At 71.9% G+C, this 54839-nt stretch carries 57 protein-coding genes and 1 tRNA gene (1 of these 58 running past the window's edge); 27 read left to right on the plus strand and 31 right to left on the minus strand.

Annotated features, from left to right (window positions below):
• A partial coding sequence (locus IH25_RS42160; protein ID WP_455431029.1) for an aggregation-promoting factor C-terminal-like domain-containing protein occupies positions 1-82 on the plus strand: 82 nt, incomplete at its 5' end.
• Positions 83-229: 147 nt separating this feature from the next.
• Positions 230-898 carry a YoaK family protein gene (locus IH25_RS0106365; RefSeq protein ID WP_030604380.1) on the plus strand — a complete coding sequence of 223 codons (669 nt, stop codon included), beginning with the start codon at positions 230-232 and terminating at the stop codon, positions 896-898.
• 41 nt (positions 899-939) lie between these two features.
• Here the strand turns inward: IH25_RS0106365 and IH25_RS0106370 are convergent, their stop codons facing one another.
• Together IH25_RS0106370 and IH25_RS0106375 are read right to left on the minus strand one after the other, a co-directional pair.
• Positions 940-1206: a DUF397 domain-containing protein gene (locus tag IH25_RS0106370; protein WP_030604384.1), complete on the minus strand. Its 267-nt coding sequence runs from the start codon at positions 1204-1206 to the stop codon at positions 940-942.
• Positions 1187-2014: a helix-turn-helix domain-containing protein gene (locus IH25_RS0106375; protein ID WP_030604387.1), complete on the minus strand. Its 828-nt coding sequence runs from the start codon at positions 2012-2014 to the stop codon at positions 1187-1189. The genes IH25_RS0106370 and IH25_RS0106375 overlap by 20 nt, the downstream gene beginning before the upstream one ends.
• 128 nt (positions 2015-2142) lie before the next feature.
• Here IH25_RS0106375 and IH25_RS0106380 point away from each other — a divergent pair, with 128 nt between their 5' ends.
• The gene (locus IH25_RS0106380; protein ID WP_051753802.1) at positions 2143-2535 is read left to right on the plus strand and encodes an ATP-binding protein; all 393 of its coding nucleotides are present in this window, start codon (positions 2143-2145) and stop codon (positions 2533-2535) included.
• Here the strand turns inward: IH25_RS0106380 and IH25_RS0106385 are convergent.
• Both IH25_RS0106385 and IH25_RS0106390 read right to left on the minus strand, forming a co-directional pair.
• Positions 2525-2845 carry a hypothetical protein gene (locus tag IH25_RS0106385; protein ID WP_030604391.1) on the minus strand — a complete coding sequence of 107 codons (321 nt, stop codon included), beginning with the start codon at positions 2843-2845 and terminating at the stop codon, positions 2525-2527. The two genes, IH25_RS0106380 and IH25_RS0106385, sit on opposite strands and share 11 nt — an antisense overlap.
• Positions 2846-2929: 84 nt before the next feature.
• Entirely contained in the window at positions 2930-4981 is a 2052-nt protein-coding gene (locus tag IH25_RS0106390; protein WP_051753803.1) for a bifunctional glycosyltransferase 87/phosphatase PAP2 family protein, read from the minus strand.
• 392 nt (positions 4982-5373) lie between these two features.
• Between IH25_RS0106390 and proP the strand changes: the two genes are divergently transcribed.
• Both proP and IH25_RS0106400 read left to right on the plus strand, forming a co-directional pair.
• On the plus strand, positions 5374-6744 hold the full coding sequence (gene proP, locus IH25_RS0106395; RefSeq protein ID WP_030604394.1) for a glycine betaine/L-proline transporter ProP: 1371 nt from the start codon (positions 5374-5376) through the stop codon (positions 6742-6744).
• 184 nt (positions 6745-6928) lie between these two features.
• Positions 6929-7600 (plus strand): O-methyltransferase, encoded by a 672-nt coding sequence (locus IH25_RS0106400; protein WP_030604396.1) that lies wholly within the window; start codon positions 6929-6931, stop codon positions 7598-7600.
• Positions 7601-7619: 19 nt separating this feature from the next.
• Here the strand turns inward: IH25_RS0106400 and IH25_RS0106405 are convergent, their stop codons facing one another.
• Entirely contained in the window at positions 7620-8012 is a 393-nt protein-coding gene (locus IH25_RS0106405) for an FHA domain-containing protein (RefSeq protein ID WP_030604399.1), read from the minus strand.
• 121 nt (positions 8013-8133) lie between these two features.
• Here IH25_RS0106405 and IH25_RS0106410 point away from each other — a divergent pair, with 121 nt between their 5' ends.
• Positions 8134-8574 carry a DnaJ family domain-containing protein gene (locus IH25_RS0106410; RefSeq protein ID WP_030604404.1) on the plus strand — a complete coding sequence of 147 codons (441 nt, stop codon included), beginning with the start codon at positions 8134-8136 and terminating at the stop codon, positions 8572-8574.
• Here IH25_RS0106410 and IH25_RS43185 read toward each other — a convergent pair.
• Both IH25_RS43185 and IH25_RS0106420 read right to left on the minus strand, forming a co-directional pair.
• Positions 8560-9867 carry a hypothetical protein gene (locus IH25_RS43185; RefSeq protein ID WP_394298417.1) on the minus strand — a complete coding sequence of 436 codons (1308 nt, stop codon included), beginning with the start codon at positions 9865-9867 and terminating at the stop codon, positions 8560-8562. The two genes, IH25_RS0106410 and IH25_RS43185, sit on opposite strands and share 15 nt — an antisense overlap.
• Positions 9868-9872: 5 nt before the next feature.
• Complete coding sequence (locus IH25_RS0106420) at positions 9873-10529, minus strand: hypothetical protein (RefSeq protein ID WP_030604410.1); 657 nt, start codon at positions 10527-10529, stop codon at positions 9873-9875.
• A 109-nt stretch (positions 10530-10638) separates the two neighbouring features.
• Between IH25_RS0106420 and IH25_RS0106425 the strand changes: the two genes are divergently transcribed.
• The gene (locus IH25_RS0106425) at positions 10639-11169 is read left to right on the plus strand and encodes a GNAT family N-acetyltransferase (protein WP_030604414.1); all 531 of its coding nucleotides are present in this window, start codon (positions 10639-10641) and stop codon (positions 11167-11169) included.
• On the opposite strand, the gene IH25_RS0106430 is transcribed toward IH25_RS0106425, so the two are convergent.
• Positions 11162-13240: an MDR family MFS transporter gene (locus IH25_RS0106430; RefSeq protein WP_342447336.1), complete on the minus strand. Its 2079-nt coding sequence runs from the start codon at positions 13238-13240 to the stop codon at positions 11162-11164. The two genes, IH25_RS0106425 and IH25_RS0106430, sit on opposite strands and share 8 nt — an antisense overlap.
• A 158-nt stretch (positions 13241-13398) precedes the next feature.
• Between IH25_RS0106430 and IH25_RS0106435 the strand changes: the two genes are divergently transcribed.
• Positions 13399-14283: a peptidoglycan-binding domain-containing protein gene (locus tag IH25_RS0106435; protein WP_030604420.1), complete on the plus strand. Its 885-nt coding sequence runs from the start codon at positions 13399-13401 to the stop codon at positions 14281-14283.
• 221 nt (positions 14284-14504) lie between these two features.
• Here the strand turns inward: IH25_RS0106435 and IH25_RS0106440 are convergent, their stop codons facing one another.
• Entirely contained in the window at positions 14505-15173 is a 669-nt protein-coding gene (locus IH25_RS0106440; protein WP_030604423.1) for an HAD family hydrolase, read from the minus strand.
• A gap of 182 nt (positions 15174-15355) precedes the next feature.
• Positions 15356-15937: a TMEM165/GDT1 family protein gene (locus tag IH25_RS0106445; protein ID WP_030604426.1), complete on the minus strand. Its 582-nt coding sequence runs from the start codon at positions 15935-15937 to the stop codon at positions 15356-15358.
• Between the two features lie 379 nt (positions 15938-16316).
• Between IH25_RS0106445 and IH25_RS0106450 the strand changes: the two genes are divergently transcribed.
• Positions 16317-16961 carry an HNH endonuclease family protein gene (locus IH25_RS0106450; protein ID WP_030604428.1) on the plus strand — a complete coding sequence of 215 codons (645 nt, stop codon included), beginning with the start codon at positions 16317-16319 and terminating at the stop codon, positions 16959-16961.
• 48 nt (positions 16962-17009) lie between these two features.
• Here IH25_RS0106450 and IH25_RS0106455 read toward each other — a convergent pair whose 3' ends face one another.
• From IH25_RS0106455 to IH25_RS0106465, 3 genes are all read right to left on the minus strand, one after another.
• Positions 17010-17639, minus strand: coding sequence for a DedA family protein (locus tag IH25_RS0106455; RefSeq protein WP_107058334.1), 630 nt, complete (start codon positions 17637-17639; stop codon positions 17010-17012).
• 150 nt (positions 17640-17789) lie between these two features.
• Positions 17790-18245 (minus strand): DoxX family protein, encoded by a 456-nt coding sequence (locus IH25_RS0106460; protein WP_030604433.1) that lies wholly within the window; start codon positions 18243-18245, stop codon positions 17790-17792.
• 189 nt (positions 18246-18434) lie between these two features.
• Positions 18435-18659 (minus strand): DUF2277 domain-containing protein, encoded by a 225-nt coding sequence (locus IH25_RS0106465; protein WP_030604436.1) that lies wholly within the window; start codon positions 18657-18659, stop codon positions 18435-18437.
• A gap of 93 nt (positions 18660-18752) precedes the next feature.
• Here IH25_RS0106465 and IH25_RS0106470 point away from each other — a divergent pair, with 93 nt between their 5' ends.
• Complete coding sequence (locus tag IH25_RS0106470; RefSeq protein WP_030604438.1) at positions 18753-19652, plus strand: ketopantoate reductase family protein; 900 nt, start codon at positions 18753-18755, stop codon at positions 19650-19652.
• Between the two features lie 143 nt (positions 19653-19795).
• On the plus strand, positions 19796-20134 hold the full coding sequence (locus tag IH25_RS0106475; RefSeq protein ID WP_030604441.1) for a hypothetical protein: 339 nt from the start codon (positions 19796-19798) through the stop codon (positions 20132-20134).
• Positions 20135-20209: 75 nt separating this feature from the next.
• Here IH25_RS0106475 and IH25_RS0106480 read toward each other — a convergent pair.
• Positions 20210-20281, minus strand: a tRNA-Val gene (locus tag IH25_RS0106480).
• A gap of 152 nt (positions 20282-20433) precedes the next feature.
• On the opposite strand from IH25_RS0106480, the gene IH25_RS0106485 reads away from it, so the two are divergent.
• Positions 20434-21828 carry a hypothetical protein gene (locus tag IH25_RS0106485; RefSeq protein WP_030604444.1) on the plus strand — a complete coding sequence of 465 codons (1395 nt, stop codon included), beginning with the start codon at positions 20434-20436 and terminating at the stop codon, positions 21826-21828.
• 109 nt (positions 21829-21937) lie between these two features.
• Positions 21938-22510, plus strand: a complete 573-nt coding sequence (locus tag IH25_RS0106490; RefSeq protein WP_037654472.1) for a DUF4383 domain-containing protein — start codon at positions 21938-21940, stop codon at positions 22508-22510.
• Here IH25_RS0106490 and IH25_RS0106495 read toward each other — a convergent pair.
• The 3 genes from IH25_RS0106495 to IH25_RS0106505 form a co-directional block, all read right to left on the minus strand.
• Positions 22498-23601 (minus strand): amidase domain-containing protein, encoded by a 1104-nt coding sequence (locus tag IH25_RS0106495; RefSeq protein ID WP_037654500.1) that lies wholly within the window; start codon positions 23599-23601, stop codon positions 22498-22500. The two genes, IH25_RS0106490 and IH25_RS0106495, sit on opposite strands and share 13 nt — an antisense overlap.
• A 187-nt stretch (positions 23602-23788) precedes the next feature.
• A complete protein-coding gene (locus IH25_RS0106500) occupies positions 23789-25093 on the minus strand; it encodes a polysaccharide deacetylase family protein (protein ID WP_030604454.1) in 1305 nt (434 codons plus the stop codon).
• Positions 25094-25139: 46 nt separating this feature from the next.
• Positions 25140-27407, minus strand: a complete 2268-nt coding sequence (locus IH25_RS0106505; protein WP_394298418.1) for a transglycosylase domain-containing protein — start codon at positions 27405-27407, stop codon at positions 25140-25142.
• A 126-nt stretch (positions 27408-27533) separates the two neighbouring features.
• On the opposite strand from IH25_RS0106505, the gene IH25_RS39105 reads away from it, so the two are divergent.
• Positions 27534-27746 (plus strand): FmdB family zinc ribbon protein, encoded by a 213-nt coding sequence (locus IH25_RS39105; RefSeq protein WP_037654476.1) that lies wholly within the window; start codon positions 27534-27536, stop codon positions 27744-27746.
• Here the strand turns inward: IH25_RS39105 and IH25_RS0106510 are convergent.
• From IH25_RS0106510 to IH25_RS0106520, 3 genes are read right to left on the minus strand one after another with little or no spacing between them, the layout of a single operon-like run.
• Complete coding sequence (locus IH25_RS0106510) at positions 27743-28561, minus strand: HAD family hydrolase (protein WP_030604459.1); 819 nt, start codon at positions 28559-28561, stop codon at positions 27743-27745. The two genes, IH25_RS39105 and IH25_RS0106510, sit on opposite strands and share 4 nt — an antisense overlap.
• Positions 28561-31017, minus strand: a complete 2457-nt coding sequence (locus IH25_RS0106515; RefSeq protein ID WP_030604463.1) for a phosphoribosyltransferase — start codon at positions 31015-31017, stop codon at positions 28561-28563. Before IH25_RS0106515 ends, IH25_RS0106510 begins: the two co-directional genes overlap by 1 nt.
• Before the next feature lie 27 nt (positions 31018-31044).
• Complete coding sequence (locus IH25_RS0106520; RefSeq protein WP_030604474.1) at positions 31045-32211, minus strand: HpcH/HpaI aldolase/citrate lyase family protein; 1167 nt, start codon at positions 32209-32211, stop codon at positions 31045-31047.
• A gap of 175 nt (positions 32212-32386) precedes the next feature.
• On the opposite strand from IH25_RS0106520, the gene IH25_RS0106525 reads away from it, so the two are divergent.
• Positions 32387-33085 carry a TerD family protein gene (locus tag IH25_RS0106525; protein WP_030604477.1) on the plus strand — a complete coding sequence of 233 codons (699 nt, stop codon included), beginning with the start codon at positions 32387-32389 and terminating at the stop codon, positions 33083-33085.
• Between the two features lie 22 nt (positions 33086-33107).
• On the opposite strand, the gene IH25_RS0106530 is transcribed toward IH25_RS0106525, so the two are convergent.
• The 6 genes from IH25_RS0106530 to IH25_RS0106555 form a co-directional block, all read right to left on the minus strand.
• A complete protein-coding gene (locus IH25_RS0106530; protein WP_030604480.1) occupies positions 33108-33839 on the minus strand; it encodes a TerD family protein in 732 nt (243 codons plus the stop codon).
• Between the two features lie 88 nt (positions 33840-33927).
• Positions 33928-35067: a DUF475 domain-containing protein gene (locus IH25_RS0106535; protein WP_030604483.1), complete on the minus strand. Its 1140-nt coding sequence runs from the start codon at positions 35065-35067 to the stop codon at positions 33928-33930.
• Between the two features lie 76 nt (positions 35068-35143).
• Positions 35144-35722, minus strand: a complete 579-nt coding sequence (locus IH25_RS0106540; protein WP_030604486.1) for a TerD family protein — start codon at positions 35720-35722, stop codon at positions 35144-35146.
• Positions 35723-35824: 102 nt separating this feature from the next.
• The gene (locus tag IH25_RS0106545; RefSeq protein ID WP_030604488.1) at positions 35825-36400 is read right to left on the minus strand and encodes a TerD family protein; all 576 of its coding nucleotides are present in this window, start codon (positions 36398-36400) and stop codon (positions 35825-35827) included.
• Between the two features lie 135 nt (positions 36401-36535).
• Positions 36536-36994 (minus strand): peroxiredoxin, encoded by a 459-nt coding sequence (locus tag IH25_RS0106550; protein ID WP_030604490.1) that lies wholly within the window; start codon positions 36992-36994, stop codon positions 36536-36538.
• Positions 36995-37146: 152 nt separating this feature from the next.
• Positions 37147-37587 carry a DUF3052 domain-containing protein gene (locus IH25_RS0106555; protein ID WP_030604493.1) on the minus strand — a complete coding sequence of 147 codons (441 nt, stop codon included), beginning with the start codon at positions 37585-37587 and terminating at the stop codon, positions 37147-37149.
• 409 nt (positions 37588-37996) lie between these two features.
• Here IH25_RS0106555 and aceE point away from each other — a divergent pair, with 409 nt between their 5' ends.
• Together aceE and IH25_RS0106565 are read left to right on the plus strand one after the other, a co-directional pair.
• Positions 37997-40744, plus strand: a complete 2748-nt coding sequence (gene aceE, locus IH25_RS0106560; protein WP_030604495.1) for a pyruvate dehydrogenase (acetyl-transferring), homodimeric type — start codon at positions 37997-37999, stop codon at positions 40742-40744.
• A gap of 124 nt (positions 40745-40868) precedes the next feature.
• The gene (locus tag IH25_RS0106565) at positions 40869-41663 is read left to right on the plus strand and encodes a potassium channel family protein (protein ID WP_051753804.1); all 795 of its coding nucleotides are present in this window, start codon (positions 40869-40871) and stop codon (positions 41661-41663) included.
• Here the strand turns inward: IH25_RS0106565 and IH25_RS0106570 are convergent.
• Entirely contained in the window at positions 41660-41968 is a 309-nt protein-coding gene (locus IH25_RS0106570; RefSeq protein ID WP_063755142.1) for a hypothetical protein, read from the minus strand. The genes IH25_RS0106565 and IH25_RS0106570 overlap by 4 nt on opposite strands.
• Before the next feature lie 223 nt (positions 41969-42191).
• A complete protein-coding gene (locus tag IH25_RS0106575; RefSeq protein WP_030604499.1) occupies positions 42192-43811 on the minus strand; it encodes an MFS transporter in 1620 nt (539 codons plus the stop codon).
• 126 nt (positions 43812-43937) lie between these two features.
• Between IH25_RS0106575 and IH25_RS0106580 the strand changes: the two genes are divergently transcribed.
• From IH25_RS0106580 to IH25_RS0106590, 3 genes are all read left to right on the plus strand, one after another.
• On the plus strand, positions 43938-44564 hold the full coding sequence (locus IH25_RS0106580) for a TetR/AcrR family transcriptional regulator (protein WP_030604500.1): 627 nt from the start codon (positions 43938-43940) through the stop codon (positions 44562-44564).
• A 104-nt stretch (positions 44565-44668) separates the two neighbouring features.
• Positions 44669-45886 carry an alpha/beta hydrolase gene (locus IH25_RS0106585; protein WP_030604503.1) on the plus strand — a complete coding sequence of 406 codons (1218 nt, stop codon included), beginning with the start codon at positions 44669-44671 and terminating at the stop codon, positions 45884-45886.
• A 66-nt stretch (positions 45887-45952) separates the two neighbouring features.
• Positions 45953-46801, plus strand: a complete 849-nt coding sequence (locus IH25_RS0106590) for a DUF4429 domain-containing protein (protein ID WP_030604506.1) — start codon at positions 45953-45955, stop codon at positions 46799-46801.
• A 320-nt stretch (positions 46802-47121) separates the two neighbouring features.
• Here the strand turns inward: IH25_RS0106590 and IH25_RS0106595 are convergent, their stop codons facing one another.
• Together IH25_RS0106595 and IH25_RS0106600 are read right to left on the minus strand one after the other, a co-directional pair.
• Complete coding sequence (locus tag IH25_RS0106595) at positions 47122-48138, minus strand: aldo/keto reductase (RefSeq protein WP_030604508.1); 1017 nt, start codon at positions 48136-48138, stop codon at positions 47122-47124.
• The gene (locus IH25_RS0106600) at positions 48135-48599 is read right to left on the minus strand and encodes a MerR family transcriptional regulator (RefSeq protein WP_030604511.1); all 465 of its coding nucleotides are present in this window, start codon (positions 48597-48599) and stop codon (positions 48135-48137) included. Before IH25_RS0106600 ends, IH25_RS0106595 begins: the two co-directional genes overlap by 4 nt.
• Before the next feature lie 96 nt (positions 48600-48695).
• Between IH25_RS0106600 and IH25_RS0106605 the strand changes: the two genes are divergently transcribed.
• Together IH25_RS0106605 and IH25_RS0106610 are read left to right on the plus strand one after the other, a co-directional pair.
• A complete protein-coding gene (locus IH25_RS0106605) occupies positions 48696-49181 on the plus strand; it encodes a GNAT family N-acetyltransferase (RefSeq protein WP_030604515.1) in 486 nt (161 codons plus the stop codon).
• Positions 49182-49200: 19 nt separating this feature from the next.
• Entirely contained in the window at positions 49201-50022 is an 822-nt protein-coding gene (locus IH25_RS0106610) for a serine hydrolase domain-containing protein (RefSeq protein ID WP_030604517.1), read from the plus strand.
• Between the two features lie 38 nt (positions 50023-50060).
• Here the strand turns inward: IH25_RS0106610 and IH25_RS0106615 are convergent, their stop codons facing one another.
• Positions 50061-50720, minus strand: a complete 660-nt coding sequence (locus tag IH25_RS0106615; protein WP_030604519.1) for a pirin family protein — start codon at positions 50718-50720, stop codon at positions 50061-50063.
• 262 nt (positions 50721-50982) lie between these two features.
• Between IH25_RS0106615 and fasR the strand changes: the two genes are divergently transcribed.
• The 5 genes from fasR to fabF all read left to right on the plus strand — a co-directional run.
• On the plus strand, positions 50983-52188 hold the full coding sequence (gene fasR / locus IH25_RS0106620) for a fatty acid biosynthesis transcriptional regulator FasR (protein WP_030604522.1): 1206 nt from the start codon (positions 50983-50985) through the stop codon (positions 52186-52188).
• Between the two features lie 89 nt (positions 52189-52277).
• Positions 52278-53204, plus strand: a complete 927-nt coding sequence (locus IH25_RS0106625; protein WP_030604524.1) for an ACP S-malonyltransferase — start codon at positions 52278-52280, stop codon at positions 53202-53204.
• Positions 53205-53216: 12 nt separating this feature from the next.
• Positions 53217-54248: a ketoacyl-ACP synthase III gene (locus IH25_RS0106630; RefSeq protein ID WP_030604527.1), complete on the plus strand. Its 1032-nt coding sequence runs from the start codon at positions 53217-53219 to the stop codon at positions 54246-54248.
• A gap of 80 nt (positions 54249-54328) precedes the next feature.
• Complete coding sequence (locus tag IH25_RS0106635; protein WP_030604530.1) at positions 54329-54577, plus strand: acyl carrier protein; 249 nt, start codon at positions 54329-54331, stop codon at positions 54575-54577.
• A gap of 110 nt (positions 54578-54687) precedes the next feature.
• Positions 54688-54839 carry the beginning of a beta-ketoacyl-ACP synthase II gene (fabF, locus tag IH25_RS0106640; RefSeq protein WP_030604541.1) on the plus strand. The gene runs 1111 nt beyond the window's last position, so 152 of the gene's 1263 nt are visible here — the first part of the coding sequence; its start codon is at positions 54688-54690; its stop codon lies beyond the right edge, outside the window.

The raw sequence follows: 54839 nt of genomic DNA on the forward strand, positions 1-54839 counted from the left end.
GTGGGGCCTGGACTACATGAACTCCCGCTACGGCAGCCCCGTCAAGGCCTGGAACTTCTGGCAGGCCAACGGCTGGTACTAAGCCGACAGCACCCCACAGCGCTTCCGCGCCCCCGCCCACCCGGCGGGGGCGCACGCGTATATACGGACAGAGCCGTTCGGGCTGCTTCCCCCGGCTCCCCGCGTGTCCCGCCCCCTCCCCGCACCCCCTGCCCGCAGGCTGCTGCGCATGCTGCCGGACCCCGAGACGCGCGGGCTGCGGCTGGTGGCCGTACTGCTCACCCTCACCGTGGTCAGCGGGATGATCGACGCCGTCAGCTATCTGGGGCTGGGCCGGGTCTTCACCGCCAACATGACCGGCAACGTCGTCGTCCTCGGCTTCGCCGCCGCCGGTGCCCCCGGCTTCTCGGTGCCCCATACGGCCATGTCCCTGTGCTGCTTCCTGCTGGGCGCGGCGACCGGCGGCCGGGTGGCGGCCCGGCACGACCAGGGTTCCCGTCGTCGCCGGGCCCGGCTCGCCCTGGCGACGGAGGCGGTGCTGGTCGGCGCCTCGGCCGCCGTCGCCCTCGTCTGGCCGGGGACCGGCGCCACCCGGTACACGCTGATCGCGCTCACCGCCTACGCGATGGGCCTGCGCAACGCGACCGTCCGCAAGCTGGGCGTACCGGACCTCACCACCACCGTGCTGACCATGACCTTGACCGCCCTCGCCTCCGAGTCCCGGCTCGGCGACGGCACCGGCCACCGCTCCCCGCGCCGTACGGCCGCCGTTCTCGCGATGGCCGGCGGTGCCTGCCTGGGCGCGTGGCTGGTCCTGCGCTACGGCCTGGCCCTCCCGCTGCTGATCGCCGCGCTCGCCTCGGCCGTGCTGGCGGTGGTGGCCTCGGGCAGGGAGTGAGGCGCACCACGCGTCGGCACGTCAGCCGGGCATCGCGTCGGCTAGCGCGCGGTGGCTGTAACCGACGCCCAGGAGACGAAGCTCCCGAAGGCGGCGGGGCCGACGTTCAGCACGGGCCCCGCCGGGTTCTTCGAGTCACGGATGGCGACGGTGGTGGCGCAGGGAGGTTCGGCGACCTCCAGGCACTGGCCGCCCTGGTCACCGCTGTACGAGGACTTCTGCCAGGTCAGGTCACCGAGGGGGGCGCACTCGACGCAGTTGCCGCCTTGGTCGCTGCTGTACGACGACCTACGCCACTTGCTCTCCATAGCGGTCCTCCATGACGCCCCGGATCAACTCCGCCGACCTCTGGATCGAAAGCGCGGCGGCTTGGAGGTGATCGTAACGGAGCGAGCAGTCCCGGACGGCCTCCGGGTTCGCCGTCGGATGCGCGCTTCCATAGCCCTCCGTGTAGACGATGGCTGGGTCACTCGCAAACCGATAGACGTCGAACGAGCCGGTCATGCCCGCGTGGGCTCCGCCCGAAAAAGGCAGCACCTGGACGTTGATCTGGGGATTACCTTCGAGGGTCAACAGGTACGCAAGTTGCTCGGCCATGACCTCTCGGCCACCGATTTCTTGATGCAGAGCCGCCTCGCTCAGGACTACCCAGAAGGTCGGGGGCCGTTCCTTCTCGAAGATCCCCTGTCGAGCGAGTCGTACGGCCGTACGGTCGTCGAGGTTGGTCTGGTCGATAGCTCCGAGTACGGCCCGTGCGTACGCCTCGGTCTGAAGCAGTCCGGGCACCATGCCCATCTCGAAGGAGTAGATCTCCGTGGCCCGCGCCTGAAGTTCCGCAACTTGCTGGAACCACGCCGGGAGTTGACTACGGAGCACCAGTTCCACGAGCCGGGTCAGCGCCCCACCAGTCCCCAAGGCAGCATCCATACGCTGGCTGAACTCCAGGGTGGGCACCTTCCTTGCGGTCTCGATCTGACCGATAAGCGACCCGGTGTAGTTGGTGATCTGCCCCAGCTCCCGCTGCGTGAGGCCCGCCGCCTCCCGATACCGCCGCAGCTCGAAGCCGTAGTAGTGGAGCGGAGACGCGCCCGCGTCGAGGGTGCTGATGTTGGCCACAGGGGGACCCCTCTCACGCAACAGAGTCCACGTGGGGACTCGTTGTGTTCTTCCTGTAGCCGAGCGTAGTGAGAACACGTCAGCCTCGTACCGTGAACCTGAATTTTCCCCACATTCCCCAGTACCGCATGGAAATCACGGTCGGCGAGCACTCCGTGCGCCACATCCGCCGGATCGTCCGCTCGCTGCTGAGCGAGTGGGAGCTGGAGCCGCTGACGTTCGCCGTGGAGCTGGGCGTGAGCGAGCTGGTCACCAACGTCGTACGGCATGTGCCCGACCGCCGCTGCCGGGTGGTCGTGGCCCGGCAGGCGGCGGGGGTCCGGGCCGAGGTGAGCGACGGCTTCGCCGCGCTTCCCCGGCTGGAGACCGAGGTGGACGAGGAGTCCGAGGGCGGCCGGGGCCTGGCCCTGCTGGACGCCGTGGTGGACAAGTGGGGGGTGTCACCGGGCGCCGGCGGAAAAACAGTGTGGTTCGAGTGCCACGGCTGCCCCGCCGACGCCGACGCCGAGGTCAGCCGATGACGCGCACGGACAGGGGGTTCTGGTAGGACACCGCCCGGCCGGGGGCCAGATTGTTGGTGAAGTTGGCGCAGTTCGCGCCGAAGAAGTAACTCACCGTCTTGTTCGTCTCGTTGACCAGGATCCGTGCCCGGACCTGAAGGTTGATGCAGACGTTGTCCGGCGGGTTGTCGATCCGGAACTCCTGTCCGGCGGAGCTGAAGTAGCGGATGCGCCCGGTGGCGGCCTCCGCGCTGGAGGTCAGGCCGATGGCCAGTGCGACCGCCGTGCCGAGCGTCAGGCCGAGTCGGGCCAGACGTCCTAAGCGATTCATGAGTGGGTGTCCCCTTTCCCGTTCCAGCCCTCGAAAGGGGAAATCCCACCGATCGAGGGGATTAAAGGAGACACGCCCGAACTCTCACCTGAACAAGTGATAGTTCAGGTAATTCGACCGCTTGGAGCCGGTGGAATCCGGTGCCGCCAGGGCGCCCGACGGCAGTCCGGCCCGCGGGCCCTGGAACACGTACGACAGACCGAAACCCGCGCCCACCACCACCGCGCCGCCCACCGCGTCCAGGACCCAGTGGTTGCCGGTGGCGATGATCGTGGAGAGCGTGAGGAAGGGGTGCAGGAGACCGAGGGCCTTCATCCACCAGCGGGGGGCGACGACGGCGATCACCACACCGCACCACAGCGACCAGCCGAAGTGCAGCGACGGCATCGCCGCGTACTGGTTGGTCAGGGCGGTCAGGGTGCCGTAGTCCGGCTGGGCGAAGTCCTGGACGCCGTGGACCGTGTCGATGATGCCGAGGGTCGGCATCAGACGCGGCGGGGCCAGCGGGAAGAGCCAGAAGCCGACCAGGGCGAGCAGGGTGGCGAAGCCGAGGGAGGCACGGGCCCAGCGGTAGTCGGCCGGACGGCGCCAGTACAGGACGCCGAGGATCGTCAGCGGGACGACGAAGTGGAACGACTCGTAGTAGAAGACGAAGAACTCCCGCAGCCAGCCGGTCTTCGCGACGGCGTGGTTGACCGCGTGCTCGATGTCGAGGTGCAGGAAGCGTTCCAGGCCGAGGACCATCCGGCCGTGGTGCTCGGCGCGGGCCCGGCCGCCGGAGATGGTGCCGCCGGTCGCCGCGAGACGTACCTGCTGGTAGGCCGCGTAGGTGACGCGGAGCAGCAGCAGCTCCAGCAGGAGGTTGGGGCGGGACAGGACGCGGCGCAGGTAGGGCAGGAGGGGGACACGGCGGAAGCGGGCGGGGGGCTGCGGGGCGTACTCGGCGGGTACCGGCTCGCGGTAGTACGGCGAGGTGCGGGAGAGGAAGGGGACGGCCGTGGCGGCGGCCAGCGCCGCGAGCAGCACCAGGTTGTCCCGCAGCGGGTACAGCACGGACATCTCCGGCAGCATCATCGTCGCCGGGAGGGTGGTGAGGAGGACGACGGCCACCGGCCAGACGTAGCGGTCCGAGGCCCGCCGCCCGGCCCGGCCGACGAGCGCGAGGAGCAGCCACAGCAGCTGGTGCTGCCAGGTGGTGGGCGACACGGCGATGGCGGCGCAGCCGGTGACGGCGACCGCGAGCAGCAGCTGGCCGTCGCGGGCGTAGCGGACCGCGCGGCGCAGCGCGAGGACGGCCACGGCGGCGGCGAGCAGGAGGTAGAGGGCCGTCTCCAGGTGGCCGGTGAGGCCGAGGCGGAGCAGGGCGCCGTGCAGGGACTGGTTGGCGAGGGCGTCGGCCCGCCCGCCGAGCCCGGCCCCGGCCAGGTGGTGCACCCAGTAGGTGTGGGAGTCGTGGGGCAGCGCGGCCCAGGCGAGCGCGGTGCACGCGGCGAAGGTGGCGGCGGCGGCACGGGCGGCCCGGCGGCGGTCGGTGAGCCACAGCAGGGGGACGAAGAGCAGCACGGTGGGCTGGAGCGCGGCGGCCACGCCGATACACAGTCCGCTCGCGCGCTGTCCGCGCACGCTGAAGCAGCCGAGCAGGACCAGCAGGACCGGGGTGATGCTGGTCTGGCCGAGCCACAGGTCGTTGCGGACCGGCAGGGACAGCATCAGCAGGCTGACGGCGACCGGTGCGGCCAGCAGCGAGGTGCGGCGGCCGACCGGCCGGGGCAGCGCGCGGGCGGCGACCACACCGAGGGCGACGACCAGCAGCAGCGAGCCGAAGGTCCAGCTCCAGCCGAGGGCGGCCTCGGCCCAGCGGGTGAGGGGGCGCAGGACCAGGCCGCCGAAGGGGGTGCCGGTGAACTCCGTGGAGGCGTAGATCGAGCCCTTGACGTGCAGGACGCCCTCGGGGCCGATCCAGGTCTCCAGGTCGGTGAGGCGCTCGTTGCCCGGGGTGGTGAGGACGACGGCCAGCTGGCGGACGGCGAGGATCAGGGCCACGGCCCACAGGGCGAGCCGGGTGGCTCTCAGCCGCGCGCCGGCCTCCGGCGCGTCGAAGCCCCCCGTGGCTCGTCCGCCGTGCCTCACGCTCATCACGACTCGTCGGCCTCCCGCCCCTTCGTCCCGGACGCCCGATGCGCCGGATTCCTGTCCGCGTGCCCTATGAGGCTCGCAGACACCTGAAAGAGGGACGCAGGCAACCCCCCGTTAACCCCACGTGCCCGCTTATGTCCGGATGAGTTCGGTCCCGCGAGGCTCCGGTTGCAGGCCCGAGGCGCGATAAGGATCACACTGACCAGCAGGAATGACCTTGGGTGAGGGGGCAGACGTACCTGCGTACCCGCGGTTTCACTGCACTGTGCACCTAAACGCATACAGCACGTAAGACGCAGAAGCCGCCTATGGTCGATTTTCGGCCCACGCACGTCACCGTTGCCGTCGGCGGGCCCGATCCTGTCCCCGTCGAAAGGTAGGCGAGCCCCGTTTTGGCGACCGCCACTGCCGTCACCCCGCGTCCGACGACCCGCCGGGCCGCCAAGGCCCGCAATGTCACCGTCACCGATCCCGCCCTGGTCAGGCGCGCCGTCAAGGCGGCAGCGCTCGGCAACGCCATGGAATGGTTCGACTTCGGTGTCTACAGCTACATCGCGGTCACCCTGGGCAAGGTCTTCTTCCCGTCCGGCAACCCCACCGCGCAGTTGCTGTCCACCTTCGGTGCCTTCGCGGCGGCCTTCCTGGTCCGTCCGCTGGGCGGCATGGTCTTCGGGCCGCTGGGCGACCGCATCGGCCGCCAGAAGGTCCTCGCCCTGACAATGATCATGATGGCGGCGGGCACGTTCGCCATCGGCCTGATCCCGTCCTACTCGGTGATCGGCGTCGGCGCGCCGCTCCTGCTGCTGGCCGCCCGGCTGGTGCAGGGCTTCTCCACCGGCGGCGAGTACGCGGGCGCGTCCACCTTCATCGCCGAGTACGCGCCCGACAAGAAGCGCGGCTTCTTCGGCAGCTGGCTGGAGTTCGGCACGCTCGCCGGCTACATCGGCGGCGCGGGCCTGGTCACCCTGATGACCGCCCTGCTGTCCTCCGACGACCTGCTCTCCTGGGGCTGGCGCATCCCGTTCCTGATCGCGGGCCCGATGGGCATCATCGGCCTGTACCTGCGGATGCGGCTGGAGGAGACCCCGGCGTTCGCCGCGCAGCTGGAGAAGGCCGAGGCCCGGCCCAAGGTGCCGCTGCGCGACATGGTCGCGGGCCAGTGGAAGGCGCTGCTGATCTGCATGGGCCTGGTGCTGGTCTTCAACGTCACCGACTACATGCTGCTGTCGTACATGCCGAGCTACCTCACCAGTGAGCTGAAGTACGACGAGACCCACGGCCTGCTGGTCGTGCTCGGCGTGATGGCCCTGATGATGATCGTCCAGCCGTTCGCCGGCGCGCTCACCGACCGCGTCGGCCGCCGCCCGGTGATCGCGGCGGGCTGCGCGGGCTTCCTGCTGCTGTCCATCCCCGCGCTGCTGCTGATCCGCCAGGGCAGCCTGCTCGCGGTCGGACTCGGCATGGCCGCGCTGGGCCTGCTGCTGGTGTGCTTCACCGCCGCCATGCCGGCCGCGCTGCCCGCGCTCTTCCCGACCCGGGTGCGCTACGGCTCCCTGTCCATCGGCTTCAACGTCTCCGTGTCCCTGTTCGGCGGTACGACCCCGCTCGTCGTCACCGCGCTGATCGGGGCCACCGGGAACATGATGATGCCCGCGTACTACATGATGGCCGCCGCCGTCGTGGGCGGGTTCGCCGTCTGGCGCATGTCCGAGTCGGCGGGCCGCCCGCTGCCGGGCTCGGCGCCGTCGGTCGAGGGCAGCTGACCGCTCCCGCGCGCCGTTTCAGGGGCCCGCGGCCGGATTCGTCCGGCCGCGGGCCCCTGCCCGTCTCCGTGGAGCCGCCCCGTTCGGGCCCGTCTGCTGGGATCATCGGACGTGCAGGGCGGTACGGCCTCCGGAAGACACTCGGGAGCCTCCGGACGACACCTCGGGAAAGGCAGCAGGCGCTATGAGCGGGTCGCAGCTCTGGGTCGACGTCGACGACTACTTCACCAGCCATCTCTCACCGGACGACGAGGCGCTGCGGGCGGCCCTGCGGGACAGCGAGACCGCCGGGCTGCCCCCGATCGCGGTCACGGCCGCACAAGGCAAACTCCTCCAGCTGCTCGCCCTGACGCAGGGCGCCCGGCACGTGCTGGAGATCGGCACGCTCGGCGGGTACAGCACGATCTGGCTGGGCCGCGCCCTGCCGGAGGACGGCCGGCTGGTCACGCTGGAGTACAACGCCAAGCACGCCGACGTGGCCGTCCGCAACATCTCCCGGGCCGGGCTGGAGCGGATCGTGGAGGTGCGGGTCGGCCCGGCCCTGGAGTCGCTGCCCAAGCTCGCCGACGAGAACCCGGCCCCCTTCGACCTCGTCTTCATCGACGCGGACAAGGCGAACAACCGGCACTACCTGGAGTGGGCGCTCAAGCTCACCCGGGCGGGCAGCCTGATCATCCTGGACAACGTGGTGCGCCAGGGCCGGGTGGCCGACGCGCGCAGCACCGAGCCCGACGTGGTGGGCACCCGCGCCGCGCTCGAACTGATCGCCACCCACCCCCGGCTGTCCGGCACGGCCATCCAGACGGTCGGCCTCAAGGGCTACGACGGCTTCGCGCTGGCGCGGGTGCAGGACTGACGGCGCCTGGCCGCGCGGTTCACACCTCGTGGAAGAACCCCACGTTGACGCTGCGCGGCCCGGAGCGCTCCTGGACGACGATCTCGCCCGCTCCGCCGCGCGGCAGCGGCACGGTCGCGCCGTAGCCGACGGCCTCGGCGTGCGGCCCGTAGGTGAGCCGGACCTCGGAGGCCGGATCGGGCCGGGAGCCGCGCAGCCAGGTCAGCTGCCAGGTGCCGTCCGGGCCGCAGCGGAACTCCAGGTGGACGCGGGAGACGAACAGCCAGTCCTCGGGGGTGACCAGCCGGCACACCGCCGCGTCCCGGCCGACCCGCAGCGCCGTGCCGGGCTCGCTGGGCACTTCGGCCAGCGTCATGCCGGCCGTGGCACCCGCCTGAGCCCCCGAGACGGCGACCATGGTGAGTTCGAGCACGAGCGCTCCCCCTGAAACGTCCGAAACACCGTTGTACGGCGGTGACTTGCGGCGGGCGGGCCGCCGTACCGTCGCCGCATGATACGGCCCCCGGCGCGGTGGCGTCCGGCACAATGGACCCATGACCGAGCGAAAGCCACCGGGCGTTCCGTTCGACTCCTGGGTGGACAAACAGATCCGTGACGCGCAGGGGCGCGGGGAGTTCGAGAGGCTGCCGGGGGCGGGGGCGCCACTGCCGGCGGAGGTCGACTCCACGTACGACGAACTGTGGTGGGTCAAGCGGAAGATGGCGCGCGAGGGCCTGGCCTACCTGCCGCCCGCGCTGGCGCTGCGCAAGGAGGCGGAGGACGCGCTGGCGGCGGCGTACGCCGCGCCCTCCGAGCGGATCGCCCGCAAGCTGATCGAGGACGTCAACGTCAAGATCCGCGACATGATGTTCAGGCCGCCGCCCGGACCGCCGCTGGGGAAGAAGCCGTACGACGTCGAGGAGGTCGTACGGGAATGGCGGCAGCGCAGGGCTGCCGCCGGTGGCACGGGTTCAGCGGGTTCAGCCGCGCAGTAGCCGTTCCGCGAGTTCCCGGTAGTCCCGCAGGGCCAGCCGCAGCTGCTCGGTGTCGGTCTCGGCGCCGGGCCCGTGTTCCTCGGCGCCCTCCCAGGACATCCGCAGGGTACGGCGGCGCCGCGTCACCGCCTCGGTGAACCGGGCGGCGATCTCCTCCACGGTCCGGTCGGCCCGCTCCACGGCCCCCTTCGGCTGGTCCACGAACCCCCCGACCACCTCCCGCATCCGCCGCTGCCACTCCTCGACTTCCTCCCGCGCGAGCAGGGGGGAGCCCTGGGGGGACGTCGACGTGGGGGCAGAAGCGTCGGCGGAGGTGGCCGGTTCCGTACCGACGGCGCCCGTGGCGGGGGTGGTGTCCGAGCGGGGTGCGTCGTGGGCCGGTGCGCCCGGTGCCGTCGGCCAGGCGTCGCGGCCCGGGGTGTCGGCCGTCGTCGCCTCCCGCTGGGACGCCTCACCGGGCGCCGGTGCGCCCAGACCGTTGTCGGGCATCCGGTCCTCCTCCGAGATCGCCTCGCGCTCCGCCCGGTGACTGGCCCCGAACCCCTCGTCGGCACCGGCCCCCAGGTCCTCCGTACCGGGCCGCAGCCCTTCGGTACCGTGCCGCCGCCCGGCCTGCTCGGTACCCCGCCACTGCCCGGTCTCCTCCGCGCCACGCCACTGCCCGGCCCCGGCGCCCGCGGGGCCCGGGGGCGGCGCCGGGGTGCCCTCGGGGGCGCGGTCGTCGCCCGTGAGCCCGTCCCTGCCGGCCTGGGGACGATCGGCGAACCCCTCGCCGGGCTCGGCACCGGCCGGGGCCTGCCCGTATCCGGCTCCGGCTCCCTCCGCACCGGGCCGCAGCCCTTCGGTGCCCGCCGGGCCCGGGGGTGGCGCCGGGGTGTCCTCGGGGGCGCGGTCGTCGCCGGTCAGGCCTTCGCGGCCGGGGCCGACGGTGCCGGGGAGCCGGCCGCCCGCCGGTCCGGTACCGCTCGCGTCCGGGGTCCGGCCGCCCGCCGTCCCCGTACCGCCGCTCGCGTTCGTTCTTCCGGCTTCCGTGCCCGGCGCGCCCGCGCCGCCCGCGATCCAGCCCCCGGTGCTGCCTGCCTGCCCCGGTTCGCGCGGGAGGCCTTCCTCCGGGCGCAGCCTGCTGCTCCCGGTGCCGCTGCCGGTGCGGTGGCCGGAAGGCGCGTTGCCCGAGGACGACCATTCGTCCGTGTCCGGGGTGTCCTGTTCCGGGGTCCATTCCTCGCCCGGGGCCCGGGAGAGGCGTTCGGTGCGGTGGCGGTCGTCGCCGGGGCCGCTCGTCCTGTCCCGCATGGTCCTCAGCTCTCCTTCGGTCGGCTCCGGTGCAGGGCCCACGGGGTGTGCGTGCGGGCGTGGGTGCGGCCGCCGTGGGAGGCCGTGGCCCGGCCCGTACCCGCCGGGGCCCGGTGCCGGCCGGGCTCGGTGCTGGTCAGGTCGTCGAAGAGGGCACGCCCGCCGAGCAGCGCCGCGCGCAGTTCCTCGGTGCCGCCGCCCGTGCGGGCCACCCGGTGCAGGTTCCGGTAGCCGTCGACGTGGTCGGCGTGGTGCACGGACAGCGCCTCGACCTGCTCCTCGTACCGCCCGCCGTCGGGGTAGCCGCGCGCCTCCGCGAGCCGCGCGAGCAGCCGGTCGGCCTCGGCCACGGCCTCCTTCGGCGAGTCCACGAAGCGTTCCTGCACGGCCGTCCAGAGGTCCGCGTACCGCTGCCGCTCGGCCCCGTCCAGCGGCCGTTCGCGCAGTTCGCCGTGGCGTTCGAGGCGCTCGCCCAGTTCCCGTTCGGCCGCCTTGGTGTCCCCGTCGTGCAGGGCCACGGCCCGCTCGTACTCCGGCCCGAAGCGCCGCTTCAGGCTCGTCCCGCCGCGCCGGCCACGGCCCTGCCGGGCGACGAGCCCGGCCGCACCGAGGACCACGACCGCGGCGATCACGATCAGCAGAATGATCAGCCAAGTGGACATGGTTGCCTTCCGGCCCCTTCCGATCGGACCGGCTCCGCCGGCCGGTTCACTCCCCGGGTGACCCGGAACCCGGTCCACAAACGACGGCCCGCGCCCCACAATGACGGTCATGACGTGGACGATCACCGCCGGGACATGGACGATCACCGTCGAGCCGTACGACTCCCCGGCCGCCGCCGCACTGTGGCGGGCGTACTACACCGAGGTCAGCGACCGCTGGTACCTGCTGCACGAGGGCCGCCGCACCGACCCCGGCGAGCTGGAGCGGGAGATCGCGGCGAACAGCGGCGCGGACCTCGCCCCGCCGTCCGGGTGCCTGCTGGTCGGACGGTACGACGGCACCCCGGCCGGTACGGCGGGCGTACGGCTGCTGGACGCGGACACCGCCGAGCTGACCCGGGTGTTCGTGCTGCCGGAGCGGCGCGGCCGGGGCGGGGCCCCGCTGCTCGTGGCCGCCGCCGAGGAGGCCGCGCGCACACTCGGCGCCCGGCGGATCGTCCTGGACACCCGCGGCGACCTCGTCGAGGCCCGTGCCCTGTACGCCCGCCTCGGCTACACCGAGACCGCCCCGCACAACACCGACCGCTACGCCGAGCACTGGTTCGCGAAGGAGCTAGGGCCGGCGGCGGCCGTCAGCTGAGCTGCGCCACCGTGCTGCCGTTGTGCGGGCGTTCGCGTTCGGCGCCGCACAGTTCGCCGGTGAGGTCGTGGACCAGCCGGGTCAGGTCCTCGGGGCGGCCGGGCTCCCACCAGTCGCCGAGCAGCTCGGCCAGCGACTGCTCACGGGCCGCGGCGAGCCGTTCGGCGACCTCCCGGCCGGAGTCGGTCAGCACCAGGTCCAGCCCCCGGCGCTCGGCGAGCCGCCGCTCCTCCACCTGGCGGGCGGCGGCCATGACCGCCTGGAGCGGGACCGCGCTGCGCTCGGCCAGCATCCCGGGTTCCACGGAGCCGTAGCGGCGGACGCGCAGCAGCAGCCAGCCCGCGGCGGGCAGCAGGTCGTACCCGGCCCGTTCGATGATCTTCCGGTAGATCTCGCGGCGGCCCTCGCGGGTGCCCAGGACGGACAGGGCCCGGCAGCACTCGTCGTGGGAGGAGCGGTGGACGGGGTTGGGCGGGATGGTCTCGGAGATGTCCGGCGCGGTGACCGAGGCGCGCAGCCGGTCCTCCTTGAGGAACCAGGCCAGCAGGAAGCCGAGGAGGGCGACGGGGGCGGCGTAGAGGAAGACGTCGGTGATGGCGGACGCGTAGGCGTGCAGGGCGGCCTGGCGCGGCGCGGGCGGCAGGGCGGCGATGCCCCGCGGGTCGGACTTCAGCGCGTCGGCGCCGACGCCCGGCGGCAGCCGTACGCCACGGAAGGCGTCGGCGAGCTTGTCGCCGAGGCGGCTCGCGAAGACCGTGCCGAAGATGGCCACGCCGAACGAGGCGCCGATGGAGCGGAAGAAGGTGGCGCCGGAGGTGGCGACGCCCAGATCCTCGTAGGGAACGGCGTTCTGCACGATCAGCACCAGCACCTGCATGACCAGGCCGAGCCCGAGACCGAAGACGAAGAAGTAGGTGCTCATCACGGCGGTCCCGCCGTGCTCGTCCAGCCGGGCCAGGAGCAGCAGGCCGAGCGTGGTGACGGCGGTGCCCGCGACCGGGAACACCTTCCAGCGGCCGGTGCGGCTGACGATCTGCCCGGAGACGGTGGACGACAGCAGCAGGCCGAACACCATGGGCAGCATGTGCACGCCGGACAGGGTCGGGGTGACGCCGTGCACGACCTGGAGGAACGTCGGCAGATAGGTCATCGCGCCGAACATGGCGAAGCCGACGACGAAGCTGATGACGGACGCCAGGGTGAAGGTGCGCACCCGGAACAGCCTCAGCGGCAGCACGGGTTCGGCGGCCCGCCGCTCCACGGCCACGAACGCCACGGCGAGGACGACGCCCAGCACGGCGAGCCCGATGATCCGCGCCGAACCCCACGGCCAGGTCGTGCCGCCGAGCGAGGCGACCAGCACCAGACAGGTGGCGACGGCGGCGATCAGGAAGGTGCCGAGGTAGTCGATGACGTGGTGGGCGGCGCGGTGCGAAAGGCGCAGCGCCACGGCGATCACGGCGAGCGCGACGACGCCGACGGGCAGGTTGACGTAGAACACCCAGCGCCAGCTGAGGTGCTCGGTGAACAGCCCGCCGAGCAGCGGCCCAAGCACGCTGGTGGCGCCGAACACGGCACCGAACAGTCCCTGGTAGCGGCCGCGTTCCCGGGGCGGGACGAGATCGCCGACGATCGCCATGGACAGCACCATCAGCCCGCCGCCGCCCAGGCCCTGGAGCGCCCGGAAGGCGATGAGCTGGGGCATGTCCTGGGCCATCCCGCACAGCGCGGAACCGATCAGGAAGATCACGATGGCGATCTGGAACAGCCGCTTGCGGCCGTACTGGTCGCCGAGCTTGCCCCACAGCGGGGTCGCGGCGGTGGACGCCAGCAGATAGGCGGTGACGACCCAGGAGAGGTGTTCCAGGCCGCCCAGGTCGCTGACGATGGTCGGCAGCGCGGTCGAGACGATGGTCTGGTCCAGGGCGGCGAGCAGCAGGCCGAGCAGCAGCGCGCCGATCGGGACGAGCACGCTGCCCGGAACGTGCTCGCCGCCGCCGGTGCGCTCGGCCGCCGTGCCGTGCGTGTCCAGGGCCATGGGGACCTCCCGGGGCTCGGGTGCACCTTCCATCGTGATCTGTGTGTCCGGTTATGGCCTGTCGAGTCCTCCGGAAACGGCGGTCCTCCGGCGGTCCTCCGCATAACCTCGAAAGCTCCCGAGGTCATGCGGAGGGGGCACGGCGTGAGGGGTGAGGGGGACAGGGCGTGACGGGTGAGGGGGGACACGGCGTGACGGGAGAGCGGGGCAGCACCTGCCCGGAGTGCGGGACGCCGAGGGGGCCGGACCACACGCCGGCGTGCGACTGCGCCGAACGCGCGGCGGAGGCACTGCGCGAGACCCGCACGGCCGAGGCGGCAGCGGCGGAGGACTTCGACCCGCTGCGGATACGGCCGTACGTCACGACGACGACCCAGGCGACGACGGCCGGCCCACCCGTGCACACCGACTTCCCCGACCCTCCGCCCACGCCGGCCCCGGCCCGTCGGCCGCAGCCGCCCGCCCCCGGGGAGCCCGCCGACCCCGGCCCCGGCCCCCGCTCCCGCCGCACGCTGCTGCTGGCGGCCGGCGGCCTCGGCGCGGCCCTCCTGGCGGCGACCGCCTTCGCCCTGACCTCCTACCGCACCCCGACCCACGACCCGGCGGCCCAGGAAATCAGACAGAGCATCCCGGCCGACCCGACGAAGACTCGCCCGTCCACCCCGGCACCGGCGCCTCCGGCGGCCCCGCCCGCTCCCCTGCCGTCCTCGCCGACCCCCACCGCACCGACCCCGTCCCCGACGGCCACGTCCACGTCCCCGACCCCGTCCCCCACACCGACGCCGACCCGCACCCCGTCCCGCACGCCCTCACCGACGGCCACCTCCGCCCCGCCCACCACACCGGCGATGACGCCGGTACTGCGCCGCGGCGACACCGGCCCGGAGGTGACGGAACTCCAGCAGCGCCTACGGCAGCTGAACCTCTACGGCGACCGCGTCGACGGCATCTACACCCGCCCCGTGGAAGACGCCGTACGCAACTACCAACTGGCCCGGGGCATCAAGGAAGACCCGTTGGGCGAATACGGCCCGGCCACCCGAAGAAGCCTGGAATCGGAAACGAGGGATCCCTGAGGCGCCCCGTAAGGGGCGCGGGGAACGGCGCGATCAACCACGACGCACCCGCACCCGACAACAAACCAGTGGGCCCCGCAAGGGGCGCGGGGAACTGCGCGACAAGCCACGACGCACCCGCACCCGACAACGAACCAGTGGGCCCCGCAAGGGCCGCGGGGAACGGCGCGCCAAGCCACAACGCACCCGCACCCGGAAGCCAGCGCAGCGCTAAGGTGCCGTCAGCCGATCAGCAAGCGCAGCGCCCCGTCGGCCCCCGCCTCCACCCGTACCCGCGTGAGGTCCGGCACCGCCACATCCGGCTCGTGGGCGACCGCCCGCGGCCCGACCCCCACGACCCGCATCCCCGCGGAGCGCCCCGCCGCGATCCCCGCGCCGGAGTCCTCGAACACGACACAGTCGGCGGGATCGACCCCCAGCTCGGCCGCGCCCTTCAGGAAACCCTCGGGGTCGGGCTTGCTCGCGCCGACCGACTCCGCGGTGATCCGGACCTCCGGCAGCGCCAGCCCCGCCGCGGTCATGCGCGCGGTCGCCAGCCCGCTGTCGGCGGAGGTCACCAGCGCGTGCGGCAGCCCCGCCAGCGACGCGAGGAACGCCCCGGCACCGGGCACCTCGACCACGCCCTCGATGTCGGCGGTCTCCTCCGCGAGCATCCGCTCGTTCTCCGCGAAGTTCTCCTCCATCGGCCGGTCGGGCAGCAGCAGGGCCATGGAGGCGTGCCCCTGCCGGCCGTGGATGACCTTCATCACCTCGTCGCCGTCCAGCCCGTGCCGCCCGGCCCAGCGCCGCCAGACGCGGTCGACCACGGCATCCGAGTTGACGAGGGTGCCGTCCATGTCGAGCAGCAGGGCACGGCAGGTGAGGACGGTGGGCGTGGCGGTGGCCGGCATCGGCAGCTCCAGCAGGAAGGAGGGCCCGTGTCGGGAAAGACGGCGGGAGGGACAAGGCGGCCCCGCCCGCCGGTCAGGGAAAACGGGCGGGAGCCACTTTGTTCCTCCACGGTACAAAACGGTTCCGCCTTTCCGCCACTGTTCCCGGCGGGGATTCACCGTCCGTTCGCCCGCCCGACCGCTCAGCCGGCCACCGCTTCCCACAGGCTCCAGGCGCCGAGCGCCAGCATCAGCACGGCCGCGATCTGCGTGATCAGCCGCAGCGGCACCCGCCTCATCAGGGCCTTTCCACCGACGATGCCGAGCCCGGCGACGGCCCACAGACCGAGCACCGCACCGAGACCGACCGAGATCGGGTCGTCGTAGCGGGCGGCGAGGTTGGCGGTCATGATCTGGGTGAGATCGCCGAACTCGGCGACCAGGATGAGCATGAACCCGGTGCCCGCGACCTTCCAGAAGGACTGGTCGGCGGGCTTCTTGACCTCTTCCTCGCCGTCGTCCTTCTTCAGCAGGAGCATCGCGGCCCCGCCGAGGAAGAGCACACCGGTGAGGGCGTGCACGATCTGCTGCGGCAGCAGGGTGAGCACGCTGCCGGCCGCGACGGCGAGCACGACGTGCAGCAGGAAGGCCGCGGCGACGCCCGCGAAGACGTACGAGGCGCGGTAGCGGGTGCCGAGGACCAGACCGGCGAGCGCGGTCTTGTCCGGCAGTTCGGCGAGGAAGACGACGCCGAAGACGAGCGCCGTCACGGTGATGCTGATCAAAGGTCCTCAATCGGTCGGGCCACCCGGCCGAGAGTGCGGTACGTCACGCGATGACACCTCGGCAGGGCAGCGCACTTCTCGCCCGTGCCGGTGGGGCACGGGCGTGCACTGCTTGCCGAAGGTCTCGCTGGCGGTTCCTGCTGGAGGCCGCCTCCGGGCGCCGGCTCAGGCTCGCTGAGCAGTATGTCGACGGTCCGGCGAAGAGCTACTCCCCTTCTGCGCCTCCCATCGTACGGGATGTGAAAGTTCTGTCGTCAACCTTGTCTTGACATGATCACGTCACTATCTTCTCACCAAACGCTCATCCGCCGGCCATCCCTCATCGCGAGCATTCCCTCGCTCGCGCTCCAACACCCCCAGCTCCAAAGGGAGTTCACGCATGCCCAGGTTCTACGCGCGTCGACGGACGAGCATCCTCGCGGCCCTCACCGGCCTGATCGCCTCCGTCGCCCTGTTCAACTCACCGAGCGCCTCCGCCGCCCTGCCCACGCCGGTCAGCGCCGCCACCGCCCGCGAGTACCTCTCCCAGCTCACCGTGGCCACGGAGAACCGCACCGGTTACAGCCGCGACCTGTTCCCGCACTGGATCACCATCAGCGGCGCCTGCAACACCCGCGAGACGGTCCTGAAGCGGGACGGCACGAACGTCACCACCGACTCCTCCTGCGCCGCGACCGGCGGCAGCTGGTACTCGCCGTACGACGGCGCGACCTGGACCGCCGCGTCCGACCTCGACATCGACCACCTCGTCCCGCTGGCCGAGGCCTGGGACTCCGGCGCGAGCAAGTGGACGACGGCCCAGCGGCAGGCGTTCGCCAACGACCTCACCCGCCCCCAGCTGATCGCCGTGACCGACAACGTCAACCAGGCGAAGGGCGACCAGGACCCGGCCACGTGGATGCCGTCGCGGTCGGCGTACGTGTGCACGTACGTGCGCGCGTGGGTGCAGGTGAAGTACTACTACGGCCTGTCGGTGGACTCGGCCGAGAAGAGCGCGCTGACGAACTACCTGGCGAGCTGCTGAGCGCCGGGAAGTAGCGGCGCGCCCGCCTGAAGCCGCGGGCGTGCGCCGTCATGAAGACGCGGGCTTGCGCCGCATCAGGAACCCCGCCGCCGCGCCGGCGCCGAACAGCGCCGCCACCGACACTCCCGTGGCCAGCCAGGTCGCGCCCAGCCACTGGGCGCCGTAGTAGCCGAGGGCCACGCTGTACGCGGCCCAGGACAGGCCCGCCAGGGCGGACCAGGGCAGGAAGTCGCGGGCGCGGCGGTGGGCGGCGCCCGCGCAGAAGGAGACGACCGAGCGGCCGGCGGGGGCGAAACGGGCCAGGACGACCAGCGCGCCGCCGCCGCGGGCGAGGGCGTCACCGAGACGTTCCTGCGCGGAGGTGAGCCTGCGGGAGCGGGCTATCGCCCGGTCCAGCCGCTCGCCGCCGCGCCAGGCGAGGCGGTAGGCCACCAGGTCGCCCAGGACCGAGGCCGTCGCGGCGGACAGGATCAGGGCCAGGATGTCCGGCACCTCGTGCGCGACCTGGCCCGCCGCGCCGGTGCCCGCCGCCGCTGCCGTACCCGCCGTGATGACCAGCACTCCGCTGGGCAGCACCGGCAGGAACACATCAAGCAGGACCGAGACGGCCACCACGGCGTAGATCCATGGCCCGGCCGCTAGCGACCCCACGCTTTCCCACACGACGACTCCTGACATTCCCCCGTTGACGGCTATACAGCGTACGCGGGGGGTGTGACAGGAGGTTCCCGGGGGGTTCGTGAGTCGATCACGGGACGTTCACGGGCGGCCGGTCACCGAGGTGCGCCGGCCGCCCGCGCGTCGTACGACGTCAGACCACTACCGGGGTCAGACCGCCACCGCGGTCTGCTCGGCCGTCTTGGCCTCGTCCCGCGCCGGGCGCCGGGTGAGGAGGCGGTCCAGGCCGAAGGCGCCGGAGCCGGTGAAGACCAGCAGCAGGAACGACCAGCAGAACAGCGCCGACAGCTCGCCGCCGTTCTGTATCGGCCACAGCGCGAGCTGCTGGTGGACGTCGAAGTAGGCGTAGGCCATGGAGCCGGAGGCGATCAGCGCGGCCGCGCGGGTGCCGAGGCCGAGCAGGACGAGACCGCCGGCGACGAGCTGGATCACGGCCGCGTACCAGCCGGGCCAGGTGCCGGCCGCGACGGTGCCGCCGTTGGTGCCGGCGGCGCCGCCGAGGACGCCGAACAGGGAGGCGGCACCGTGCACGGCGAAGAGCAGGCCGACGACGATGCGGAAGAGCCCGAGGGCATAGGGCTGAGCGGAATCGAGACGAGCGGACATGTGGGGATGACTCCTTCTTCGGTGTCTGTCGGGCCGGCCGGGGACGAGGCCGGCTGTGGGGAAGGGGGAACCGAATCAAGCCAAGGTTAGGGGTACCTAATCTGTACTTGCAAGTTCAACATCTGGCCAACGGTTCCGCGTCCCACCAGCCCCTCGCGCCCCTCCGTCACCGCTCGTGATCACCCGTGATCACCTGGGGCCCGCCCGCCCCCGCACTTCCAGGCCGCCCAGGAGTTCCGCCGTGGCGCGGGCCACGGCGTCCACCGCCGCCTCGAAGACCTCGCGGTTGTGGGCGGCGGGGGCCCTGAAGCCCGAAACCTTTCGGACGTACTGCAACGCGGCCGCGCGGATGTCGTCGTCCGTGGCCTCACCTGGCAGCACGGGCGGGCGCAGCGTCTTGATGCTTCGGCACATGTCCCCAGTCTCGCGCCGCGCGCCACGCCCTGCGATGATCACCGCGAAGGCGGCCACCGACTCCCGGGGCCGACCGTCGAAGGGAACAACTCCATGACGCATCCGCTCTCCGTGGCCGTCCTCGGCCCCGGCGGCACCGGTGGTCTGCTCGCCGCCCTGCTGTCCCGATCCGGACATCGCGTGCTCTGCCTCGCCGGGGCGGAAACGGCCGAAAAGCTGCGCCGCGACGGCATCACCGTCCGCAGTCCGCAGTTCGGCGCCTTCACCGCCGCCGTCGACGCGGACACCGAGCTGCGCGCTCCGGTGGACGTCTGCCTGGTCACCGTCAAGCACACCGCGCTCGACGCCGCGCTCACCCGGGTCCCGCCCGCCGTGCTCGGTGACGCCCTGCTCGTCCCGCTGCTGAACGGCGTCGAACACCCCGCGTTCCTGCGCGGGCGCTACCGCCCCGACCGGGTCGCCCCGGCCGTGATCCGCGTGGAGTCCACCCGGGTCGCGCCGGGCGTGATCGAACACGGCAGCCCGTTCACGGAGATCGACCTGGCCGGGGACACCGTGCCCCGCGCCCGGCTGGAGGCGCTGGCCGCCCGGCTCACGGAGTGCGGCACGACCGCCGCGGTGGCCGGGGACGAGTCGGCGGCGCTGTGGGCCAAGATGGCCTTCCTCGCCCCGTTCGCGCTGCTCACCACCCGGTACGGCGTCCCCCTCGGCACCGCCCGCACCCGGCACCGCGCCGAGCTGGAGGCACTGGTCGCCGAGACGGCCGCGGTCGGCCGGGCCTGCGGCGCCCCCGCCGATCCGGTGCGGGCCCTCGCCCGGTACGACGCCTTCCCGCCCGCCGCCAAGTCCTCCATGCAGCGCGACGCCGAGGCCGGCCGCCCGCTGGAGCTGGACGCCATCGGCGGCGCCCTGCTGCGGGCGGCCGAGCGGCACGGCGTACCGGTGCCGGTGGCGCGGCGACTGGTGCGGGAACTGCGCGAGGCGGGATACTGACCACCGGTCAGTCGAGCGGCTGACCGACGGTCACTCAGGCATGCCGCCCCACACTGACCGTCGGTCACTCGTGCGGCTGAAACCTCACCCGTACCGCCTGTCCGGCCTCGCTTCAGCAAATCGAACAGGCGTAGCATTGGCGCGTGGCTACGACCTATGAATTCCCCAGTGACCTCCTCGCCGGTCAGGAGGAGCTGCATCAGGTCCGGGCCGAGCTGTCGGCCCTGCTCAAGCGGTTGCCCTGGTCGGTCGAGCCGATGGACGGCTTCAGCGACGACAACGGCTGGCGCAAGGTGGAGCGGCCCGCGTCCCCCGGCTGGACGGAGGACGAGCAGGCCCAGGTGGAGAAGCTGCGGCGGCGCGAGCACGAGCTGGCGGTCTTCGTCAGCACCCACCGGTTCTGGACGGAGGTCCCGGCGGCGGACCGGATGGACGCCCGGACCTGCCTGAAGCACGCCCGCGAGGAGCAGGCGGAGGAATAGGGCGGGCCACGGGGCGCGACACAGGGACGGGGAAAGACGAACGGCCCCCCGGAGATCTCCGGGGGGCCGTATCCGTGGGCGCGGACGGTTTCGAACCGCCGACATCCTGCTTGTAAGGCAGGCGCTCTACCCCTGAGCTACGCACCCGGACAGGTCGACAGCCTACATTGCCCGGTGGGCCGCACCGCAAACAGACGGGAGCGTCACGTGCCCCGGGCGAACCGACCGGCCCGTGTGTTCGTCCTCACCGGGTGGGACAATGACACCACCCAGGGCGAATCACCACACGGGAGAGGCATGTGACGGCGACACCGGGCACGCCAGCGACACCGCCGTACCCGCCGCCGTCCCCCGGCCGCACCCGGCGTGGCCGCCGTGCCGTCCGGGACACCCTCGCCCTGCTCGGCCTGCCGGTGCTGGCCGCGCCGCTGCTGGCCGCCGCGTTCGCCGGCGGGGGCACCCGGCGCTGGTTCGGCGGGCGGGCCGAGAACCAGCGCGCGGAGGCCCAGGCCGCCAAGGACGCCGCCGCCGCGGCCTTCTACGAACTCGACACCGCCCAGCGGGACCTGCGGATCTCGGTCGAGACCGTAGCGGCGGCGGACGACTCCCCCGCCGCCCGCCGCGCCGTCGCGGACTTCGCGGCGCTCGGGCACCGCGTCGACGAGGCCAGCCGGCGCTACATCGAGGCCGTCGACGCCCACGACCTGGACCGGGACGCCCTGGAGGCCGGCCGGGCCACGCGGGCGCGCACCGAGCTGACCGCGGCCCGGGACGAACTGCTGCGGGTGCGGCGGGAGCTGGAGGAGTTCGGCCGCTCGCTCGGGCCGCTGCTGGACAAGGCGGAGACCCGGCTGGCCCGGCTGGCGCCCGCCGTCGAGCGGGCCCGGCAGTCGCTGCTGGCCGCGAGCGACGCCCTGGACGCCGTACGCGCGCGAAACCTGCGGGCCGACGACCTGGCCGCGCGGCTCGCCGCCCTGGCCCCGGAGCTGACCCGGCTGAACCAGGGCGCCGGGCGGCACGGGGTGGACGCCACGCTGGAGCGGGCCGAGCGGGTGCAGCGGGCGGCCGGGGCGATCCGGGCCGAGGCCGAGCGGCTGCCCGAGCGGGCGGCCGAGATCGACCACCGGCTGGTGTCCCTGCGCACCCGGGCGCAGGCGCTGACCACCCGGGCCGGACAGGTGGAGCCGGTCCTCAGCGAGCTGCGCCGCCGCTTCACCGCCGCCTGCTGGCAGGACCTCCAGCAGGTGCCCGCGCTGGCCGCCGAGAACGTACGGCAGGCCGAGCTGAGGCTCGCGGAGGCGCGGGCGGCGCGGGACGCCCAGCGGTGGGCGGACGCCACCGCGCTGCTGTCCACCGTCCGGGCGCTGCTGAACGCCACCGACGAGGCGGTGTCGGCCGCCGGCGACCGGCTGGCCCGGCTGAACGCCGTGCAGAAGGACCCGCAGGAGGAGATCGATCGGACCCGGTTCGCGATCCGGGACGCCCAGCGGCTGGCGATGGCGGGGCGCACGACACCCGACCCCCGGCACGCCCGCCCCCTGGACGACGCGGTGGCCCGGCTGGACCGGGCGATCGGCACCCTGGCCGAGCACCACCCGGACTACTGGCACTTCCTCGGCGAGACGGAGGCGGTCCGGCAGAGCGTGGCACGCGTGGTGGCCCTCATCCGCGAGGACCGCGGCGCCGGCCACTGAGCCACGCGGGGCGCCCAGGGGCGGCGGCGGGCGTGTTGCCGGGCCGCCGGGGCCGGTGGATATTGGGTAAACGGACGAAGGGCCTCCGCTAGCGCCCGAGGAGGCGGACATGGCCACACACGCGGTGCGTTCGAGGAACGCCCGGGAACGCCGGCGGATCCGGCTGGACGACCATCTGCCCGTGGACCACCGGCTCAACCGGGTCTACCGCGCCGGGGCGGGCCTGATCGGCGCGTTCCTGGTCGCCTTCGGCATTCTCGGCCTGCTGGACCAGATCGGGTTCTTCAGCACGGGCGGCAACCAGGTCGCCGGGCTGAACACCAACGGCGCGCTCAGCGTGCTGTCGATCTGCATCGGCGTGCTGCTGCTGGTGGGCGCGGCCGTCGGCGGGAACTTCGCGTCCACCCTGAACATGGTCCTGGGTGTGCTGTTCCTGCTGAACGGCTTCCTGTTCCTCGGCCTGCTGGAAACCCCGAACAACTTCCTGGCGTTCAAGATCCAGAACGTGTACTTCAGCTTCGTCGTGGGCCTGCTGCTGATGACCTTCGGCATGTACGGCCGGGTCGGGCACGCGCTGCCGCACGACAACCCGTACTGGCGGGCCCGCCACCCCGATCCCTCCCCGCACGAGGAGGGCGGCCGGCGGCAGGGCCCGCAGCAGGGACCGGATCAGGTCCGGTAGGCGTAGAACGCCGCGTTCGGGTACGACGCGACCAGGCTGGCCACCGACCGGTTGTAGGTGTTGGTCGAGTGGTACGTCACGTACGGCACGCCCCGGCGGTCCCGGGAGGTGACGATCATCGTGTGGTCCTTCGAACCGTCACGGTTGAAGTCCATCTGGATCACGTCGCCGAGATCCGCCTGGTAGACGTTGGCGAGGCTGGTGGCCCGCTTGGAGGACAGGGCGAACCAGGACCACTCGTTCACGCCGACGAAGGAGTCCGACTGGATCTCGGAGTTGCCGAACCACTTGTGGAAGTCGTACGTGTACCCGGGCACGTGCTTCCAGCCGCCCGCCTTCAGGGCCTGGCTGACGAAGTTGGTGCAGTCGCCGCCGGCACCCTGCCCGTTGAAGTCGGGGTAGTCCGGGTTGTACTTGCTCCAGTACTTCTGCGCGTAGGCGACCATGGCCTTGTAGTCGTAGCCGCTGGCGGAGAAGTTCTTCGCGTTGGCCCGGGCCGGCCAGGTGGTGGCGGCGCGGACCGCGCTCGGCGGACCGTCGTCCTCGGCCCCGGCCTGGGGCTTGGCGACCTCCGGCGTGGCGACCTGGTTCACGGCGAGGTAGCCGTCGTCGGTGTCACGGATGCCGGTGAGCCGCCAGTTGCCGTGCCGGTCGGCCGTGAAGGTCAGCTCGTGGTGGGCCTGGAAGCCGGTCGACTTCGGGCTCTTCGTGGTGGTCCTGCCGTAGGTCAGCGACGTCGTCTCGGTGACCGCGACCTTGGCCGTGCGGCCCTTCACCTGCGTCGCGTCGAGCCGGACCTGGGTGCTGCCCGCGCGGTACGTCTCCCCCAGTCGGGCGAGCCGGCCGCGGCGGTCGTGCAGCTGCTTCAGCGCCGACGTCTGCTCGCGCGTCTGTCCGCCGGACAGGCTCACGGAACCGGAGAAGCCGGCCGTGTGCCGGGTCTCCTTCGTCGCGGCGCCCTCCACCAGGGCCTGCGTGCGGTCGGTGAAGACCGCGTCGGCCAGCCGCTGGAAGGTCGCCTTGGTGGCGGCGTCCACCGTCGGGTCGTCGGTCACCGACGCGCCCGCGCTCCAGTTCGGCACCAGGGCCACACCGGCGACCACCGAGGCGGCCGCGGCGGTCACTATGGCCGTACGGCGCCGCCTACGGCTCAGTCTTCTGGATTTCAATGATGTTCCCCTCTGATCCGGTACACCTACCGGGAGAGGGGCATCTTCGCATGGCCGGTACGCCGGTTGTGAAGAGGGGCGCACAAGTGGAATCAGCCGTGCTGACCGGTTACTTGACGACCGCGTCCCAGTCCGGCGACTGGGCCGGGTCGAGGCCGCGCAGGGCGGCCAGGGTCTGCGGCTTCTGCACGTCGAGCCAGTCCGCCAGCTCCTTGAAGGAGACGCACTTGACGCCCTCCTTGGTGCACACGTTCTTGACCACCTGGTCGATGGCCTTCATGTAGATGCCGCCGTTCCAGTCCTCGAAGTGGTTGCCGATGAACAGCGGCGCCCGGCTGCCGTAGTAGACCCGGTTGAAGCCGGCCATGTACGAGTCGACGGTGCGCTTCTCCCACTCGGGGAACTTGGCCGGGTCGCCCTGGGTCTCGCCCTCGGACTGGTTGTAGAGGAAGTTGAAGTCCATGGACAGGCCCTGGTACTTGCCGTCCTCGTACGGCAGCATCTGGAGCGGGAAGTCCCAGATGCCGTTCTTCTTCGACGGCCATATCTGGAAGTCGCCCGGGGAGCTGGCGTCGTAGCGCCAGCCGTAGTCCTTGATGGCCTTCAGCAGGTTCGGCTGGCCCTCCAGGCAGGGCGCCCGGCCGCCGGTGACCTCCCGCTTGAAGTCGAAGGGCAGCGGCGGCAGATCGGTGAAGCCGGTGTTGGTCTTCCAGTGCTCCACGAACTCGAAGAACTGGTCGATCTCGCTCTTCCACTGTGCCACGCTCCAGTCGCCGCCGCCCTTGGCGCCGCAGAAGTGGCCGTTGAAGTGGGTGCCGATCTCGTTGCCGTCCTGGTACGCCTTGGCCAGTTCCCGCACGGTGGTGCGGATGTGGTCGTCGGTGGCGTAGTCGATCGCGGCGTCCCCCGGGGAGTGCAGGGGGCCCTGGTACTGCGCCTTCTTGCTCTTGGGCAGCAGGTAGATGCCGGTGAGGAAGAAGGTCATGTGCGCGTTGTACTCCTGCGCCAGCTCCCGGTAGTGCGAGAACAGGTGGTCGCCGCCCTCCAGCGCGCCGTCCCAGGAGAAGACCACGAACTGGGGCGGCTTCTCGCCGGGCTTGAGCGGCACCGGCTTCAACTGGCCCTTCTGCGGGCCGGTGTAGGAGGTCGAGCCGTCCCCCAGCACCTTGACCTTGCCGTCCCAGGTCGGCGACGGGCTGGGCTTGGGAGCGGCGGACGTCGGCGGCTTGCTGCCGGTCGCGGCGGCCGGTGTGCTGTCGCTGTCCGTGCCGGACAGCGCCAGGAACCCGGCCACCAGCGAGGCCGCGACGAGGAGCGCGGCCAGGGTCAGGACCTGGGGGCGGGTGGCGCGGGGCGCGCCGCGACGGCGGCGGGGGGCTCGACGGCGGCCTGACGACGACATCTTGCGGGGCATGCGCGGCTCATTCTGGGGAAGGGGCGGGTATACGGGGATTCCCTGCTCAGCCGAGGCCCGTCGCGGCCGACCAGAGGGCGTACGGGACGCTGTGGGCGGGCCCGGCCAGGCCCTGGAGCGGCAGTGGCTCCAGGGACTTGGCCAGGTCGATCCGGTAGACGACGATCGCGGTGGACACGGAGTCGGCCGTGCCGACGTACCAGGCGGCGGTGTCCTTGTCGGTGCCGCCGGCCTTCCCCGACACCCCGGACCGGCCGGCCGCCGCGTCGGGGTGGGCGGTGCGGAAGGAGTCGGCGAGCGCCTCGGTGACCTGCTCGGCCACCGTCGCGCCGACCGCCCGCTTCGGGCGCGGGGTGTTCAGCGCGACCGGGGCGCCGTTGCGGGTGATCCGGACCACCGAGTACGGCTCGGTGTGGTTGCCGCCGGCGGCGAAGGTGGCGTAGCCGTTCGCCATCCGGATCGCGCTGGGCGTGGAGGTGCCCAGCGACAGCCCGGGCACCTGGGGGCCCATGCTGGAGCGCAGCAGCCCGGAGGCCACGGCGGTGTCGCGCACCTTGTCCAGTCCGGTGTCCATGCCGAGCTGCATGAACGGGGTGTTCACCGACTTGGCGAGCGCCTCGCGCAGGGTGATCTTCCCGTACGACGTCCCGCCGTCGTTGTGCGCGGCGACCTTCTTGCCGCTGCGGTCCCAGTACGGCCCCTCGGGGGTGGTGACGGGCACGCCGTCGTCGCCGTCGTAGACGCTGTCCGGGCCGACGGGGGTGGCGGGGCCGCTGCGCGTCTTGTGCACACCGTGTTCGAGTCCGGCGGCGTAGACGAACGGCAGGAAGGCGGTGCCGGCCGGGACCGTGGTGGCGTTGGACTCGTTGTAGCCCTGCTTGCGGTGGTCCGGGCCGCCGTAGACGGCGAGGATCCTGCCGTCCGCGGCCACCGAGGCGGCGCCGTAGTGGCCGTCCCGCGCCGCCTTCGGGGTGTCGTCCCGCGCCTTCTCGCGGGCCTTGGTGACGGCGTCGGTGAGGGCCTTCTCCCGCTTGCGGTCGAAGGTGGTGTAGATCTGGTAGCCGCCCAGGTCGAACTGCTTGTCCGTCAGGTGCGCGGCCTTCTTGGCGTAACTCGACGCCAGCTCCACCAGGTAGTCGCTCTGCTCGCCGGTGTCGTACAGCGGGTTGGTCTTCAGCGGCTCGGGGAACGTCGTGTACTTGGCGCGCTCCTGCTTCGACAGCTTGCCGATCTTGACCATCCGGTCCAGGATCCAGGACCACCGCTCCACCGCCCGCGCGTGGTTGGCCTTGCCGAGCGTGGGGTCGTACAGACCGGCGCCCTTGAGCAGCGAGGCGAGCATCGCCGCCTCGGAGACGTCGAGCTTGTCGACGTCCTTGCCGTAGTAGGCCTGGGCGGCGCGCTGGATGCCGTAGGTGCCGCGGCCGAACCAGCTGGTGTTGAGATAACCCTCCAGGATCTCGTCCTTGCTCATCTTGTTGTCGAGCTTGAGGGCGATCATCGCCTCGGTGAATTTACGGCTGACCGTCTGGTTCTGAGTCAGGTAAACGTTTTTCACATACTGCTGGGTAATGGTGGATCCGCCCTCGGTGTCCCCCTCGCCCACCGTGCGGAACAGCGCCCGGCTGATGCCTTTGAGGGATATGCCCGGGTCCGAGTAGAAGCTCTCGTTCTCCGCCGCGAGCACCGCCCAGCGCACGTCCTGCGGGATGTCCTCCAGCGGCATCGCCTGCCGCTGCACCCAGCCCGTACGGGCCATGGGCGTGCCGTCGGACCAGAAGTAGACGTTGTCCTGCTGGGTGGCGTACGCGTTGATGTCGCTCGGTATGTCCGTCATCGCGTACGCGGTGACCAGGAAGGCGCCGAGCATGCCGAACGAGGCCAGGAGGCCGCCGATCCACTGGCGCCAGGAGGGTATCCAGCGGCGCCAGCCGGTGCGGCCGGGGCGCGGATAGACGGGCTTCAGGCGGCGCGCGTAGGGGGCTATCCGGCGCGCGTACGGGGCGAGCGGGCCGAGCAGGCGGCCGCCCCGGCGCTTGCGGTCGGCGGAGCGCGCGTCGCGTCGGCGGTCGGCCCGGCCGCCGGCCGGCGTGGGCTCCTTGGACGGGGCGGGCTGCCCGGACGGCGTGGGGGCACGCAGCTGCATCGTCTCGTCCGCCCGGAGGGCGTCGACTCTCAGATGCAGCGTCTCGTCGGCCGCGGGCGGCCTCCCGCCACGGCCACCCCCCACGGGGCCGTCCTCCCCCTGCGACGCATCGGTCACGCCTGCGTCTCCCTCCGCACTCGGTCTCGCTCGCGCGGGTGAGCTGAGCATCCTCGCCACGGCGTTCACAAATTATCAGTAACGTTTTCGAATGCCCCGCACATATGCCGCACAGATGGCAACACTCATGAAACATTGACCTGCCCCCGGCACCCCCGTGACGGCTAACCTGGGCCCATGCCTCGTTACGAGTACCGCTGCCGGAGCTGCGGCGACACGTTCGAACTCAACCGCCCGATGGCACAGTCCGCCGACCCCGCGACGTGCCCCGCGGGGCACGACGACACGGTGAAGCTTTTGTCCACGGTTGCCGTGGGCGGCGTCGCCGGCGCGCCTGCTCCGCGGGGCGGCGGGGGCGGCGGGTGCTGCGGTGGAGGGTGCTGCGGTTAGCCGAGCTCGGGACACCTGGCCGTTCTCAGGAACTCGCGCAGGATCCGCTCCCCCGCCAGCACCCCCCGTTCCGGCAGGGCGGTGACCCTAGGGGCCGTCCAGCCGGTGTCCGCCAGTTCTCCGTGGCCCGGGCGCCAGCCCCGGTCGGCCGCCAGGAGGAGGTCGGCGTCCAGGAGGGAGTCGCCGGCGGCCAGGGTCGATTCCGCGCCGGTGCGGCGGGCGAGCTCGCGGACGGCCGCGCTCTTGGTGAGCGGCTTGGGCACGGCGTAGATCTTGCGGCCCTGGAGCGAGACGGTCCAGCCGCGGTCCTCCGCCCACACCGCCAGTTCCTTCACCCAGTCCTCGGGCAGCAGCTCGCGCTCCACCACCAGGTAGGCGAACAGGTCCTCGGCGACCCGGTGCTTGCGCACCCACACCGGGTCGGCACAGCGCAGCAGATGCTCGCGGACCTCCGCCAGCGGCGCGCACTCGTCGGCGAGCCGGGCCAGCACGCGCGCGTGCCAGTCGGCGTCGGTGACCCCGTCGACCAGCAGATGGCCCCCGTTGGCGCAGATCGCGTACCGGGGCGGCGGGCCCGGCAGGTTGATGCGCTGGTACTGCTTGCGGGTCCGGGTCGTCGTCGGCACGAACACGGCCGCATCGCCGAGGTCCGCCAGCAGCCCGGCCGCCCTCTCCGTCATGAAGGACAGCGGCCTGGCCTCGTGCACCTCCACGCACAGCAGCCGGGGCGCCCGGGCGTCCGGCATGGTCAGCGCGAGGGCCGCCGAGGAGTAGATCAGCGTCCGGTCGAGGTCGCTCGCCACCAGCACCGGCATCAGACGTGCACCGCCTTTCCGTCGGCGCCCGTGGCACCGCGTGTGTACTTGGGGTGGATCAGCCCGACACAGCTGTAGGGCAGCTCGCCGACCTCCTCCACCGGCACGCCCCGCTGCTCGGCGAGCAGGCGTACGTGGTCCAGTTCGAGGCCGGCGCCCGCGCGGGCCAGGATCTTCCACGGCACCCGGCGCAGCAGTACCCGGGTGGTCTCGCCGACGCCCGGCTTGACGAGGTTCACGTCGTGGATGCCGTACTCCGCGCAGATCCGCTCGACCGCCCGCCAGCCCGCCCAGGTCGGGGTGCGGTCGGTGGCGAGCAGTTCCTTGACCGCGCCCGTCACGCTGCCGGCGACCTCCTCGAAGCGGGCGGAGACGGCGTCGAGGAAGGCCACGGAGACGTCCGCGCCCGCCAGTTCGCGGTAGAACTTCGCGCCGTGGTAGTCGTCCGGGCCGACCAGGTCCGCGCGCAGCACCGTGCGCGAGACCAGCCCGGACACGGTGGAGTTGAGGCAGGCGGAGGGGATGAGGAAGTCGTCCCGGGTGCCGTACGTGCGCACGCAGGAGCCGGGGTCGGCGAGGACGGCGATCTCCGGGTCGAAGCCGGTGACGCCCTCCTTCTCCTCGAACTCCGCCAGCGCCTGGGCCAGTTCCCGGGTGATGGCGCCCTTGCCGGTCCAGCCGTCCACGAAGACGACGTCCCGGGGGTCGTGGTGGGCGGCGAGCCAGCGCAGCGCGTTGGCGTCGATGCCCCGCCCGCGCACGATGGACACGGCGTAGTGCGGCAGGTCCAGCCCGTGCCGGAACCGCGCCCAGCGGCGCATCAGAATGCCCACCGGGGTGCCGGCGCGGGCCAGGGAGACCAGCACCGGGCGGGGGGAGCGCTCGCCGATCACCGTCTCGGTGACCACGCCCACCGCCTGCGCCAGCCGGGCCGCCGACGCCTTGAGGGCCGTGTGGAACAGCTCCTGGTAGCGCTCGCTGGGCTGGTACTCCACCGGCAGCGACTCGGCGTAGTGCGCGCCACCGCTCTGCACGGCCTCCTCGCGCTCCTCGGTCGGCGCCTCCAGCGCCACGTCGGACAGGTCCTGGAGCAGCCAGCCGACCTCGTCCGGCGCGTAGGAGGAGAACGCGGGACCGCGCAGGGGCTCGGGCAGCATGGCCGGCCTTTCGGGAACGTGCGGGACGTACGACGGTACGACCGCGAGCAGAACGTGCGGGACCTGTTCGGCGAGCCGGGCCGCCAGGCCGTCCGGCGCGTGCAGGGCGGGGGTGTCGGCGACGGAGTCGACCACGGCCACGACGGCGTCGAAGCCGCCGCCGGCCACGTTGTAGGCGTAGCGCTCGCCGGGTCCGTCCGCCGGGTCGTCGTGGGCGGGGAAGACCAGGCGGGTACGGATCGCGTAGCCCGGGTCGTCCACCGCGAGCACGGGCGAGCGGGTGGTGGTGGAGAACCGCACCTCGACGTCCGCGGCGCCCTCCAGCTCCCGCGCGAGCCGCAGCGGGGCGTACATCAGCTCCTCGGACCCGAGCACGAGCACCCGGCGCGCGCCGGCGGGCAGGGCGGCGCGTATCCGGCCGGCCATGGCGGGGAGCGCGGCTTCGAGCCGGGCGCGGTGGGCGGGGGTGAACCCGTGCCGGCCGCCGTCGGGGAGGCCGGGGGGCCAGTGCAGGTCGACCTTGACGACGTGGCCCGGCTGAGGCGCCCCGCGAGGGGCGCGGGGCGGGACATCGCGCGACTCCGCCTCGCATTCCGCGACCAGCCGCTGCCCCTTCTCCAGCACCCCCTCGGGCAGCTCCACGCCCCCGGAGGCGAGAGCGACCACATCCACCCGGGCCCCGATCTCCCCGGCGAATCGTTCCAGCCGAGCGGTGTCCTCGTCCGACCGCATGTCCACCAGCGCGACCACCACGTACCGCCCGCGCGGATACCGCGCGTGCAGGTCGCGGATGGTGTTCAGCACGGTGTTGCCGGTGGAGAACTCGTCGTCCACCAGCACCAGCGGCCCCCGTCCGGACAGCAGCCCCGGATCCTCGGGCAGCAGCAGATGCGACGTGGCGTGGGAGTGCGCCTCCTCGAACCCGCCCGCGGGGGCGACCCCGCGCACCGGCCGCCGCGTGGAGTGCAGGTACGGCACGCGGCCGAGCCCGTCCGCCACACAGTGCCCCAGCCCGGTCGCGGTCTCGGCGTACCCGAGGACGACCGCGTCCGCGGCCTCGGCGCCGAGCAGCGCGGCGACCCGCCGGCCCAGGTCCAGCCCGTGCTCGTGGACCACGGACGGCGACTGCGGGACGTGCTTGCCGAGGACGTGGGAGACGAGCAGGTGGGCCCGCTTGGGGTTGCGGCGCAGCGCGAGCCCGAGCAGGGCCGGCAGCCCGTCGTCGCCCACCAGCCGGACCCCGAGCCGCTCCGCGACCCAGCTGCCGGACCAGACCCCGTCGTTCACTGCGTTCTTCATGCGTTCCTTGGTGAGGTGGCGAAAGGTTCAGCCGGGTATGCCGGCGGCGAGCAGTTCCACGAAGCCGACGTCCTCGTGGGCGACACCGAACGCCTCGGCGCGCAGCAGGGTCCGCTCGGCCCAGGCGCGGTGCGGCTTCACCTCGTTCATCTTGTTCGTGTAGGCCGACCGCAGTACACCCCCGCCGCCGCGTTCCGGCCGCAGGATGTCCTGGGCGTCACTGAACTCCTCGTGACTGACCACGGAGAGCGCGTGCACGGGCAGGACGTGCGAGGGGTGGATGCAGGTCTTGCCGAGCAGACCGTTGGCCTGGTCCAGGGAGATCTCCCGCAGCAGCCCGTCCATGGCGTGGGCGATCAGCCGCTCGCGCAGCTCGGCGGCCTGCACCTGGAGGAAGGGGCTCTGCCGCAGCTGCGGCTTGAACATGCGCTCGGAGGCGCGGAAGTACTCCCAGACCGGGCCGGTGACGGTGAAGCCGGTGCCGTCGGCCCGGCCGAGCATGTTCACCACGTCCGCGATCACGGAGGCGACTATCTGGACGTCGTAGGCGGTCATGTCCGGAGCCCGGCGCAGACCGTAGGAGGAGCAGAAGTCGGTGACACCGAGGCGCAGGGCCAGCACCCGGTCGCGGTACTTGTCGACCGCGCGGAAGATGCCCTCCAGCGTCCCCATGCGCGACTCGCGGTACAGCAGCTCGGGCGACTCCAGGACCGGCATGGCGAACAGCCGCCGGCCGCCGGCGCCCTCCGCCGCCGTCAGGGCCTCCAGGAAGGGGATGCCGCGTTCCTCGGTGAACTTGGGCAGCACGAACCCGGACAGCAGGCGCCCGGCCGGTCCGAGGCGGCGGACCAGGTCCGGTATCTGCCCGGGGGTGCGCACCCGGATGAACAGCAGCGGCGGCTCGGCCCCGGGCCGGGCGGCGAGGTCGGCGAACTGCCGGACGAGGTTCTCCTCGCCCGCCACCACGTCCGCGTCGTCGATCGAGTCCTCCAGGCACAGCACCATCGAGACCACGCCCCGGCCCGCCTGCTTGACGATGTCGTCCGCGAGCCGGGGCCGGGTCGCCGGGCTGTAGAGCGTGGCGCCCAGGGCCGCGGAGAGCAGCCTGGCCGGGGAGTCGGCGGTGAACGCGCACGGCTCCTGGTGGAAGAGGCGCTTTCGCACCTCGGGGGCAATGTGCCCGAAATGACGCATAGGACTCCCTTTGGACTCCGGCCAAACCTCTGGGTTCGGTAAAGGGTGGCCGGTAATAGTACGTAGGGACCCATGGCGGAGGTTCCCGACGGGCATGAATTTCCGGTAACTCCCCCGTGTCGGCACCACGGCCCCCGCATTGTCGTGACCAGGACCGAGAGGGCAGGATGACCGCATGACGCACGCCATGCTGAAGGGGTCGAACGTCCCGCTGGAGGCCACCACGGTACGCGCCGTGCTGCGCTGGACACCCGGGCAGGGCGTCCCGGACGTGGATGTGTCGGCGCTGCTGCTCGGACCCGACGGCCGGGTGCGCTCCGACGAGGACTTCGTCTTCTACAACCAGCCCCGGCACCCCTCGGGGAAGGTCTGGCGGCTGGGCAAGAAGCGGGTCGCCGAGGGACTGACCGACGCGATCCGGACAGATCTGACGGGGGTCGAGCCGGGCATCTCGCGGATACTGCTGGTCGCCTCCGCCGACGGGGTCTCCTTCGACCAGGTGCCGGCGCTGTGCATCCTGCTGTACGACGCCTCGGCCGCCGACGCCGAGCCGCTGGCCCGGTTCGACATCAAGCCGGAGACCGGGTCCGAGACGGCGCTGATCTGCGGCGAGCTGTACCGGCGCGGGGAGGCTTGGAAGTTCCGGGCGCTGGGCGAGGGCTACTCCAACGGGCTGAAGGGGCTCGCGACGGACTTCGGCATCTCGGTGGACGAGTCCGAGGCGGCGGGCGAGGAGCCGCCGACGTCCGCCCTGCCGTTGCCTCCGGAGGTGCCGGCGTACGGGTATCCGCAGCCGGTGCCGGTGCCGGCGGCTTCGGCGGGGGACGGGTACTTCCGGATGCCGCCTCAGGGGCCTCAGTTCATCGGGCGGTAGGCGGCCCGCGCCCCGGCCGCCCCTACGCCTTCGTCTTGTAGCCCCTGCCCCACTGGAGGCCCCAGCCGTAGAGGCGGTCCAGTTCGCCCTGGAAGCCGTAGACGAACTTGACCTCGCGGCGGACGATCAGTTCGTCCTTGATGTTCTCCAGCAGGACGACGGCGCAGGAGCGGGCCTGGGGGTGGCGTTCGTCCAGGCCGATCTCGATGCGGGGGCCGTTGCCGGGGTAGAGGGTGACGACGGCCTGGGTACGGTCGAAGGCGGGCGTCTGGTCGTAGATGTAGACGAAGACCAGCAGCCGCCTGATGTCCTCGCGGTGGTCGAGGTTGATGTACATCGTCTCGCCGGAACCGGAGCCGAACCGGTCGTCGCCGCTGAGCTTGATGTACGGCGGCGCGTTGACGTCGCCCAGGTAGCCGCCGAGCGGCTGGACGACGCCCTTGGTGCCGTCGGCGAGCTCGTACAGGCAGCCCAGGTCGAGGTCGACGTTGACCATGCTCTGGCCGTGGCCGAGGATCTCCGGCGGCTTCAGCGCCTTGAAGGGGTGGCGCAGCAGGCTGGTGCGGGAGCCCGAGCCGAAGTCGGAGGTCCGCATCCGCCAGGTGAGGTTGACGCGCAGGTTGCCGGTGGCCGCGCCCTGCTTGGTCAGGGACACCGTCGGGTGCCGCTTGGTCAGCTCGATGGCGTTGGTGGACGCGTTGCCCGAGTCGAAGGCCGCGGCGCGCCCGCCGAGCAGTCCGTCGAAGAAACCCATTCCCGCCCCCAGGTACCCGTTGTGACACCGAAGGGGCGGCCGACCGCGTCGGCCGCCCCGTTCGAAGCGTTCCTCACCGGCCGGGGTGTCACACCCCGGAGGAGACCTCGGTCTTCGCGCCGCTGCCCTCGCCCGCGGCGGCCAGGGCGCGGTTGCGGCGGACGGAGGACAGGAAGGACGCCAGGATCAGGATGACGCCGATGGAGCCGGTGATGACCTCGTGGATCTCGTACTGGATGGTGATCAGCAGGACCACGGCGAGGGCGCCGATGGCGTAGTGGGCGCCGTGCTCCAGGTAGACGTAGTCGTCCAGGGTGCCCTGGCGGACCAGGTAGACGGTCAGCGAACGGACGTACATGGCGCCGATGCCGAGGCCCAGGGCCATCAGGACGATGTCGTTGGTGACGGCGAAGGCGCCGATCACACCGTCGAAGGAGAAGGACGCGTCCAGGACCTCCAGGTAGAGGAACATGAAGAACGCGGCCTGGCCGGCCAGGACGATCGCGGGCTTCTTCTTGCCGCTGCGGGCGGCCTCTTCCTCCTCCTCGTGCTCGCGCTCCTCCTCTTCCTCCAGCTTGTCCTCGAAGTAGCCGGAGAGACCGCCGACGATCATGTACGTGATCAGGCCGGCGATGCCGGAGATCAGCACCGTCTGGGCCTTGTCGACGTGGAGGCCGCCGTGCTGGTGGGCGTGGGTGGCGACGGTGAACGCGGTGACCAGCAGGACGATCAGGGCGATGCAGACCGACAGCATGTCGACCTTGCCGAGCTTGGCCAGGGGCCGCTCCAGCCAGCGCAGCCACTGGATGTCCCGGTCCTCGAAGATGAAGTCGAGGAAGATCATCAGCAGGAACATGCCACCGAACGCGGCGATCGCCGGGTGGGCGTCGGTCACCAGCTGCTCGTAGCGTTCCTTGTTGTTGATCGCGAGGTCGACGGCCTCGATCGGTCCCATCTTGGCGCTGATGGCGACGATGACCACCGGGAAGACCAGCCGCATGCCGAACACGGCGATGAGCACGCCGACGGTGAGGAAGATCTTCTGCCAGAAGGGGCTCATCTTCTTCAGGATCCCGGCGTTGACCACCGCGTTGTCGAAGGACAACGAGATCTCCAGGACGGCCAGGATCGCCACGACCCCGAAGCCGGTCCAGCCCCCGTAGAACGCCGCCGCGATCAGACCGAGCACGGTGATCGCGAAGGACCATCCGAAGGTTTTGAGAAGCACTGGCTACCCCATCATCTGTCGAGGCCCCTCCCGGACGTATTTCCGAGGAGAGTTCTCCCCCGCGCCGTACGCGGCTTTACGAAACGTTGACTCCGAAGTCTAGAGCGATGCCCCGCAAGCCCGACGCGTACCCCTGACCGACCGCCCGGAACTTCCACTCGCCCTGGTGCCGGTACAGCTCGCCGAAGATCATCGCGGTTTCGGTGGAGGCGTCCTCGCTGAGGTCGTAGCGGGCCAGTTCCTGGCCGTCGGCCTGGTTGACCACGCGGATGAAGGCGTTGGAGACCTGGCCGAAGGTCTGGCCGCGCTCGTCCGCCAGGTGGATGGAGACCGGGAAGACGATCTTCTCGCAGTGCGGCGGGACCTTGGCGAGGTCCACCAGGAGCGACTCGTCGTCGCCGTCGCCCTCACCGGTGAGGTTGTCGCCGGTGTGCTCCACCGAGCCGTCGGGGCTCGTGAGCTGGTTGTAGAACACGAACCAGTCGTCACCGAGCACCCGGTTGCCGGCACCGCACAGCAGTGCGCTGGCGTCCAGGTCGAAGGGGGCACCGGTGGTGGAGCGCGCGTCCCAGCCGAGCCCGATCATGACGTTGGTGAGGTTCGGTGCGGCCTTGGAGAGGGAGACGTTGCCTCCCTTGGCGAGCGTGACGCCCATGCTGGTCCTCCCCTGGTGGTGCTTCCTGGTTCTCTCGCGCGTCCGGCGCCGCCCGTGAACGGTGCGGCGCCGGACCCTGCGGGTGTCGTTGCGCTGCCGGGATCAGACGTTGACGCCGAAGTCCTGCGCGATGCCGCGCAGCCCGGAGGCGTAGCCCTGGCCGATGGCGCGGAACTTCCACTCCGTGCCGTGGCGGTACAGCTCGCCGAAGACCATGGCGGTCTCGGTGGAGGCGTCCTCGCTCAGGTCGTAGCGGGCGATCTCCGCCCCGCCGGCCTGGTTGACGACGCGGATGAAGGCGTTGCGGACCTGGCCGAAGGACTGCTGGCGGTTCTCGGCGTCGTAGATCGACACCGGGAACACGATCTTGTCGACGTCGGCCGGGACGCCGGCCAGGTTCACCTTGATCTGCTCGTCGTCGCCCTCGCCCTCACCGGTGAGGTTGTCGCCGGTGTGCTCCACCGAGCCGTCGGGGCTCTTGAGGTTGTTGAAGAAGACGAAGTGCTGGTCGCTGACGACCTTGCCGGAGTTGTTCAGCAGCAGCGCGCTCGCGTCGAGGTCGAAGTCGGTGCCGGTCGTGGTCCGCACGTCCCACCCCAGACCGACGATGACCGCGGTCAGGCCCGGGGCCTCCTTCGTCAGCGATACGTTGCCGCCCTTGCTGAGGCTGACTCCCACGGGTCCTCCATGTGGTGTTCAGGGGCGGGAGCCCCGTCGTGCTTCGGATATGGGATCAACGTGCCGATCCTAGTGACGGGTTCCCGCCCCCCGCGCGGCTTGGGCCGGGGAAACCCGGGTGTCGGCCCGCCTGGCTCACAGAGTGTCGAGCGCCTTCACGTAGTCGCCGAGGTCACGGGCGTCCGGCAGGCCGTTGACCACGGTCCACCGCACGACGCCCTCCTTGTCGATGATGAAGGTGCCCCGGACGGCGCAGCCCTTGTCCTCGTCGAAGACGCCGTAGGCGCGCGAGACGTTGCCGTGCGGCCAGAAGTCGCTCAGCAGCGGGTACTCCAGGCCCTCCTGCTCGGCGAAGACGCGCAGGGTGTGGATGGAGTCGTTGGAGACGGCGAGCAGCTGGGTGTCGCGGTCCGTGAACTTCGGCAGGTTGTCGCGCAGCTCGCACAGCTCGCCGGTGCACACGCCGGTGAAGGCGAAGGGGTAGAAGAGCAGGACCACGTTCTTCTCGCCGCGGAAGTCCGAGAGCCTCACGCTCCGGCCGTGGTTGTCCTTGAGCTCGAAGTCGGGTGCCTTGTCGCCGACCTGGATCGCCATCGTCGTGCATCCCTTCGGTGGGCCGTTCGGGTGGGAGTGACCATGAGCGCACACCGGCGCCCGGGTCCACCCTACGCAGCGGTCACCGAGGGGTACACGGCGGCCGGGCCGGGCCGGAAGGGCCCGGCCCGGCCGGCGGTCGGCTCAGACGGTCACCGCTTGGACTTGGCGGCCTTGGGCGTCGCCAGGCGCGAGCCGCTCCAGTCCTTGCCGACGCTGATGCTCTTCGACGCCGTCAGACCGGCGGTCGTCGCGGCTTCCGAGATGTCACTCGGTTCCACATACCCGTCACGGCCGGTCTTCGGCGTGAAGAGCAGGATGGCGCCGCCTTCTTCGATGTACGTGGTGGCATCCACCAGCGCATCCGTCAGGTCGCCGTCGTCGTCACGGAACCACAGCACAACGGCGTCGGCCACATCGTCGTAGTCCTCGTCCACGAGGTCAGTCCCGGTGACTTCCTCGATGGCCTCGCGGAGCTCCTGATCGACGTCGTCGTCGTCGTAGCCGATCTCCTGGACCACCTGCCCGGGCTGGAACCCCAGCCTGACGGCAGGGTTCGTCCGCTCCTCCGCGTGGTCCGCGGTCGCGCTCACGGGTTGCCTCCTGATCATGTCTTTGTTGAGTATCTCAGCCACGCGCGTGCGCGAAGCATTGGCCGTAGTCCACACGGGCGGGGCGGATCGCGCAAGTACCCGGCCGTCGGGACCGTCGAAACGGTGACGATCCCGGCCGTGTCGGCGCAACTCCTGGCACCGTATCGCGCTTTTCCCCCACCCACATCACGCCGGTGTGCCCGGTTTGCCCCGTTCGGAATCATCCTGGGTTACGTCGCTCGAACAATTTTGCCAAGCACGTCACACCCCGGGCGTATCGTTGCGTTTTGACCGGTGGTGCGCCGGCGGAGACGACGTGGAGATGACGTACGCGTTCCCCAGGTACACGATGGGGAACGGTGCAGGCAGCTGTTAACGAGAACTGGCCCTCCGACAGGTAAGGAACAGCGTGGCTTCCGGATCCGATCGCAATCCGATCATCATTGGCGGCCTTCCGAGTCAGGTCCCCGACTTCGATCCCGAAGAGACCCGGGAGTGGCTCGACTCCCTGGACGCCGCCGTCGACGAGCGCGGCCGGGAACGGGCCCGCTATCTCATGCTGCGCCTGATCGAGCGGGCCCGCGAGAGGCGCGTGGCCGTGCCCGAGATGCGCAGCACGGACTACGTGAACACGATCCCCACCAAGAGCGAGCCGTTCTTCCCGGGCAACGAGGAGATCGAGCGCAGGATCCTCAACGCCACCCGCTGGAACGCGGCCGTCATGGTCTCCCGCGCCCAGCGCCCGGGCATCGGGGTCGGCGGCCACATCGCCACCTTCGCCTCCTCCGCCTCGCTCTACGACGTCGGCTTCAACCACTTCTTCCGCGGCAAGGACGAGGGCGACGGCGGCGACCAGGTCTTCTTCCAGGGCCACGCCTCCCCCGGCATCTACGCCCGCGCCTACCTGCTCGACCGGCTCACCGACGCGCAGCTCGACGGCTTCCGCCAGGAGAAGTCGAAGTACCCGGACGGCCTGTCCAGCTACCCGCACCCGCGCTCGATGCCGGACTTCTGGGAGTTCCCGACGGTCTCCATGGGCCTCGGCCCGCTCTCGGCGATCTACCAGGCGCGGATGAACCGCTATATGCAGGCGCGCGGCATCGCCGACACCTCGCGCTCGCACGTGTGGGCGTTCCTCGGCGACGGCGAGATGGACGAGCCGGAGTCGCTCGGCCAGCTCACCCTGGCCGCCCGGGAGGGCCTGGACAACCTGACCTTCGTGGTCAACTGCAACCTCCAGCGCCTCGACGGCCCGGTGCGCGGCAACGGCAAGATCATCCAGGAGCTGGAGTCGGTCTTCCGGGGCGCCGGCTGGAACGTGATCAAGCTGATCTGGGACCGCTCCTGGGACCCGCTGCTCGCCCAGGACCGGGACGGCATCCTCGTCAACAAGATGAACACGACCCCGGACGGCCAGTTCCAGACGTACGCCACCGAGTCCGGGGCCTACATCCGCGAGCACTTCTTCGGCGACGACCACCGGCTGCGCGCGATGGTCGAGAACATGACCGACGACCAGATCCTGCACCTGGGCCGCGGCGGACACGACCACCGCAAGATCTACGCCGCGTTCAAGGCGGCCAAGGAACACAAGGGGCAGCCGACGGTCATCCTGGCCAAGACGGTCAAGGGCTGGACGCTGGGCCCGAACTTCGAGGGCCGCAACGCCACGCACCAGATGAAGAAGCTGACGGTCGACGACCTCAAGCGCTTCCGGGACCGGCTGCACCTGCCGATCTCCGACAAGGAGCTGGAGTCGGGCCTGCCGCCGTACTACCACCCGGGCCGGGACTCGGAGGAGATCCAGTACATGCACGACCGCCGCCGGTCGCTCGGCGGTTACGTCCCGACGCGTGTCGTGCGCTCCGAGCCGCTCGCCCTGCCGGACGACAAGGCGTACGCGACCGTGAAGAAGGGCACGGGCCAGCAGTCCATCGCGACGACCATGGCCTTCGTCCGGCTCCTGAAGGACCTCATGCGGGACAAGGAGATCGGCAAGCGGTTCGTGCTGATCGCGCCGGACGAGTACCGCACGTTCGGCATGGACTCCTTCTTCCCGAGCGCGAAGATCTACAACCCGCTGGGCCAGCAGTACGAGGCGGTGGACCGCGAGCTGCTGCTGGCGTACAAGGAGTCGCCGACCGGCCAGATGCTGCACGACGGCATCTCCGAGGCGGGCTGCACGGCCTCGCTGATGGCCGCGGGCTCGGCGTACGCCACGCACGGCGAGCCGCTGATCCCGGTGTACGTCTTCTACTCGATGTTCGGTTTCCAGCGCACCGGCGATCAGTTCTGGCAGATGGCCGACCAGCTGGCGCGCGGATTCGTCCTGGGCGCGACCGCCGGCCGTACGACCCTGACCGGCGAGGGCCTCCAGCACGCGGACGGCCACTCCCAGCTGCTGGCCTCCACCAACCCGGCGTGCGTGGCCTACGACCCGGCGTACGCCTACGAGATCGCGCACATCGTCCAGGACGGCCTGCGCCGGATGTACGGCGGCTCGCCCGAGCACCCGCACGGCGAGGACGTCTTCTACTACCTCACCGTCTACAACGAGCCCATCCAGCACCCCGCCGAGCCGCCGAACGTGGACGTCGAGGGCATCGTCAAGGGCATCCACCGGATCGGCGAGGCCACCGGCGGCGCCGTCCCGGCGCAGATCATGGCGTCCGGCGTGGCGGTCCCCTGGGCCCTGGAGGCGCAGCGGATCCTGGCCGAGGAGTGGAACGTCCGGGCGGACGTGTGGTCGGCGACCTCCTGGAACGAGCTGCGCCGCGAGGCCGTGGCCTGCGAGCAGCACAACCTGCTGCATCCGGAGGAGGAGCAGCGGGTGCCGTTCGTGACCCGCAAGCTCGGTGGCGCCGAGGGTCCGTTCGTGGCCGTGTCCGACTGGATGCGATCGGTTCCGGACCAGATCGCACGCTGGGTGCCCGGCCCGTACCAGTCCCTGGGCGCCGACGGGTTCGGCTTCGCCGACACCCGGGGCGCCGCGCGCCGCTTCTTCCACATCGACGCGCAGTCGATCGTGGTGGCGGTGCTGACGGAGCTGGCGCGGGAGGGGAAGGTCGACCGGTCCGTGCTGAAGCAGGCCATCGACCGGTACCGGCTGCTGGACGTCTCGGCGGCGGATCCGGGGGCGGCCGGGGGCGACGCGTAGCCGTTGCACTCGGCCTCGGCCTGCAAAGGGTTGCGGGGAAGGTGCGGGCCAGTGGTGGGCTGAGCGCGCAGTTCCCCGCGCCCCTGTCGGGGCGCTGTACTTACGGTTTCTTTACGATTACGCCATGGAGCAGCTGTCCGCGCAGGCGCGGTGGGAGCGGTTCACCGAGCGGCCGTTGTGGGGGCTGGCGGTGGCCTTCGCCGTCGCTTACGCGGTGCCCATCGTGGACGCCTCCGCCGGGCGGTCCCTGACGGCCGTGTGCACGGGGGTCGAGTGGGTGGTGTGGGGGGCGTTCGCCCTGGACTACCTGGTCCGGCTGGCGCTCGCCCCGCACCGCAAGACGTTCGTACGACGGCACTGGCTCGACCTGTGCGCGGTGATCCTGCCGGTGCTGCAACCGCTGCGGCTGCTGCGGCTGGTCTCGACGCTGCTGCTGGTGGGCCGGCGGGCGCGGATGGCTCCGCAGATCCGGCTGACCACGTATGTCGTCGGGGCCGTGATCGGCCTGCTGATGTTCGGCTCGCTGGCCGTGCTGTCCGTGGAACGCGAGTCACCGCACGGGAACATCCGGACGCTGGGTGACGCGGTGTGGTGGTCGTTTACGACGATGACGACCGTCGGATACGGCGATCACGCGCCGACCACGGGGCTCGGGCGGATGATCGCGGTCGGGCTGATGCTGTCCGGGATCGCCCTGCTCGGTGTCGTCACCGCGAACATCGCCGCGTGGTTCATCTCGCGCTTCGAGAAGGACGACGTGGAGGAGCGGCGGCAGACGGAGGCCATCGCCGCGCTGGCCGAGGAGGTGCGGCTGCTGCGCGCCGAGGTGGCGCGGCTGACGGAGACCCGGAGGGGCGCGGAGGGCTGTGCGGTCGGCAACAGCTCCCCCGCGCCCGGCAACGAGCCGCGGGCCTCCTAAAGGAGGCCGTTGCCCCAGGTCGCCGCGCCCGCGAGGGCTATGGCGGCGAGCAGGGTGTCGATGGCGCCCAGGACCAGGGCCACCAGCGCCGGTACATTGCGTTCGCCCGACCAGCTGCGGCCCATGGACTGCCAGCCGCAGAAGATCGCGACGGGACCGAGGACGATCCCCAGCGCGAAGAAGCCGGCCACCGCGCAGATCGTGCCGATGATCCCGAGCGTCGCGCGGTCCGGCCCGGTGTGTGACCACGTCCGGCCACGCGACCGGGGGTACCCGCGTGTTCCGTGCCCGAAGCCAGCCATCATCAACTCCCTGAGGCATCTGGACAGTTCGGCTTCATGGTGCGAGTACCCCGGTTGCGCCGGAGCAGACCGGGTGCGCTGTCCCCCTCCGACAGCGCGCGCCGCGGCCCCGTGGTCCTCCCCTGCCCTGCGGAGGAGTTGACCCACTGTGACCTGCGGCGCGCGCCGGGAGCCAGCGATCTTGAGCGGAGTCACCCTGATAGGCGAACTCCGCCCCGAAGGCCCGTCAGATGTGGCCCACGCCCGCGCCCGCCTCCGCGTTCGCGCCGCGCTTGGTGAGCAGCGCGACGAGGACGGCGACCGCGGCCACGCCCGCCGCCACGAGGGAGGCGAGGCTCATGCCGTCGATGAAGGTGTGGTGGGCGACCTCGGTGATCTTCTCGGCTATGGGTGCCGGGGTGTCCTTGGTCACCGGCGCGACACCCTGCTGGACCGCCTCGGCGGCCTGGTGCAGCTGCTGCGGGGGCAGCTTCGGCAGCCCGGCGTCCGCCCAGTTGTCGGCGAGGGTGTGGTCGACCTTGGAGGCCATGACCGCGCCCAGCACGGCGGTACCGAGGCTGCCGCCGATCTGCATGGCCGCCTGCTGGAGTCCGCCCGCGACACCGGACAGCTCCATCGGGGCGTTGCCCACGATGACCTCCGTGGCGCCGACCATGACCGGGGCGAGGCCGAGGCCGAGCAGGGCGAACCAGACGGACATCAGGCCGCTGCCGGTGTTCTCCTCCAGCGTGGACATGCCGTACATGGCGATCGCGGTGACGGCCATGCCGCCCGCCAGCGGGATCCGCGGGCCGGCCTTGGTGATGAGGGCACCGGCCAGCGGGGAGCCGACGATCATCATGCCGGTCAGCGGCAGCAGGTGCAGACCCGCGTCGATCGGGCTCATGCCGTGGACGTTCTGCAGATAGAAGGTGACGAAGAACAGGCCGCCCATGAACGCGATGGCCATCAGCACCATCAGGACGACACCCGCGGACAGCGCGACCGAGCGGAACAGCGCCAGCGGGATCAGCGGCTCCTTCACCCGCTTCTCCCAGATGGCGAACAGGGCGAAGCCGACCACCGAGGCGACGAGGAACAGCCAGGTCTTGCCGTCGCCCCAGCCCCAGGCCGGGGCCTTGATCAGGGCCCAGACCAGGCAGAACATCGCGCCCGAGAGCAGGGCTATGCCGAGCAGGTCGAAGGAGCGCGGGGCGTTCTCGGCGCGGTGGTCGAGCAGGATCAGCAGGCCCAGCAGCAGGGCGAGGGCGCCGACCGGCACGTTGATGAAGAACACCGACTGCCAGTTGACGTGCTCGACGAGGACACCGCCGAGGATCGGGCCGCCGGCGGTGGAGGCGCCGATGACCATGCCCCAGATGCCGATCGCCATGTTCAGCTTCTCGGCCGGGAAGGTCGCGCGCAGCAGGCCGAGCGCGGCCGGCATCAGCAGCGCGCCGAACAGGCCCTGGAAGACACGGAAGGTGACGACCGCGGCGATGCTGTCGGACAGCCCGATGGCGCCGGAGGCGACGGCGAAGCCGGTGACACCGATCAGGAACGTCTGCCGGTGGCCGAAGCGGTCGCCCAGCTTGCCGGCGGTGATCAGGGAGACAGCGAGCGCCAGGAAGTAGGCGTTGGTGATCCACTGCAGCTGCGCCCAGCTGGCGTGCAGGTCCTTGCCGATGGCCGGGTTGGCGATGGCCACGATGGTGCCGTCGAGGGCCACCATCATGACCCCTACGGCGACGGTGATCAGCGTGAGCCACGGGTGGCCGCGCAGGCCCGCGGCCGGCTGCGGCCCGGACGGGGCTGCCGGTGCTTCGTCCCCCGGCCCCGTCGCGTCGATGGTGGTCTGACTAGTCATACACTCAGGTTAGTGACAGCCGCTGACAGTTGACAAACCAATTCACTAGTCGGTTACTGACACGAAAACTGGAGGTCAGAGCAGGGCCGGACGGACGTTCCGCCCTCGTTTCACAGGAGAGTGGCCATGGAGACGCTGCGCGAGCGCAAGAAGCGGCGTACACGGGAAGCGCTGCTGCGGGCCGCTCTCGAACTGTTCACCACGCAGGGCTACGAGCGCACGACCGTCGACGAGATCGCCGAGGCCGTCGACGTCTCGCAGCGCACCTTCTTCCGCTACTTCGCGGGCAAGGAGGACGTGGCCTTCGCGGTCCAGGACATGGCGGAGTCGGCGTTCGTGGCGGCCGTACGGGCCCGCCCGCCGCACGAGGCGCCGATGCGGGCCCTGCGCCAGGCGTTCCTGGAGAGCTGGGAGGAGATGCGCGAGACCGTCGAGTCGGTCGTCCCGGTCGAGCTGCACCTGAGCATGTACCGCACGATCGAGGCCGAGCCCGCGCTGCTCGCCGCCCGGCTGCGCCGGCTGGCCGTGACGGAGGAGGCCCTCGCCCGGGTGCTGGCCGAGCGGGAGGGCGTCGACGTGGACGGCGACCCCCGGCCCCGGCTGGCGGTGGCCGTGTTCGGCGGGGTGATGCGGGTCACCGAACGGCAGTGGAGCACGCGCGAGGACTGCGGACCCGAGGTGATCCGGACGCTCACCACGTCGTACCTCGATCAGGTGGGTTCGGCGCTGACCGGAAACTGGCGGACCACCTGAGATCGTTGGCAGACCACCGAACTCCCTGACCACCGCCCGCCGAAACGTGATCCCCGTCACTCGGTTACCCCGAGACCCGCTCGCTCTCCTAGGGTGTCCTCCCAGTGACTTCCTTCGACACCTCCCCACAGCTCAGCATCTGGCGCGCCCTGCTGGCGCTGGCCGTGGTGTTCGTGATGCTCGCGACCACCGGCTGGACCGCCCTGCGCACCCACCGGGAGCCGTCGGCGCTCGCGGCCTCGCTCGCCGAGTGGCGGCACGGCCGCCTCCACGGCCTGAGCCTGCCGGACCCCGACGCCGCCCCCACCCGGATCGCCCGCTTCTTCGGCTCGCTCACCCCGGGCGACCGCGACCGGCTGGCCCGCCGCTACCCGCTCGCGGTCGGCAACATGAACGGCGCCCCGGTCTCCCTGCGCTACCGGGCCAACCACCTCGCGCTGGAGCAGGCCCGCGAGAGCGAGCGCGCCCGCATGCACGACGGCCGGCTCAGCACGGCGGGCCAGCAGGACGCGGGCCGGCGGATGCACCGCTACGAGTCCCTGCTGAGCGACGGCCGGCAGATCCTGGCCTTCGACCCCGAGGGCTCGGGCCGGATCGCCGAGGTGTTCGGCGACCTCGCCGCGGCCCGGCGGATCTCGGTCGTCGTCCCCGGCGTCGACACCGACCTGCTCACCTTCCAGCGCACCAGCCGCCCCTACAGCGCCCCGGTCGGCATGGCCAAGGCGCTCTACGCGGCCGAGCGCGCGGCGCGCCCCTCGACCCGTACCGCGGTGATCGCCTGGGCCGACTACACCTCCCCCGACGGGCTCGGGGTGGACGCGGCCACCGGACTGCGCGCCGAGGAGGGCGCCGTACGGCTGAACGCGCTGCTGCGCGCGCTGCCCGGCCGGGCCCCGGTGTCGATGTTCTGCCACAGCTACGGCTCGGTGCTCTGCGGGGTCGCCGCGCGCGGCATGCCCCGGCGGGTCGCCGACCTGGCGGTGGCCGCGAGCCCCGGCATGCGCGCCACCAGCGCCGCCGACCTCGGCACGACGGCCCGGGTGTGGGCCATGCGGGACGCCAGCGACTGGGTGCGCGACGTGCCGTATCTGGAGCTGGGCGGCCTCGGCCACGGCGCCGACCCGGTGTCCTCCGGGTTCGGCGCGCGGGTGCTGTCGGCCCGGGACGCCGAGGGCCACAGCGGCTACTTCCAGCCGGGCACGGACAGCCTGCGCAATCTCGCCGACGTCGGGGTGGGCGCGTACGGCGAGGTGACGTGCGCACAGGAGGACGATGCGTGCCGGTCCGGTCTGTCCGGCGCGACGACGGCCCAACGCGCGTAGAAACAGCAGGAAGTGCGGTCTGCGCGGGTGGCGACGGAGGGGCACGTGCCGCATACGATGAGCCGCATGGGTGACGTACTGGCGGGATTTCATGCCGTCTGGGAGTTCGAGTCCGACTCCGTGCTCATCCGTTACGAACGGGGGATTCGAACACCCAAGCTGTTCCAGGCGCTGGGCGAGCGCCGGATCCCGCTGGCCGCGGTCGAGGGCGTGACCCTCGGCCCGGGCCGACGCGGAACGGTCGCCCTGTGCCTGCGTCCGCGCCCCGGCGCCGATCCGCTGATGGACGCGGCCGACGGGCAGCTGAAGGAGGGCTCCGACCCCTACCGGCTGGTGCTGCCGGCCGAGCGGGAGACCCTCGCGGAGTACTACGCCGACGAGCTGAAGGGGCTGCTCACCGAGTCCGGCCCCGCCGACCGGCACCTGGTCGCGGCGCCCGAGGCACCCCGGCAGTTCAAGGCCTACGACGGCAAGGCGTCCTTCGACGGGACGTCCGTGCAGTTCCGCTGGTCCTGGACGGGGGCGTCCTCGACGAAGTGGAAGGCCGGCGACCAGAGCTTCGCGGTGGCCGAGCTGAGCGGGGTGGAGTGGCGCTCGCCGGAGGTCTTCGAGGGCCATCTGCGGCTGATCCGGCGCTCGGCCGGACCGGCGGCGCCCGCGCAGCCCGACCAGGACCCGGCGGCCGTCGTCTTCGGGCTGGGCTACGGCCCGGTGCACGAGTCGCTGCCGTTCGCCGCGGCGGTGCTGGCCGCCGTGCGCGCCCGGGGGCCGGTGCCCGCGATACCGGCCCCGGCCCGGCGCGACCCCGCCGACATCGCCGAACGGATCCGGCACCTCGGCGAACTCCACCGGGCCGGGCTGGTCACCGACGAGGAGTTCTCCACCAAGAAGGCGGAACTGCTCGCGGAACTGTGACCGCCCGGCCGGCCCCCCGTCCGGCACAACGGGCCGGCAGGCCCCGCGGAACGGCCGAACCCGCCGGGCGGCCGGGCGCGCCGGGCAGTCAGCCCCGGCGGACGGCCAGCCCGCCGGGCGGCGAGTCCCGGCCAATCCCGCCGGGCGGCCGGACACACCGGGCCGTCGGCCCCGTCCGAAGGGCGGCCCCACCCGAAGGCCCATCCCGCCGGACGGCCGGGCACGCCAGGCGGTGGACCCCGCCCGAGTGCCAGCCCCGCCGCACGCCCAACCCCACTGGGAGGCCGGGCACGGCCGAAGGGCGGACCCGCCGGGCGGCGTTACTCGCGGCCCGCCGAGGCGAAGCGCATGTCCGGGTAGCGGTCGCCGGCGACTTGGGAGGCGATCGGCTCCAGGGCGGCCAGTTCCTCCTCGGTCAGGGTGATGCGGGTCGCCGCCACGTTCTCCTCCACCCGGCCCGCCTTGCGGGTGCCCGGGATCGGCACCACGGTCAGGCCCGCGACCGACGCCCGCTGCTGCGCCCAGGCCAGGGCGATCTGGCCGAGCGTGGCACCGCGCGCCTCGGCGATCGCCCGGATCGGCTCCAGCAGGGCCGCGTTGGCCGCCGCGTTGTCGCCGGTGAAGCGGGGCTGCTGGCGGCGGAAGTCGTCGGCCGTCAGGTCCTGCTCGGCGTTGGCGAAGGAGCCGGTGAGGAAGCCGCGGCCGAGCGGCGAGTACGGCACCAGGGCCACGCCCAGGTCCCGCGCGGCCGGTACGACCCTGGCCTCGATGTCCCGGCTGAACAGCGACCATTCCGACTGCACGGCCGCGATCGGGTGCACGGCGTGCGCGGCGCGCAGCTCCTCCGCGGTGACCTCGCTGAGCCCGAGGTGCTTGACCTTGCCCTCGCGGACCAGCTCCGCCATCGTGCCGACGGTCTCCTCGATGGGGACGTTCACATCGCGGCGGTGCATGTAGTAGAGGTCGATCACGTCGACGTCCAGCCGCTTCAGGCTGGCCTCGACCGCCTCGCGGATGTAGGGCGCGTCGTTGCGGATGATGCGCTTGGTCGGGTCGTCCGGCGGAATGGACAGGGCGAACTTGGTGGCGATGACCACCTCGTCCCGGTGCGCCTTGAAGAACGGCGAGAGGAACCGCTCGTTCTCCCCGGCGCCGTAGGCGTCCGCCGTGTCGTACAGCGTGACGCCCAGCTCCAGCGCCCGGTCCAGCGCGGCCCGGGCCTGCCCGGCGTCCGTCGGGCCGTAGCCGAAGTTCATGCCCATGCAGCCGAGGCCCTGCACGCCGACCTCCGGCCCGTTCTCGCCCAGCCGTACCGTCGGAATCCTGGCGTCGGTCATCGAGTGGTCCCCTCCGTGGCGTAAAAACTGATCTTGCGGTCGAGTACGGCGAGCGTGTCGCGCAGTTCGGCGATCCGGTTCAGGACGTCCCGGCGGGTCGACTCCAGCAGGGCCTGCCGCTCCGCGTAGGTGTCCTCGCCCGCCCGGACCAGCTCCGCGTACCGGACCATGTCCGCCACCGGCATGCCGGTCAGCCGGAGCTTGGTCACGAAGTCCAGCCAGTCCAGGTCGCGGTTGCGGTAGCGGCGCTGGCCGGTGTGCGAGCGGTCGACGTGCGGCATCAGCCCGATCCGCTCGTACCAGCGCAGGGTGTGCGCGGTCAGACCGGTGAACGCGACGACCTCGCTGATCGTGTAGTGGTCCTGGCCGTCGGGGCGGGGGTGGCGCCGGGGAGGAGCGGAGCAGATGTCGGCGGGGGTGGCGTGCTCGGTGGCCGCTGGCGTGGTCTGCATCACCGTCATGCCCCCACGCTATGACCTTGGAGTGCACTCCAAGCAAGCCGCTCCGGTAAGAAAATCCCCAGGACCGGGCCCGGTCGCGGTGGTTAGCCTGCGCCCATGAGTCTCGTACGACGGGCCCGGCCCGCGGATGCCGGGGAAGTGCTGCGACTGCGCCAGATCATGATCGATTCCCTGTGGGGCGACGGGGGTGACGGCGGCGACGGAGCGGCCGGCTGGCAGGCCGAGTCGCTGCCGGAGCTGCGCGAGCGGCTCGCGGAGGAGGACGGGGACTTCGCCGCGTTCGTCGTGGACCACCCAAACCGGCCGGGGTCGCTGGCCGCGCTGGTCGCGGGGACCGTGGAGTACCGCATCGGCAAGCCCGGCAATCCGCACGGCCGGGTCGGGTACGTCTTCAGCGTGGCGACCGACCCGGACGCCCGCAGGCGGGGCCACGCGCGCGCCTGCATGGAGGAGCTGCTGGCCTGGTTCCGGGCGCGCGGCGCCGGACACGTGCTGCTGAATGCCTCGCCGGAGGCCGAGCCGCTGTACACCGCGCTGGGCTTCACCCGGGATCCGGACCCGTCGATGCGGCTGCCGCTGTGAGCCGCATAGGCTCGGACGCATGTCGTTGCAGAGCCTGGCGCTGATCGAGAACTGGCCCGTCCCCACCGCGGCGGCGGGGGTCGTACGAGCCGACGGAACCGTCCTCGGGACGCACGGCCCCGTCGGGCACCGCTTCCCGCTGGCCTCCGTCACCAAGCCGCTGGCGGCCTACGCGGCGCTCGTCGCCTACGAGGAGGGCGCGATCGAGCTGGACGAGCCGGCCGGTCCGCCCGGGGCGACGGTCCGTCACCTCCTCGCGCACACCTCGGGCCTGGCCTTCGACGAGCACCGGGTGACCGCCCCGCCCGGGGACCGGCGGCTGTACTCCAACGCCGGGTTCGAGCAGCTCGGGGACCACATCGCCAAGGCCACGGACATCCCGTTCGCGGAGTATCTGCGCCAGGCCGTGCTGGAGCCGCTGGGCATGACGGCCACCTCGCTGGAGGGCTCGCCCGCGAAGGACGGGGTGTCGACGGTCGAGGACCTGCTGCGGTTCGCGGCGGAGGTGCAGGCGCCCCGGCTGCTGGACGCGCGGACGGTGGCGGCGGCGATGACCGTGCAGTACCCGGGGACCAAGGGCGTCCTGCCCGGGTACGGGCACCAGAACCCGAACGACTGGGGGCTGGGCTTCGAGATCCGCGACGGCAAGTCCCCGCACTGGACGGGCGCCTCGTCCTCGCCGCGCACCTTCGGGCACTTCGGGCAGTCGGGCACGTTCCTGTGGATCGACCCGGACGCCGGGGCGGCCGGGGTCGCGCTGACCGACCGCGCGTTCGGCCCCTGGGCGATCGAGGCGTGGCCGGCCCTCACGGACGCGGTCCTCGCGGAACTGCGCGGCTGACGGAGCCACGGCCTCCGGGGGGTTGCCGTCTCCGGGCGCTACGGCGCCATCTCCCACAGCAGCAGCTCCGCCGGGGCCGTCGCCAGCGCCTCGAGCCCCTCGGCGCCGGTGATCCGCGCCGCGTCGCCGGGGCCCAGCTCCGCCCCGGCCAGCCGGACCGCGCCGCGCACCACATGCGCGTACACCCAGGGCGCGTCCGGCACCGCCGTGCGCTCCCCGGGTCCCAGCCGCCGTACGTGCAGCACCGCGCCCGCGGCCGGGACCGCGTACCTGACGGGACCCTCGGCGGCCGGGACGAGGGTGTAGGACGGGGTGCCGCCGGGCTCCCGGGGGGTCAGCCACATCTGGAGGAAGGTCAGCGGGGCCGGGCCGTCGTTGCGCTCCACGTGCCGCACGCCCGCCGCCGCGCTCAGGTGCTGCACCTCCCCGGGGCCGACCCGGGTCTCGTGCCCGGCGGAGTCCCGGTGGGTCAGCTCGCCCTCGACCACCCAGGTGACGATCTCGGTGTGGCGGTGCGGGTGCTCGTCGAAACCGGCGCCGGGGGCCAGCCGCTCCTCGTTGCAGGCGATCAGCGCGCCGAACCGCAGGTTGCCGGGGTCGTAGTGCGGTCCGAAGGAGAAGGCGTGCCGGGTGTCGATCCCGGCCTCGGGGTCCCCTCCGCGATAGCGCTCACCGGCGCGCTGCACGTCTGTCGTCACGGCCCCACGGTAGCCCCGCGGTCCGCACGGACCGCGGGCAGGCCCGCTCCGGGGCAGCGCGCGGAGACCGGCCCGGGACGCCTTGCGGGTCGTGGTCCGGCCGCCGGGCAGAGGGCCGCCCGGGCGCCCCGCCGCACCGTTCCGGCCGCCCGTCCACGGCCGCCCGGGCGCCGCGCGCCGCCCCCGCCGGCCACCGGCCGGGCCGGCGGTCTCCGCCCCCCGGCGGCACGGGGTCCCGTCCGGATAAGGCAGTCTTGTCCCCGTGCCCGAACCCGAATCCCACCACGGTGACCCCGCAGCCCGTCACGTCCACCCGCACGCCGCGACCCTGAAGCGGCTGGAGAAGTCCTCCGGGAGTCTCGCCGCGCAGGCCATCGCGCGCATGGACGAGACCCTGCCGTGGTACCGGGCCATGCCCCCGGAGAACCGTTCCTGGATCGGGCTCGTCGCCCAGGCGGGCATCGCGGCCTTCACCGAGTGGTTCCGGCGCCCCGACGCCCCCCAGGCGATCTCCACCGACGTCTTCGGGACGGCGCCCCGGGAGCTGACCCGGGCCATCACGCTGCGGCAGACCGTGGAGATGGTGCGCACCACCATCGAGGTCATGGAGTCCGCCATCGACGAGGTGGCCGCCCCCGGCGACGAGAGCGTGCTGCGCGAGGCGCTGCTGGTGTACGCCCGGGAGATCGCCTTCGCCACCGCCCAGGTCTACGCCCAGGCCGCCGAGGCACGCGGTGCCTGGGACGCGCGGCTGGAGTCGCTGGTGGTGAACGCCGTGCTGAGCGGGGAGGCCGACGAGGGGGCCGTCAGCCGGGCCGCCGCGCTCGGCTGGAACTCTCCGGAGCATGTGTGCGTGGTGCTCGGTACCGCGCCCGACGGGGACAGCGAGCTGACCGTGGACGCCATCCGGCGGGCCGCCCGGCACGCCAAGCTCCAGGTGCTGACCGGGGTGCTCGGCGACCGGCTGGTGGTCATCGCGGGCGGCAGCGACAACCCGCTGGCCGTCGCCCGCTCGCTGATCGGGCCGTTCGCCGCCGGACCGGTCGTCGCGGGCCCCGTCGTCCCCGATCTGCTGGCCGCCACCCGGTCCGCGCAGGCCGCCGCCGCCGGGCTGAAGGCGTGCACCGCCTGGCAGGACGCGCCGCGCCCGGTGCTCGCCGACGATCTGCTCCCGGAGCGCGCCATGGCGGGCGACCCGAGCGCCCGCGAGCAGCTGGTGGAGGAGATCTACAGACCGCTGGAGGAGGCCGGCTCGGCGCTGCTGGAAACGCTGAGTGTCTACCTGGAGCAGGCCAGCAGTCTCGAAGGCGCGGCGAGAATGCTCTTCGTTCACCCGAACACCGTGCGCTACCGGCTCCGACGTGTGACTGACGTCACCGGCTGGTCCCCCTCGGATGTAAGATCCGCGTTCACACTACGGATCGCGCTCATCCTGGGGCGTCTGGCCGATGCTGAACCCCAGACATAAGGTTTTGTCGGGGCTCCACAAAAGCCCTACGTGTTCTTCGTCCCTGTCCCCACGGGCGGCCCCCGCCCACCCCAAGAGAGAGTGTGAGAGTGCTCGTACTCGTCGCTCCCGGCCAGGGCGCCCAGACGCCCGGCTTCCTGACTCCCTGGCTCGACCTGCCCGGCGCCGCCGACCGCGTGGCCGCCTGGTCGGACGCCATCGGACTGGACCTCGCCCACTACGGCACCCAGGCCGACGCCGACGCCATCCGCGACACCGCCGTGGCCCAGCCGCTGCTGGTCGCCGCCGGCCTGCTGTCCGCCGCGGCACTGGGTGACATCTCCGAGATCGCGCCGGGCGCGGTCGCGGGCCACAGCGTCGGTGAGATCACCGCCGCCGCCTTCGCCGGCGTCCTGGACGACACGGCCGCCCTGGGCCTGGTCCGCACCCGCGGTCTGGCCATGGCCGACGCCGCCGCCGTCACCGAGACCGGCATGTCGGCGCTGCTCGGCGGCGACCCCGAGGTGACCGTGCCGCACCTGGAGAAGCTGGGCCTGACCCCGGCGAACATCAACGGCGCGGGCCAGATCGTCGCCGCGGGCACGCTGGAGCAGCTGGCCGCGCTGAACGAGGACAAGCCCGAGGGCGTCCGCAAGGTCGTCGCGCTGAAGGTGGCCGGCGCCTTCCACACCCACCACATGGCCCCGGCCGTGGCGGTCCTGGAGGAGGCCGCGGCCAAGCTGTCGCCGGCCGACCCGAAGGTGACCTACGTCTCCAACAAGGACGGGCAGGCCGTCGCCTCCGGCGCCGAGGTGCTCCAGCGGCTGGTCGGCCAGGTCGCCAACCCGGTCCGCTGGGACCTGTGCATGGAGACCTTCAAGGAGCTGGGCGTCACCGCGCTCGTCGAGGTGTGCCCGGGCGGCACCCTGACCGGCCTGGCCAAGCGGGCCCTGCCCGGTGTGCGGACGCTGGCCCTGAAGACCCCCGACGACCTGGAAGCGGCCCGGGCTCTGCTCACAGAGCACGCCGGCGCCTGAGGAGAGCCGTACATGGCGAAGATCAACCCCAGCAAGGGCGCCCCGTACGCGCGCATCCTCGGCGTCGGCGGCTACCGGCCGACCCGGGTCGTGCCGAACGAGGTGATCCTGGAGAAGATCGACTCGTCCGACGAGTGGATCCGCTCCCGCTCCGGCATCGAGACCCGGCACTGGGCCGGTCCCGAGGAGACCGTGGCCGCGATGGCCATCGAGGCCTCCGGCAAGGCGATCGCGGACGCCGGCATCGACGCCGAGCAGATCGGCGCGGTGGTCGTCTCCACCGTCTCGCACTTCAGCCAGACTCCGGCCATCGCCACCGAGATCGCCGACAAGCTCGGCACCAACAAGGCCGCCGCCTTCGACATCTCGGCCGGCTGCGCGGGCTTCGGCTACGGCCTCACCCTCGCCAAGGGCATGGTGGTGGAAGGTTCCGCCGAGCACGTCCTGGTGATCGGCGTGGAGCGGCTGAGCGACCTCACCGACCTGGAGGACCGGGCCACCGCCTTCCTGTTCGGTGACGGCGCCGGCGCGGTCGTGGTGGGCCCCTCGCAGGAGCCGGCCATCGGCCCGACCGTGTGGGGCTCCGAGGGCGACAAGGCCGCGACGATCAAGCAGACCGTCCCCTGGGACCGGTTCCGGATCGGCGACGTCTCCGAGCTGCCCGTCGACAGCGAGGGCAACATCAAGTTCCCTGCGATCACGCAGGAGGGCCAGGCGGTGTTCCGCTGGGCCGTGTTCGAGATGGCGAAGGTCGCCCAGCAGGCGCTGGACGCGGCCGGAATCACCGCGGACGACCTGGACGTCTTCATCCCGCACCAGGCCAATGTGCGGATCATCGACTCGATGGTGAAGACGCTGAAACTGCCGGAGCACGTCACGGTCGCCCGTGACATCCGCACCACCGGCAACACCTCGGCCGCCTCGATCCCGCTCGCGATGGAGCGGCTCCTGGCGACCGGGGAGGCGAAGAGCGGCGACACCGCGCTCGTCATCGGATTCGGGGCGGGTCTCGTCTACGCCGCCACGGTCGTTACCCTCCCCTAGGCACTCCGTGCCGGATCAGCCGATCCGGTTCGGTACAAATGCCATTAACCCGTCTGGAATATCAAGAAGGAGCGCCTGACATGGCCGCCACTCAGGAAGAGATCGTCGCCGGTCTCGCCGAGATCGTGAACGAGATCGCCGGGATCCCGGTCGAGGACGTCAAGCTGGACAAGTCCTTCACCGACGACCTGGACGTCGACTCGCTGTCCATGGTCGAGGTCGTCGTCGCCGCCGAGGAGCGCTTCGACGTGAAGATCCCGGACGAGGACGTCAAGAACCTCAAGACCGTCGGCGACGCGACCGACTACATCCTCAAGCACCAGGCCTGAGGCCACCGCGTAGGCCGCGTGTAGCAAGGCCCCGCCACCCGGCGGTGGCGCCGTAATCCCCGCACCGGCGGGGGTAGTCCTCCCCCGTATCCGTTGGAGAAAGAATTCCCGTGAGCCCGACCAATCGCACCGTGGTCGTCACCGGTATCGGCGCAACCACACCGCTGGGTGGCGACGCAGCCTCGACCTGGGAGGCCCTGGTCGCCGGCACGTCCGGTGTCAGCCTGCTGGAGCAGGAGTGGGCGGCGGACCTGCCGGTCCG

Source organism: Streptomyces achromogenes subsp. achromogenes (genome assembly GCF_000720835.1).
Classification (GTDB): Bacteria; Actinomycetota; Actinomycetes; order Streptomycetales; family Streptomycetaceae; genus Streptomyces; species Streptomyces achromogenes.

What these genes read in the sequence shown, in the direction of transcription:
- IH25_RS0106490 (WP_037654472.1), top strand. Translation starts at nt 21,938, where the DNA reads ATGGCCACACACGCGGTGCGTTCGAGGAACGCCCGGGAACGCCGGCGG.
- IH25_RS0106590 (WP_030604506.1), top strand. Translation starts at nt 45,953, where the DNA reads ATGGGTGACGTACTGGCGGGATTTCATGCCGTCTGGGAGTTCGAGTCC.
- IH25_RS0106525 (WP_030604477.1), top strand. Translation starts at nt 32,387, where the DNA reads ATGACGCACGCCATGCTGAAGGGGTCGAACGTCCCGCTGGAGGCCACC.
- IH25_RS0106425 (WP_030604414.1), top strand. Translation starts at nt 10,639, where the DNA reads ATGACGTGGACGATCACCGCCGGGACATGGACGATCACCGTCGAGCCG.
- IH25_RS0106605 (WP_030604515.1), top strand. Translation starts at nt 48,696, where the DNA reads ATGAGTCTCGTACGACGGGCCCGGCCCGCGGATGCCGGGGAAGTGCTG.
- IH25_RS0106465 (WP_030604436.1), bottom strand. Translation starts at nt 18,659, where the DNA reads ATGTGCCGAAGCATCAAGACGCTGCGCCCGCCCGTGCTGCCAGGTGAG.
- IH25_RS0106370 (WP_030604384.1), bottom strand. Translation starts at nt 1,206, where the DNA reads ATGGAGAGCAAGTGGCGTAGGTCGTCGTACAGCAGCGACCAAGGCGGC.
- IH25_RS0106510 (WP_030604459.1), bottom strand. Translation starts at nt 28,561, where the DNA reads ATGCCGGTGCTGGTGGCGAGCGACCTCGACCGGACGCTGATCTACTCC.
- IH25_RS0106430 (WP_342447336.1), bottom strand. Translation starts at nt 13,240, where the DNA reads ATGGAAGGTGCACCCGAGCCCCGGGAGGTCCCCATGGCCCTGGACACG.
- IH25_RS0106515 (WP_030604463.1), bottom strand. Translation starts at nt 31,017, where the DNA reads ATGAAGAACGCAGTGAACGACGGGGTCTGGTCCGGCAGCTGGGTCGCG.
- IH25_RS0106600 (WP_030604511.1), bottom strand. Translation starts at nt 48,599, where the DNA reads ATGACGGTGATGCAGACCACGCCAGCGGCCACCGAGCACGCCACCCCC.
- IH25_RS0106520 (WP_030604474.1), bottom strand. Translation starts at nt 32,211, where the DNA reads ATGCGTCATTTCGGGCACATTGCCCCCGAGGTGCGAAAGCGCCTCTTC.
- IH25_RS0106400 (WP_030604396.1), top strand. Translation starts at nt 6,929, where the DNA reads ATGAGCGGGTCGCAGCTCTGGGTCGACGTCGACGACTACTTCACCAGC.
- IH25_RS0106565 (WP_051753804.1), top strand. Translation starts at nt 40,869, where the DNA reads ATGGAGCAGCTGTCCGCGCAGGCGCGGTGGGAGCGGTTCACCGAGCGG.
- IH25_RS43185 (WP_394298417.1), bottom strand. Translation starts at nt 9,867, where the DNA reads ATGCGGGACAGGACGAGCGGCCCCGGCGACGACCGCCACCGCACCGAA.
- IH25_RS0106570 (WP_063755142.1), bottom strand. Translation starts at nt 41,968, where the DNA reads ATGATGGCTGGCTTCGGGCACGGAACACGCGGGTACCCCCGGTCGCGT.
- IH25_RS0106635 (WP_030604530.1), top strand. Translation starts at nt 54,329, where the DNA reads ATGGCCGCCACTCAGGAAGAGATCGTCGCCGGTCTCGCCGAGATCGTG.
- IH25_RS0106440 (WP_030604423.1), bottom strand. Translation starts at nt 15,173, where the DNA reads ATGCCGGCCACCGCCACGCCCACCGTCCTCACCTGCCGTGCCCTGCTG.
- IH25_RS0106550 (WP_030604490.1), bottom strand. Translation starts at nt 36,994, where the DNA reads ATGGCGATCCAGGTCGGCGACAAGGCACCCGACTTCGAGCTCAAGGAC.
- IH25_RS0106500 (WP_030604454.1), bottom strand. Translation starts at nt 25,093, where the DNA reads ATGCCCCGCAAGATGTCGTCGTCAGGCCGCCGTCGAGCCCCCCGCCGC.
- IH25_RS0106610 (WP_030604517.1), top strand. Translation starts at nt 49,201, where the DNA reads ATGTCGTTGCAGAGCCTGGCGCTGATCGAGAACTGGCCCGTCCCCACC.
- IH25_RS0106630 (WP_030604527.1), top strand. Translation starts at nt 53,217, where the DNA reads ATGGCGAAGATCAACCCCAGCAAGGGCGCCCCGTACGCGCGCATCCTC.
- IH25_RS0106385 (WP_030604391.1), bottom strand. Translation starts at nt 2,845, where the DNA reads ATGAATCGCTTAGGACGTCTGGCCCGACTCGGCCTGACGCTCGGCACG.
- IH25_RS0106410 (WP_030604404.1), top strand. Translation starts at nt 8,134, where the DNA reads ATGACCGAGCGAAAGCCACCGGGCGTTCCGTTCGACTCCTGGGTGGAC.
- IH25_RS0106505 (WP_394298418.1), bottom strand. Translation starts at nt 27,407, where the DNA reads ATGCTCAGCTCACCCGCGCGAGCGAGACCGAGTGCGGAGGGAGACGCA.
- IH25_RS0106365 (WP_030604380.1), top strand. Translation starts at nt 230, where the DNA reads ATGCTGCCGGACCCCGAGACGCGCGGGCTGCGGCTGGTGGCCGTACTG.
- IH25_RS0106575 (WP_030604499.1), bottom strand. Translation starts at nt 43,811, where the DNA reads ATGACTAGTCAGACCACCATCGACGCGACGGGGCCGGGGGACGAAGCA.
- IH25_RS0106420 (WP_030604410.1), bottom strand. Translation starts at nt 10,529, where the DNA reads ATGTCCACTTGGCTGATCATTCTGCTGATCGTGATCGCCGCGGTCGTG.
- IH25_RS0106470 (WP_030604438.1), top strand. Translation starts at nt 18,753, where the DNA reads ATGACGCATCCGCTCTCCGTGGCCGTCCTCGGCCCCGGCGGCACCGGT.
- IH25_RS0106390 (WP_051753803.1), bottom strand. Translation starts at nt 4,981, where the DNA reads ATGAGCGTGAGGCACGGCGGACGAGCCACGGGGGGCTTCGACGCGCCG.
- IH25_RS0106530 (WP_030604480.1), bottom strand. Translation starts at nt 33,839, where the DNA reads ATGGGTTTCTTCGACGGACTGCTCGGCGGGCGCGCCGCGGCCTTCGAC.
- IH25_RS0106540 (WP_030604486.1), bottom strand. Translation starts at nt 35,722, where the DNA reads ATGGGCGTCACGCTCGCCAAGGGAGGCAACGTCTCCCTCTCCAAGGCC.
- IH25_RS0106450 (WP_030604428.1), top strand. Translation starts at nt 16,317, where the DNA reads ATGCCCAGGTTCTACGCGCGTCGACGGACGAGCATCCTCGCGGCCCTC.
- IH25_RS0106580 (WP_030604500.1), top strand. Translation starts at nt 43,938, where the DNA reads ATGGAGACGCTGCGCGAGCGCAAGAAGCGGCGTACACGGGAAGCGCTG.
- IH25_RS0106460 (WP_030604433.1), bottom strand. Translation starts at nt 18,245, where the DNA reads ATGTCCGCTCGTCTCGATTCCGCTCAGCCCTATGCCCTCGGGCTCTTC.
- IH25_RS0106595 (WP_030604508.1), bottom strand. Translation starts at nt 48,138, where the DNA reads ATGACCGACGCCAGGATTCCGACGGTACGGCTGGGCGAGAACGGGCCG.
- IH25_RS39105 (WP_037654476.1), top strand. Translation starts at nt 27,534, where the DNA reads ATGCCTCGTTACGAGTACCGCTGCCGGAGCTGCGGCGACACGTTCGAA.
- IH25_RS0106380 (WP_051753802.1), top strand. Translation starts at nt 2,143, where the DNA reads ATGGAAATCACGGTCGGCGAGCACTCCGTGCGCCACATCCGCCGGATC.
- IH25_RS0106455 (WP_107058334.1), bottom strand. Translation starts at nt 17,639, where the DNA reads ATGTCAGGAGTCGTCGTGTGGGAAAGCGTGGGGTCGCTAGCGGCCGGG.